The organism is Paenibacillus sp. FSL H7-0442 (genome assembly GCF_038593105.1).
Lineage (GTDB): Bacteria > Bacillota > Bacilli > Paenibacillales > Paenibacillaceae > Paenibacillus > Paenibacillus polymyxa_D.
In genome coordinates, this window is record NZ_CP151963.1 from 1,097,501 (window position 1) to 1,155,171 (window position 57,671).

A 57,671-nucleotide genomic window follows, 5' to 3' on the forward strand; every position below is an offset into this window, starting at 1 on the left:
GTGAAAAGCACCCCGGAAGGGGAGTGAAATAGATCCTGAAACCGTGTGCTTACAAGAAGTCAGAGCCCGATCTATGGGTGATGGCGTGCCTTTTGTAGAATGAACCGGCGAGTTACGTTCCCGTGCAAGGTTAAGGTGAAGAGCTGAAGCCGCAGCGAAAGCGAGTCTGAATAGGGCGAATGAGTACGTGGACGTAGACCCGAAACCGGGTGATCTACCCCTGTCCAGGGTGAAGGTGCGGTAACACGCACTGGAGGCCCGAACCCACGCATGTTGAAAAATGCGGGGATGAGGTGGGGGTAGCGGAGAAATTCCAATCGAACCCGGAGATAGCTGGTTCTCCCCGAAATAGCTTTAGGGCTAGCCTCGGAAAGAAGAATCGTGGAGGTAGAGCACTGATTGGGTGCGGGGCCCGCAAGGGTTACCAAGCTCAGTCAAACTCCGAATGCCATAGATTTAGTTCCGGGAGTCAGACAGTGAGTGCTAAGATCCATTGTCGAAAGGGAAACAGCCCAGACCATCAGCTAAGGTCCCCAAGTGTGTGTTAAGTGGGAAAGGATGTGGAGTTGCACAGACAACCAGGATGTTGGCTTAGAAGCAGCCACCATTGAAAGAGTGCGTAATAGCTCACTGGTCGAGTGACTCTGCGCCGAAAATGTAACGGGGCTAAACACACCACCGAAGCTATGGCTTGATGCTTGCATCAGGGGTAGGGGAGCGTTGAATGCGGGTTGAAGGTGTACCGTAAGGAGCGCTGGACTGCATTCAAGTGAGAATGCCGGTATGAGTAACGAAAAGATCTGTGAGAATCAGATCCGCCGAAAGCCTAAGGGTTCCTGAGGAAGGTTCGTCCGCTCAGGGTAAGTCGGGACCTAAGGCGAGGCCGATAGGCGTAGTCGAAGGACAACAGGTCGAAATTCCTGTACCACCGTAATCCGTTATGAGCAATGGGGTGACGCAGTAGGGTAGTGACGCGGACTGATGGATGTCCGTCTAAGCAGTGAGGCTGGTGTGTAGGCAAATCCGCACATCGTAAGGCTGGGCTGTGATGGGGAGCGAAAATTGTAGTAGCGAAGGTCATGATCTCAGACTGCCAAGAAAAGCCTCTAGCCAGGAGAAGGTGCCCGTACCGCAAACCGACACAGGTAGGCGAGAAGAGAATTCTAAGGCGCGCGGAAGAACTCTCGTTAAGGAACTCGGCAAAATGACCCCGTAACTTCGGGAGAAGGGGTGCCTCGGTAGGGTGAATAGCCCGAGGGGGCCGCAGTGAAAAGGCCCAAGCGACTGTTTAGCAAAAACACAGGTCTGTGCGAAGCCGCAAGGCGAAGTATACGGGCTGACGCCTGCCCGGTGCTGGAAGGTTAAGGGGAGTGGTAAGCCCTTCGGGGCGAAGCTATGAACCGAAGCCCCAGTAAACGGCGGCCGTAACTATAACGGTCCTAAGGTAGCGAAATTCCTTGTCAGGTAAATTCTGACCCGCACGAATGGCGTAACGACTTGGGCGCTGTCTCAACGAGAGATCCGGTGAAATTTTAATACCTGTGAAGATGCAGGTTACCCGCGACAAGACGGAAAGACCCCATGGAGCTTTACTGCAGCTTGATATTGAATTTGGGTACGATCTGTACAGGATAGGTGGGAGCCGTAGAACTTTGAGCGCCAGCTTGAAGGGAGGCATCCTTGGGATACCACCCTGATCGTATCTAGGTTCTAACTTGGTACCGTGAACCGGTGCGAGGACAGTGTCAGGTGGGCAGTTTGACTGGGGCGGTCGCCTCCTAAAGAGTAACGGAGGCGCCCCAAGGTTCCCTCAGAATGGTTGGAAATCATTCGAAGAGTGCAAAGGCAGAAGGGAGCTTGACTGCGAGACCTACAAGTCGAGCAGGGACGAAAGTCGGGCTTAGTGATCCGGTGGTACCGCATGGAAGGGCCATCGCTCAACGGATAAAAGCTACCCTGGGGATAACAGGCTTATCTCCCCCAAGAGTCCACATCGACGGGGAGGTTTGGCACCTCGATGTCGGCTCATCGCATCCTGGGGCTGAAGTAGGTCCCAAGGGTTGGGCTGTTCGCCCATTAAAGCGGTACGCGAGCTGGGTTCAGAACGTCGTGAGACAGTTCGGTCCCTATCTGTCGTGGGCGTAGGAAATTTGAGAGGAGCTGTCCTTAGTACGAGAGGACCGGGATGGACGTACCGCTGGTGTACCAGTTGTTCCGCCAGGAGCACCGCTGGGTAGCTATGTACGGAAGGGATAAGCGCTGAAAGCATCTAAGCGTGAAGCCCCCCTCAAGATGAGATTTCCCAGTATGTAAGACCCCTTGAAGACGACGAGGTAGATAGGTTGGGGGTGGAAGTGCAGTAATGCATGGAGCTGACCAATACTAATCGGTCGAGGGCTTATCCTAAGATAAGACGCAATGAGTTTCGGATCCAGTTTTCAGGGTGTAACCTTGAAGGTATGTACAAGTGACATACAACAAGCGCATGGCTATTCATTCACACGATAAGTGATGAACTGAATAGCCGTACGGAAGAATTTGCGTAGCAAATTCATGTTTGGTGGCGATAGCGGAGGGGTTCCACACGTACCCATCCCGAACACGACCGTTAAGCCCTCCAGCGCCGATGGTACTTGGACCGCAGGGTCCTGGGAGAGTAGGACGTCGCCAAGCAACCCCACAATGGGGATTTTTTTCGCCTATCAGGCTATTGATTATACATACAAAATTGATTTTTTAGATGGGGCTATAGCTCAGCTGGGAGAGCGCCTGCCTTGCACGCAGGAGCTCAGGGGTTCGATCCCCCTTGGCTCCACCAATATTCCCTGATAGCTCAGTTGGTAGAGCACTCGACTGTTAATCGAGTTGTCACAGGTTCGAGTCCTGTTCGGGGAGCCATGTGGAGAGGTGTCCGAGTTGGCCGAAGGAGCACGATTGGAAATCGTGTAGGCGCCAAAAGCGTCTCGAGGGTTCGAATCCCTCTCTCTCCGCCAGAATTATTTTATTGCATGGCCCGTTGGTCAAGGGGTTAAGACACCTCCCTTTCACGGAGGTAACAGGGGTTCGAATCCCCTACGGGTCATAGTAATTCGGAGGCTTAGCTCAGCTGGGAGAGCATCTGCCTTACAAGCAGAGGGTCGGGGGTTCGAGCCCCTCAGCCTCCACCATTTGAAAAATAAATAATTATTACTGTCGCGGGGTGGAGCAGTTCGGTAGCTCGTCGGGCTCATAACCCGAAGGTCGCAGGTTCAAATCCTGCCTCCGCAATTACTTTCAACTAAGAGAGTTGCCTCTGGAACCGTGGTGTAGAGGCCCAACATGCCTGCCTGTCACGCAGGAGATCGCGGGTTCGAATCCCGTCGGTTCCGCCATTTAACTTAATATGCCGGTGTAGCTCAACTGGTAGAGCAACTGACTTGTAATCAGTAGGTTGGGGGTTCAAGTCCTCTCGCCGGCACCATTTTGGAGGATTAGCGAAGTGGCCAAACGCATCAGACTGTAAATCTGCTCCCTTACGGGTTCGGTGGTTCGAATCCATCATCCTCCACCAGTTTTACGAGCCATTAGCTCAGTTGGTAGAGCACCTGACTTTTAATCAGGGTGTCGAAGGTTCGAGTCCTTCATGGCTCACCATTGTATTACATGCGCGTGTGGCGGAATTGGCAGACGCACTAGACTTAGGATCTAGCGTCTTTGACGTGGGGGTTCAAGTCCCTCCACGCGCATCTTGTTTTTTGCGGACGTGGCTCAGCGGTAGAGCATCGCCTTGCCAAGGCGAGGGTCGCGGGTTCGATTCCCGTCGTCCGCTCCATTTATTAGTCCCCTTAGCTCAGCTGGATAGAGCGTTTGACTACGAATCAAAAGGTCGGGAGTTCGAATCTCTCAGGGGACGCCATTAACTTCATAAGCCGGTGTGGCGGAATTGGCAGACGCGCGCGACTCAAAATCGTGAGGGAAACCGTGGAGGTTCGAGTCCTCTCACCGGCATCTATTTCGGATGTAGCTCAATGGTAAAACTCAGCCTTCTAAGCTGGTAGCGTGGGTCCGATTCCCATTACCCGCTTTATATATATGAAAAAGGAGAGATGGCTTATTTTTATGCCATCTCTCCTTTTTTACTTTTAAACTGTTTTTATCGACATCACAAGCAGTAGAAACTCCAAGCCAATCTCCTCCATATACTTAAGTTTCAGCTCGTAGTTCAATTCTTGAAGGCAATATCAGCATGCAGACAGAAAATTTCATCGGAAATTACCCCGCCTCCAGCACCCCGCAACCTAACTCTGGTATCGGCGAGAGAAGCAACCGCACCAGATCCAAAACTTCAATCTGCTTACCGTTCAATAGGCTTTGAGCGAAGCGCTGACCGGAGTCTTCTTCGTCTGAGAAGCAACTGGACATGGTGACCATGGATATCACGATGCCAGATATGACAGGTGCACACGAGGCTTTCTATGGATAGGGCGTACAACTAACGAGGAACGATAGTTAAATAACACACAATGTTGAGCAGGCGCTTCAAGTCTGCTCTCTTTTTATTAAACTAAAGGGCAGGATAGTTATAAATATGTTAAAATAAGGGAGAATAAAATCAGAGGTGAGCTAATGTTCAATCCGAAGATCTTCTTCTATTAGTTGTGTCTAAGGTCATGGCTTCAAATGCCAAAATCTAACCCGGCACAACGGGGATGAAGATGTTTACACGGGAAGAGATTCAATTCTGGGAAGATGAGAAACAGCAAAGTCTGGAGATCAATAATAAGCCCAAAGATCCAAGAAAAGAGAAGCTTAAGGATTTCCGTAAAGGAATCAAGAGTGTTCATTACAACAAAGAATGTAAGATAGCAAGAAAAGATGATTATCGTCTGTATAGAACAAAAATGAAACGACTGATGCGTAGTGAAGAATACGAGCTCCTACACAGTTACAAACGAACGAGTGGTTGGATTACTTGGTAAATTAGGTAGCCTTTGAATGAACTCATCCTATTGTTGAAGTGAGTAGCAGTAGGGCAGTTCATGAGGGGCTGCTTTTTTTCATTGAGCTAACGGGCAGTTTAGTTGAACAAGATAAGTGGAGGTTTTATGTTGCATTTGACGCAAACTGTGAAGGAGGAAGCTGGGAAAATGATAGCTAAGTGTAAAGTGTTGAGTTAACTATCCAGCTTGTTTGTTGATGTCTTTAATGTTTGTGCAGCCTCATCGAGATAGATATCTAAATAAGTACCATCAGTAAATTTAATAACCACAGCATTAGTAGTGATGGCGACATCTTCAATCGTCCTACCTTTAAGTTTTTCAGGTATAACTTTGAAATTAGTCGATTCCACATTCATCAAATCCTTTCATTGATTACACATCTTAGTAATCGGTAATAAGTATATAAAACCTATATTAGTCTAACACTTCTCATAATAAAAGTAAAAGATGAATGATAGAAATACTGAACAGTACGAAGATATTGTGTAATAAAAGAAAGCGTGCTTATTCAACTAACGAGGAACGTTAGTTAAATAAAGAACAGCGGTAGTCTAGGACTTTCTCCTTTTTCAGTCCAAGGATGCCGCTATTACTATATTCAATTCAGTCTAATACTATATTTTTATCAGACACCGGCTTTCAGAACGGCATCAGAGGTGGGGAACTCCAATAAGGTTTTCAACGACACCGCAGAATGAAGATCTCCGATAAACACCCTTGTATTCAGGAGACATCTGATCCAATGCGGCTTGGAACTGCAGTTTAATTTGAATATATAGACCGGTAAACGCGTCATGCTGTCGCGATAAGTTTCGGAGATTCAAGCAACTGAACGCCCCTTGTTTTATAATGATCAAAGTCTTCTTTGTAGAAATAAAATCATCTTCGGTTGATTACTCCTCGGGTAAAAGTTATGAACGGTTGACCTTGGCTTCAAAACGCTTTTCCAGCTCGTCCCAGTTGGGTGTAGGGACCCGGGTCTGTTCCTTCCAAAGGTGAAACACGCAGCTCAAAGCTACGATTTCCCCTACGGATCCGTCAACCAGTCGGCTGATCGGCATCCTATGATAAATTTTCGTAAAAAGGCGCATCAACGCCGATCGTTTGCGGATTAGTGATGCTTGCGCGGCCGGCGTTAGCGGATATTGTAAGGCCTCTAACCACGCGAAAGCCTTCGTCCATAGCGGCGATCATCTGCCGCAACAACTTGTCGTCCCCGGCGGTTTTTTTCATTTGACGCTCGTGTATAACCGTTACAAAGTTTAGCGCAATGATAGGCACGATATAATTCTTCAACCGTGCATCTATATTTTCATGATAGATAGGTATCGTACTTATTTGGTTTACATATGCGGGTACGCCCCCTTCCATGCAGAGGGTCTTTCCCAAACAAACATGGCCTAACGGCTACCATCATGAATGGAAATGTCTTGGCTTGTGAATCTGAACCTCCTTAATGGAGGTTCAGGGCACAGGCCGAGAGTTTTTTGTTAGGACATACTCTGAGTCCTTAATTTCCCGACCTCGAGGAACTATAGGCAGCATCGTATTATCTCGCTGGTCGAATATTTAAAGCGGTGTTTGTGAATACCAGTCTATGTGAACACTATTTAACAAACTAACAAATTCGCCATTCAAATCTTCTCTTGAATCAATTTTGGTATACTATGTGGTAGATAAAAGAATTAATTTGAAGTCTGGCTATAAGTGTGTTTCTACAAACTTGAGGAATGAATTTGATTTTGGTGAAATGCGGAAGCTGTTAGGGCGTAAAGAGAGAAGAGGAGGAATGAAATGTCGTATCTCGTTGATTTTAAAGATGTATCTACGGTTGGTTTAGAGTCATCACCTGTAGCAGAAGCGCTTGCTGGTTTACGTGCTAATGAGGCCCGTTATTTTATGAACAAATACAAGCATGAGTTTACGGTTGTACCAGCTAGCGAAAGCCAGGAGAGCCTTGAATATGTGAACCAAATTTTGATAGAAGAACGTGATATTGCATTTGCGGCTAAACCTTTAGAAACGTCGCGTTTTCAAGTGGAAAATATCCAATTTACCTACGTTTTTTATGAGGATGGTCTTGCAATCAATGTCATGTATACGGTGGATGACCCTAAGAAGCGGGCCGTTGGTTTTAAGCTTTCTGAGGGGATGGAGGTACCAAAGGAGCTAGAAGGGAAGTTTAAGTTTGCTAGGCAGAAGTCTAAACTAGCTGGAACAATTCGGGGTTCGTTTTTTGTAATTAAAGGACAATATTAAAGTAAGCAAAAGCGCAAATGGAGGAAACCAGCCCCTTATTCTCTTTGCAAAAAAGTGAAATTAAAGAAAGGGCTATCCCGCAAAAGGATGGCCCTTTTTTGAAAGAATGATGAAAAGCTACCGCTTATCGTATGATTATCAAACAGGAAGATCGCGGGTAGTCTCTGATAAGGAGACTATTTTTTTTGAGAACTTGCCCCTTCAGCCAACGCGGTGAACCATGCCATAAGTGAAGATGAAAAATTCTTGTGGGAAGTGAGCTAACAATACGATTAGCCAGAATAGTTTGATGCGAATGAAGATAACAACACTTAGTGTGGTATGCACTCGTGTTGATCTCGTTTTAATATCCAAACTTCTATTTCATACATGTTGTTGTTAGTCCATGTCTTGCTTCGCTTTTCTCAAGTGCTTTATTAAGCGGCCCATGATCGATTCTCGATCTCGTCTCCAATCAGTTGTTGAAGTAGTGAGACTGTTCGAGGTCGTGGATCAGTGCAGGTTGCACAGGCCGCCATCCCAGAAGTTCCTGAGTTGCAACGCTTGATCTCGGGATATCGAGCGCTGCAAGTGTGCTGAGGAAGCCGAAGTGGGTATCTGCTTCTTCACGTGAAATGCTGACAACAGGCACGTTCAGGTGTTTACCGATAACACTTGCGATGTCGCGAAATGGCACGCCTTCATCTGCGACCCCATTTAGTCGTGAACCGGCGGGTGCCTTTTCTAACGCAAGGCGGTATAGATGTGCGGCGTCAAGGCGGTGCACAGCCGGCCAGCGGTTGGTCCCCTCTTCTACATAGGCTGAGAAGCCCTTCGTTTTGGCGATGTTGATCAGTCCCGGCACAAATCCTGTGTCACCCTCACCGTGTACCGAAGGACAAAGCTCTACGATCGATGTCCGCACTCCGCGCTCAGCCAGCAATAACATTACGTTTTCTGCTGCCACTCCATTGGCGTGCGTGGTGATCACGAACGGCTTCCCGGACCCTTCCAGCGCCGCCCCCATCGCTTCGACGGCGTGCAGATCTGCTGTGAGTGTCCTGGCGAAGTTCGAGAAGTCGTGATTGAATGCCAGATGAATAATGCCATCCGCAGCAGCCGCGCCACTACGAAGGCTGTCGAGATCGTCAATGTCACCGCGGTGCACTTCGGCCCCGGCCTCTTTTAGTTTCGCAGCGCTATTGTCTGAGCGCACAAGACCGACGACCTGATGACCCGCATCAATGAGTTTACGGACGACAGCGGAACCGATGTAACCTGTCGCTCCTGTTACGAAAACACGCATCATGAAATCCCCCTTAGGCTACTAACCATTGTTGTATAAATTATAATTACCACGCGATGGGTCCATCCTCATCTGAGAACGTTCCTGTTGGACCGTCCGCACCAATCATCGCAAGCCGGACCGCTTCACGCGCCCCTTGTTCAACACTACGAGTGCCAGCAAAATTATTGAGCGCAGTCGATGTAAAACCTGGACAGGCCGTATTGACCTTGATGTTTGTCGATTCAAGCGCAAAGGCAAAGGCAAGTGTCACCGCATGAACAGCCGATTTTGATGCCGAATAGGCCCCAAACATCGCACGATGTGAGTTTTCCGGAATGGAGTTCCAGCTAAGGGAGCCGCCGGTGCTGCCCATGTTGACGATGCGTGCTGCCGGAGCCTCACGTAAAAGTGGCAACATGGCTTGGGTGACAGCAATGACACCAAAAACATTAGTTTCATAAACCGAACGAATGTCTTCGAGCGAAGCAACGGTCAAAAGACCGCTCGTCGCGCCACTGCTCGGAAACGGATCGTCCGGTTTACCTGCGTGTGATATGCCCGCATTGTTCACAAGTACATCGAGATGACCAAATTCGTTCCGAATACGCTCTGCTGCAGCAACAATGGAGTCCTGATCGGTAACGTCGAGCTGGAGAGCGTGCGCATCCGAACCGATGCTTTTGGAGGCAGTTTCTCCATTCTCGAGGCTGCGTGATCCAACGAGCACGGTGAAGCCGTGTTCCGCTAGATCCTTCGCAATCTGTAAACCTATTCCTTTATTGGCACCGGTGATCAAGGCTATGGGTTTGTCCTGCATGGTCGTAATCTCCTTTTTGGTATGGGGCACCATCTATATATTTCCCGTTGGATGTGGGATAATGATATTAAATCACACAAAAACGAAACTGTAAAGTTCCGGAACTAATGAGTTTCTTAATATATATTTTAAAAGGAGCTAAGTTTATGAGTAAAATAAAAAAGGAAATGTCTGAGAGGGGCGAATTATCTGAGGTTGTGGCAGAAAAGCCTGCGCAAACATTGGGACGCAAGAGAGATCACACGCGGGATGATAAAATCCTTGAGGCGGCAATCGCCATCCTCGCCGATACGAGTTTCGATGGTATGACAATGGACATGGTCGCGGCTCGAGCAAAGGCTGGGAAGGCGACGGTTTACCGCCGCTGGTCTTCCAAGGCGGAGTTAGTCCGAGACGCCTTGGCCTGGATGAATCGAAATCATCTTGAGCTCGAAAGCTTGCCTGATACAGGAACCTTGCGCGAAGATCTCCTCGTGCTTTTGAAGCCGCAATCGATCGCGGAAGAAGAACGCAAATTTCGAGTCCTAGCGGGCCTAGGCTCCTTTTTGCAGCATCCGGAATTTGCCGAAGCAGGAACAGCCGGAATTTTCGAGCCATGGGTTGTTGTAAACCGCGAGCTTATGAACCGAGCCGTCGTCCGCGGTGAAATTCCTGCTCACGCGGACATTGAGATGGCTTGCCAGGTCATTACTTCAATGGCTTCTTTTCGTGGACTCATCCAGCGCAAACCGTTCGACAAGTCTTTCTTCACAGCGCTAATCGATGGTATTCTACTGCCTGCACTCAAAAACCCGCGAACAGCTCCAAATATCATGGACCGATGATGACCAGGCGCTTACCAGAAGAATCTACAAGGTGGATCAATGATGTGAGCAGGATTGGTTTCAGGATAGTGAGCCTAGGAGAAAAATATTACGGAGTCGAACGCTTTGTTGTATTATCACAGAAATGATTCAATTAACGGGAACGATACTTGAATTTAGAACAGGGAGCACACTGCCACTGTGAGGTACAAAAAAAGAACTAAATGTGATTTTGGTTGACGCAGTGAAGGACGATTTAAATTATGTAATTATACTGAAAGAGTGGTGTGGTTTGTGGTATAACATCACCCTACTTAACACCCAATATTCTAAAAATGGATTTTAGTCTAGAGAATAACCGGCTATTCGTCCATGCCTAAAATAAACAACTCGCGTACACTGAACCATATTTATAGGGAGGTGTCGTTGTTGAGTTGTCCGGATAAAAAAAAACGTGCAAAAAGAAAACCACAAATGTTTGCCATCCAAAAGAAAAGAAAAAAGAAACTGTTGAGTTTTCTGGATAAAAAAAAATCGTGCAAAAAGAAAACCGCAATTGTTTGCCATCCAAAAGGGAAAAAAAAGAAACGACGTCTTCTAGTTATTAAAAAAATAGTGCGGGTACCGTGTCCCCCACCTAAAGGTCAGCAATTACTTCAAGGACTTGCGGGAGCAATTGCAGAAGCTGGACCTCAAGGACTTGTAGGAGCACTTGGCCCCCAAGGATTGGCAGGGCTTGCAGGAGCGATAGGCGCACTTGGTCCCGAAGGACTTGCAGGAGCACTTGGCCCCCAAGGATTGGCAGGGCTCGCAGGAGCGATAGGCGCACTTGGTCCCGAAGGACTTGCAGGAGCACTTGGCCCCCAAGGATTGGCAGGGCTTGCAGGAGCGATAGGCGCACTTGGCCCCGAGGGACTTGCAGGAGCACTTGGCCCCCAAGGATTGGCAGGGATTGCAGGAGCACTTGGGGCGCTTGGTCCCCAAGGACTTGCAGGAGCACTTGGTCCCCAAGGACTTGCAGGGATTGCAGGAGCGATAGGCGCACTTGGCCCCGAAGGACTTGCAGGAGCACTTGGCCCACAGGGACTTGCAGGGATTGCAGGAGCAATTGGTGCAGCTGGATTGGCAGGACCAACAGGAGCAACAGGACCAGCAGGACCAGCAGGACCAGCAGGAGCAGTAGGACCAGCGGGACCAGTAGGAGCAGCAGGAGCAACAGGTCCAGCGGGACCCGCAGGGCCGGCAGGTGGAGTATTAGGCTTTGCAGATTTCTTTGCCTTGATGCCTCCTGATAATGCAGCAACTGTTGCTCCCGATACAGACGTAAGTTTTCCGCAAGATGGTCCAATCAGTGGGACTGCAATTACCCGTATAAATGCGAGCTCTTTTAACTTGGCTACAATTGGCACTTATCAGGTTTTGTTTCAGGTAGGTGTAAACGAACCGGGTCAACTCATTTTAACACTCAACGGCGCTGATCTGGCTTATACGGTGGTCGGGCGTGCAACAGGTACTTCTCAAATAGTAGGAATGGCTCTTGTGCAAACAACGGTCATTAATTCAGTACTCACAGTGCGAAATCCTGCTGGCAATGCCGCGGCACTCACGATCACTCCACTAGCTGGAGGAACAAGACCAGTTTCCGCGCACCTTGTTATTACGCAGGTTGCATAGAGGGAAATAAATGCAGTATTTTTCGATAATAATGCCAATATCAACGATAGATCAATAAACACGAGGAGACGGCAGACGATAAAGTGGCTGTCGTCTTCTCAACTAACGAGCAGATTAGCTTAATAAATACATTGATACCGCAAACGAAAAAGAGGAGTAGATATCCTTAGGGCATCTACTCCATACTTTTAATTGTTGGTTCTTTTGGCGTAATCAAAACCTACGGGTGATCTTTTAAAAGATGGTTAGATATCGAGTTTACGGGTACCGATCCATTTCACCATGTCAGGATCGCGATGTGAAAAGAACAGGCTCTGTTTCGTATCTAACGTAGTAATCGACTCCATATCCTCCTGGCTTAACTTAAAGTCAAAGATATAGAAGTTTTCGATAATTCTTTCTTTACGAACAGACTTTGGAATCACAACAACTTCTCTTTGTGTCAACCAGCGTAAAACCACCTGAGCAACGGATTTATTATACTTTTCAGCTATGGATACCAATATTTCATTCTGGAACAAGTTATTTTTCCCTTCAGCAAAAGGCGCCCAGGATTCGATCTGAACATTATTCTCTTTCATGAATTTTGCATTTTCAATTTGCTGGTTGAATGGGTGCGTTTCAACCTGATTCACGGCAGGAATTACTTCATTATGAATAATCAAATCGATCAGGCGATCCTCATGGAAGTTACTAACGCCGATTGCACGGACCTTTCCTTCACGATACAATTCCTCCATAGCGCGCCAAGAACCAAACACATCTCCATATGGCTGGTGAATTAAATACAAATCCAAATAATTCAATTGCAATCTATCCAGTGATTTTTCAAATGCCTTTTTTGTACGCTCATAACCCGTATCCTGAACCCAAAGTTTCGTAGTGATCAATAACTCCTCTCTTGTCACGCCACTACGTTTGATCGCTCTGCCAACTGCTTCTTCATTTAAATAAGAGGCAGCGGTATCTATCAGCCGATAGCCTGCCATAATAGCGTCATAAACGCTTTGTCACATTCATTTGCATCTTGGATCTGATAAACACCAAAACCGAGTACAGGCATCTCAACCCCATTGTTCAAAGTTACTTTTTGCATATAAAATCCTCCAGTATTTTTAATTATTATGTGTAAATCAACTACAATTCATATTCATAACAGACACCCACTTCACATCTTTATTATGCAACAGATGACAAAGCGATCGTTATCCCGTTCGTGCCAAATGTTTGCCTAATCCTCTCACTACCACCTATTTAACAGATAAATATGGACTATAATCGAACTTTAAAGAATGACGGCACGGGGAGGATCAAATGTCTGAAAATAATCACTAAGCAGCAAATACCCCATACCCTATCCCAGAAATTCTTTACATACGCAGACTCCAAATTCTACCTTAGGAGCGAATCTATTAAATAAATACCTTCGCATCTGGAAAACCCAACGTAACGATTCCCCACTACAGCAACTCAAATTAAATTTCTCAATTTCACGGTGTCCGTTTGTATAATCTGATCACACCCCGATATATCTAAAAATGCCTCCCTTGCTCTCTATCTAAATTTCCTGTCTCTCCATCCTCTGTAATCTTAATTCAGATAAATCTGTCGTAGCTTGGTTGATTGCCGATCTAACAGTATCCCTCTATTAGGTTGAAATCCTATATAAATCGGTTGAAAATGTTGATTTTACCAATGGACAAGGATTTGTACAATAGAGTTGTAGCGCTTACATTTCCAAGGAGGTTGCGGCGAAATGAAGAGACTTCAGCTGATTGGCAAACAAATCAGGACCCCGAGATCCAAAAGGAGGCCGTGTTGATGAAATTTAAGGGAATATTGGCTGCATTTTTGTTTTTAACCACAGCGTCTGTGTTGTTTGGGACGCATACGGCAGAGGCCCATGAACTATCCAATGACAAGCTGACGATTCAGACAGGCGAGCATGGCGAAATTTCATCCATACGTATCAAGGGAGATGCTTTCCCGACAGAGTATGTGATGAACGCAACGGTAACACCTGAACAGAATACCGCAGATCATCAGTGGCTAGGGGAGCTGATGTTCACGTACCGATTGGATGGAGGCAGCTGGACGAAGGCATGGACGAACAAGTCGGCAGACGCACGTAAGATCACAACCAGTGGGAACCGTGTCACTGTCACGTACGAGAATTCTACTCATGCAGAAGGCATACGCAATTTTAAAGTCATCGAAACGTATTCGGCAGAGTCGAATGGTTCGGTGTTGTGGAATATACAGGTGCAGAATACAAGTGGGAAAAAATTGGAGATTGGCGATTTCGGTTTGCCTCTGCCTTTTAATGAGCAGTGGACCAACGGTGATGCGATCTACGAAACTAGAGTGGTGACGCATTCCTTTGTCGGCAATAACAGCTCCTACATCACAGCTGGTCGTCCCAGCGGCATTGGTTCTTCCCTGCTGCTAATTCCTGATTCCACAACGGGTGCGGGCTTTGAGTATCAGGATCACTGGCGGGATGAGGAGCATCCGGGCAGTAAATGGGCGTGGAACCCGGCTAACGAAGGCAAATGGCTGGAAGGACTCAATGTATTTTATATTCATTCCAATGTCATCAAGTCCACCAACCGGGGGTATTTGCCCAATACAAGCCTAATCCTGAATCCTGGTCAAAGCAAAAACTATGGTTTCAAGTTTCTGGCGGTGAAGGACGAGCATGATGTAAAAGATACGTTGTACCAAGAAAACTTGGTGGATACAACAGTCGTACCGGGTATGATCGTGCCTACGAATCAAAAGGCGAAGGTGGACCTGCGCTCCAAGCAGGCGATCAGCAAAGTAACCTATCCAGACGGAACCGCTATTCCGCAGACGGATAGCAAGGCCGGAGGACATTACATTTATGAACTGAAATTTACTAAGCTGGGCCCGAACTTCATAACGGTAGAATACGGCAACGGCAACAAAACGGTGTTACAGTTCTATGCCATCGAGCCGATTGATCAAGCGCTGCAACGGCATGCTACATTTATGGTCGACAAAACCCAATGGAATGTACCGGGTGATCTGCGCGACAAGGTATTTGACGATTGGATGATGCATACCAAATCCAAACGCAACATTTTCAACGGCTACTGGGGCTGGGGAGATGATTGGGGTCTGACCCACGGGCAGTTCCTAGCTGAGAAAAACACACTGTCTCCAGTCGCCAAAGAGGTGCGGGCAGTAGACGATTATTTGGAGACGGCGATCTGGACGAATCTGATGAACGGACATCATGAGGATTATTTAATTCATGATTTCTTGATGCCAGAGCCTAACGATACACCGACCTATCGAGGGTATGCGTATCCGCACGTATACAACACGTATTTCAGCATGTACAAGATTGCCAAGGAATACCCGGATCTTGTCACTTACAAGCATCCAAAGGAAACCTATTTGCTGCGGGCGTATAACATTTTCAAAGCATTGTATGAAGGGCCAGTCGCGTACAACTGGGAAACAGGTTTGATGGGCGAACTGACCACACCGGATATTATTCAGGCACTTCATGATGAAGGCTATGATGATGAAGCGAATGATCTCAAGGAAAAAATGGATCGCAAATATAACAATTTTAAAAATACAAAGTATCCTTACGGTTCTGAATATAGCTATGACAATACAGGGGAAGAGGCTGTATATACGTTAGCCAAACAGAATATAGATACAGAGGGCGAGCAAAGCAAAGCCCTGGAAATGATGAGTAAAATTAATGCCAAAACCCGTGCGGCACGCGGTCACATGCCCGTATGGTACTACTACACCGATCCGGTGACGATTACCGGGGAGAACTGGTTTAACTTCCAGTACACGACTTCGCTTGCTGGATATGCGATGGATGACTGGATTCGCCATCATGAGGACAATCACCGTGAGGAACAACAACGGTTGTCCTATGCAGCTAAAATTGCCAATGTCGGAGCGATTAACTCCGGGCAAATCAGCTCGGACCCTGAAAACATCGGGGCGGTCGCATGGACGTATCAAGCGGAAAAAGGCAATAACGGCACGAACGGCACTGGCGGCGGTAAAAATGTTCCGCTTTTTAACGGCTGGCGCGGCATGAGCGGCGAGGCTGATCTCGGATTGTTCGGTGCGCTCAAAACGTTAAGTGCTGATATCGCAATTGATCCTATTTTCGGATTGACGGGCTACGGTGCAGAGGTGAGCAAAAGCGGCAACGTGTATACGATCAAGCCGCTGGATGGCCTGTTCAAGCGCATCAATCTGATCACGGAAAAGCTGTATATCGAGCTGGAAAAGGACCAATATACAGAAGCCAAGCTGGCAACTTCCAAGGATTACGTATGGCTCCAACTGAAAAATCAAACGCCGGGTCAAGCCCATTCCACGTACGTTACATTTGACGGTTTGAAAAAAGGAACGTATTTGGTTAAAGTAGGCGGTCAATCACAAGGGAAGTTTAATGCGTATGCGCCTTCCAACAAGCTTAAATTGGAGATTGGTACAGCATCCTCCTACATGGTAGAGCTGACATCGACCACACCTGATCCGAACAAAGCACCTGTCGTGGATGCCGGCAAAGATTCGAAGGTAAAGCTGCCGGATCAGATCATTCTGAAAGGCACGGCTACGGATGATGGGCTTCCGCAAGGAAAGGTGACAAACGAGTGGAGTCTGGTTGAAGGACCACAGGACGCGAAGGTCACATTCAGTAACAAAACATCACTGCGCACAAAGGTGGACGTTTCCGAGCCGGGAACGTATGTGTTCAAGCTGACAGCCAGCGATTCTCAGTTGTCAGCGGAGGCTAAAGTAACGGTGGTAGCTGAACCGGCGGCTCCGTTACTTGAACAGCTCGCAGTTTACAAGTTTGATGAAACAAGCGGTTCTGTAGTTGCGGATTCATCAGACAGCGGCAATGATGCTGCCGTGAAGGGAACGGCTGCCTGGGCTACGGGTAAAACAGGCAATGCTGTCAGCCTGAACGGCAAGGACAGCTATGTGCAGCTTCCGGCGGGTATTGTCAGTCGGGCACAGCAATTGACCGTATCCGGCTGGGTCAAAGCGAACAGCCTGAGCGATTATGTGCGGATTTTTGACTTCGGCTCCGGGACGAATGAATATATGTTCTTGACGCCTAAAGCAGGAAATACCATGCTGTTTGCCATTACCAACCAAGGCAACGGGCAGGGACAGGAGCAGACGATTGAAGGCCCTGTACTGCCGACAGGCGTATGGAAGCATGTTGCGGTCACGCTTTCGGGCTCCACAGGTATCTTGTACGTGGATGGAAAAGAAGTGGGACGCAATACCAACTTGACCTTAAATCCTATCAGTCTGGGTCAGACCAAAAATAATTTTATCGGCAAATCTCAGTACCCTGATCCATATTTCAATGGTCTGGTGGATGAATTCCGTATCTACAGCCGTGCTTTGAATGCAACCGAGGTGGCAGGTCTGGCCTCCGGTACAGCACAGAATCTGGCGGCAACTGAGAAAATCACCGCGTTAAAAGAAGTAAATGTAACGACTCATGTCGGTGAAAAACCCGAACTGCCAAGCGTCGTGGAAGCTACGTATGGAGAAGGCTCCACTAAATGGGTGGCTGTGGAATGGGAGGATATAGCCCCTGCACAATATGCTGCTCCAGGTTCGTTTGAATTGAAGGGCAAAGTAGAGGGAACAGAATTGAAGGCAATTGCGAAGGTAACCGTGATTGAGGCAGGGGTTGCGGCTCCAGCGGTAACTCCGGTTAGCCCGAAGACTTTAGTAACCCCACCAACTACGACATCCTCGGTAACATCTGCCTTACCGCCTCGACCTGTCAGCTCCGCTAAATCAGCGGGGGTATTCTGAATGGGCGGCAACAACGCATAGTCATGACTAATTTTTCCCATCGTCACTTTCCTCCTATAAAGGGGAGAGTGGCGGTGGGTATCCTTGCATTTGGAGTGCAAAGCTGCGAACAAAATGTGAATGGGGGATAAAGTATGAGCAAGATTACATTTCTGGGTGCAGGCAGTACGGTATTTGCTAAAAATGTGCTTGGCGATTGTATGTTGACGCCTGCTTTGCAGGGCTTTGAACTAGCGTTGTTCGATATTGACCCCGTAAGGCTGAAAGATTCAGAAAATATTTTATCCAATTTGAAAAAAACAACAGGGAGCACCTGTGTGATCCGCTCCTACACTGACCGCAAGGAAGCACTGCGTGGAGCGACTTATGTGGTAAATGCCATCCAGGTGGGCGGCTATGATCCGTGTACAATTACGGATTTTGAAATTCCAAAAAAATACGGTCTGCGCCAAACGATTGCCGATACGGTCGGCATTGGTGGCATTTTCCGCAATTTACGCACGATTCCGGTAATGCTCGATTTTGCGGCAGACGTGCGTGAGGTGTGCCCGGATGCTTGGTTTCTCAACTACACCAATCCGATGGCAGTGCTGACGAATGTAATGAACGTTTATGGCGGTGTCCGTACGGTAGGGCTGTGTCATAGCGTGCAGGCGTGTATACCGGAGCTGTTCAAAAGCCTTGGGCTGGAGCAGGAAGGTGTAAAGGCAAAAATCGCAGGCATCAATCATATGGCGTGGCTGCTCGAAGTGAGCAAGGATGGTGTAGATTTATATCCTGAGATTAAAAAACGAGCCGCCGCTAAACAGCAGGAAAAGCATCATGATATGGTACGCTTTGAAATGATGCTAAAATTCGGCTATTACATTACAGAATCGTCCGAGCATAATGCGGAATATCATCCGTATTTTATCAAACGGGCATACCCTGAGCTGATCGAGCGCTTCAATATTCCTTTGGATGAATACCCGCGCCGCTGTGTGAACCAGATTGCACGATGGGAAACGATGCGTGAGGAGCTTTTGGGCGATCAGGATTTGCGTCATGAACGGTCAAACGAGTATGCCTCTTATATATTTGAGGCGATCGAAACGAATCAGCCTTTTGCCATTGGTGGCAATGTGATGAACACAGGCTTAATTACCAATCTGCCGAAGGAAGCCTGTGTAGAGGTACCTTGTCTGGTGAATCGTAACGGGGTTACGCCAACCTTTGTCGGGGATTTGCCACCCCAATGTGCTGCACTGAACCGGACGAATATTAATACCCAGCTGTTAACGATTGAAGCTGCAATCACCGGGAAAAAGGAGCACATTTATCATGCTGCTATGTTGGACCCGCACACGTCCGCAGAGCTGTCCATAGATGATATCGTTTCTCTGTGTGATGACCTGATCGCAGCGCACGGGGAATGGCTCCCACCCTATGTGTAAGGGAGACAGATGAATGGGAGGCCGGGGTCGTCAAAAGTTCGCCGGGATTCCTACAATCCGTGGGAAATTTATTGTACTGACGCTGGTACTCACCGTCATTCCGATGGTGGTATTGACCTTTACCTTTTACCAGATCGCGGCCCATTCCATCGGTGAGAAATCAGAAGCATTAGCTATGCAGTCTCGGCAAATGAGTGAAAATTACGTCAATGCGACGCTTTCCGATTTGAATGACCTGACCAATGCCATTCTCAGCAATCCTGACGTGCAGTCTATGCTGGAGACCAAGCCGGAAGATGATTATGAATATTTACGGAACGATGAAACACTCAGTATGGTTGTCCGTACGCAAACCCAGACCAAGCCGTATATCACGTCCTCTCTCATATATGCCGCCAATGGCGGGCTCAAGCATTCTCTCTATCAGGGGAATGTTTCGGTCCGTTTTGGCGGCCTTCCTACATTAGAGGAAGCACATGTGTACTATCGCCGCCTGCTCGCCGAGCGGCCTATGATGTGGATGGCTCATTCGCCGTTTGAATCAGGACGCGGGATGGCGAGGGATCGCATCTATGTGGGGAAGCTACTTCGAAAAACGACTGGAGATTACGCACCCCTCGGATTTTTGCTGCTGGAAATTGACAAGGCCAGTCTGTTTCGGGGGCTTGCTTTTCATGAGACAGACGGCAATACCCAGATGTGGGTGCTGGATCAGGAGGGCGAGCCTGTATACCGATTGCCGGAGCAAAGCGTTGCGGATCAAGCGCTATTGCGACAGATTGCTAAATCGGCTGTGGATAGGCCAGTGCTTACGAAGGACTGGAGAACATGGAACGGTCGCCAAACGATGATCTCTTACGGCCCGTTAAATGAAGGACAATGGACGCTGCTGCAGAAAGTCGATCAGTCCGTGCTGTTCGAGGATGCGCGAAAAATTGGTGCCTGGACCATCTGGACTTTTCTGGTTGCACTGATGCTGGGCTGGATGCTGTCTTATCGGCTGAGTGACACGATTCGTCGTCCCTTGCTTCAATTGAGCCGATTAATGGCGGTCGATGGGAGTGTGAGTGCTACAGGCTCAGCCCAAGCTTTCGAAGCTCCTACTTCCGTTGTTTTTAATCCTAAGGATGAGGTAGGGCAGATCGGGGAGCGTTTTCTTCATATGATGCAAAAAAATCATGAACTGTACGATCAGGTCTACGAAGCGTTGCTGTCGCGTAAGCAGGCTGAGTTCCGCGCGCTTCAGGCGCAGATTAATCCGCATTTTTTGTACAACACGCTGGAGTCACTGAAGGGAATGGCATTGGCGAATGGGCAACGGGATATGGCAGAAGTAATCGGTGCCTTCGGTAAATGTTTTCGCATTTCACTAAGTTATGGCCGAGAGCAAATCAGTTTGGGACAGGAAGTTGAGCATGTAAGCGCCTATGTGAAGGTGCAGCAGTTCAGGTTTAGGAATTCGTTCGAGTGGATTTGCGAGGTAGAGGAGGATATTTGCGGATTTTATGTCCCCAAACTAATCCTCCAGCCGCTCGTCGAAAATGCTATTTACCACGGTTTAAAAGGGCGCACCGACCGTGGCTATATCATGTTATCCGGTACAAGGGAAGGGGATATGTTGCGTTTGACGGTCAGTGATGATGGGGACGGTATTGGAGCCGAGCATCTGGACGATATTCGGAAGTCGCTGGAAGCGGAACGGGGGAGCGCTATTGGCTTTGGGCTGCGCAATGTGCATGAACGTCTTCGGCATTATGGTCCGCAATATGGACTGTCCGTGACAAGCGAGCCGGGTCAGTACACCTCGGTTACCTTACTGGCACCCATTCGAACTGAATAAGAAAGGGGAGAATGGCATGTACCGGCTGCTGATTGTGGACGACGAATATCATATTCGGGAAGGACTGAAGCTGATGGTGGCGGAAAGTGGCCTATCAGTGGAAGTCAGTGATGTGGCGGGGGACGGCGCAACGGCATTACGTTTGTATACGGAGCAGCGACCGGACATGGTTTTACTGGATATTAATTTACCGGATATGAGTGGACTGGACGTAGCAAAAACCATTCGGGACAAGGATCAGCAGACCCCGTTATTATTCCTGACAGGGTACGAATCTATGACGTATATTCGTCAGGCAGTCTCGCTTCAAGCGGTCGATTATTTGCTCAAGCCGGTGACCAGCGAGGATTTCGAAGCGGCATTGAGCCGGGCTGAGGATCGTATTGCGCAATGGCGAAGAAGCGAGGAGGAAGCGATTCACCGCCATCGTTCATTGGAGCCATTGTACAGGGAGCATCTACTGCTGGATTTGCTCCAGCAGCGGCGTCCTGCAGCCGAGGTCATTCGGGAGATGGACGGGCTGAGATTTTTCGGCGAGACGAGTGGGCCGCCTTATACCGTGCTGTGTTGCGAGCTGGAGGAGGCGTCGCAGCAGGAAGCAGCCGCTAGCAAGTCACACGGTTCCATACATAAAAACAGCCATGTATTCGCTGGACTGGCTGGGGAGGCTGCGGCAGCGACCGGGGCGAAGGCGCACAGTGCAGCGGTTTCGCGCGATCGGCGTGTTGTGCTGCTGGCGACGGCATCTTGCAGGGCGGCGGAGCGGACGGCACAGCAGATTCGGCAGGCCGTGCAGGAACGATTGAGCCAGGGCGTGTCCATCGGGATTAGCCGTCCTGTACAACGGATGGAGCAACTTCCCGAGGCGTATGAGGAAGCCGTGCAAGCGGCGGAGCATCGGGGGTGGGTGGGCTATAGCCAGATCATCCCCTACGAGAGCATTCAGGCGGCCGAGCCAAACAGCAGTCAATTACTGGAGAAGGAACTGCTGATGATTACGGAAATTCGAGCCGGTAATGATGCTGCCGTACATGCGATTTTACAGGAATGGTCAGGACAGTTGGCAGGGTTGCCTGTCAAGCAGGTGAAAATGATTGTCACTCAGCTCGTGCTGTTCGTCATGCGGATCGTTCAGAGTGATGCATTCGTAGGACAAACGTCCATGCAGGAGCAGGACCCGTTGTTGGAGCTGTCCCGATTACGGCATGGGCCCGAGATGATTGATTATGTATCGCGCTATTTTGTCCGGGTGGGTCGTCATGTCCGAGAATCACGTGAGAAGGGCATTCCACGCAAATTCCAACGCGCCAAGGAATGGATTCGCGAGCACCTTCAGGAGGATGGCGGGCTGAACCGTCTTGCAGAGTACATGAATATGAGCCCCAAGTATTTGAGCGCTCGTTTCAAGCAGGTTACAGGTGAAAGCTTCGCAGACTACCAGACGCGTGTTCGCTTTGAGCGAGCCCGAGAACTGTTGCTGGACCCGAATCGCAAGGTAGCAGAGGTAGCGGAGGTTGTTGGATTCACAGATACGAACTATTTTAGCATTGCCTTTAAAAAGCATACCGGACTGACCCCGACGGAGTTTCGTAAAACATTTTTGTAAACGCGCTGTTAAAAAAATCATACCAAAACAAAGAGAGTCTGGAGTCGTTGGGTGGTCGGCTCTGGGCTCTCGGCGCATAATAGGCTTGTAAGGAGAAACCAGTTCAGGAAGGGGCCGGTTGATTTGCTGAAACGAAGGTTACGGACATGGATGGCTCTCGTGATGACGGTGATGTTGACAGGGCTGACGGCTTGCAGTGGTAACGCTGGCGAACCGGCAAATCCCAATGCGGTCGAACTCAAGTTCATGTACTGGGGAAGCAATGACGAGAAGCAGGCGATGGAAAAAATGATTCAAAGCTTTAATGCATCCCACCCGAACATCCGGATGAAGGGCGAGCATGTCCCTGGTGACTACACGACGAAAATTAATACGTTAATGGCTGCCAATCAGCTTCCTGATATCGCCTACCTGGGTGATTCGCTCACGATGAAATGGGCGAGTGAAGGCAGACTTCTGGATTTATCCTCTTATTATGACGAATATCCCGAATTAAAAAACAAGCTCAAATCCTCCTATCTCTATAGCGAACCCGGCAAGTCTATCGGCAATTACACCGCATTGGAAGTGATGCAGTTATTTTACAACAAGGAGTTGTTTACAGAAGCAGGGGTACCCGTCCCTCCGGCTGATCCAGAAAAAGCGTGGACATGGGATGAATTCCTGGAAATTGCCAAAAAGCTGACCAAGGATCAGAGCGGCAAGCATCCGGGAGACAGTGGATTTGATCCGAAAAATATTGTGCAGTACGGCTTTGCCTTCGGCAATGACCGCAGCTCCTGGGGACCGCTTTTGGCGAGCAACGGCGGAGGTTTGACTGACAAAACGGGCAAGAAGTACACCCTGAACAGTCCTGAGTCGGTGGAGGTTTTTCAGAAGCTGCAGGATCTGGTGTTCAAGGAGCATGTTTCTCCTGATTTGATCCAGCAGCAGGACATGCCGTCTAATACGATTCGTCTTCAGACGAGGAAGGTCGCGATGGTGGTGGACGGAACCTGGTCCCTGCTTGATTTTTCGAACAACAAGCAGCTGCAATGGAGTATCGGCGTTCTGCCGAAGCTAAAAGAGCCCAAAACGATGATTGTTGCGGGAGCCACGGTCATTTTCCAGAGCACCAAGCACCCGAAGGAAGCGCTCGAATTTTATTTGTACCATAACAATCCCGAAAAGGTGGATCTGTTCAAGTCCGGTCTTTGGATGCCTATCGAGGAAAAATACTATACCGATGAGCAGGCTATCCAGTCATGGACCAACAATGCCGCACATCCACCGGAATTTCAAAAGGCTGGCATTGAGTATGCCAGAGATTATGCGATCAAGCCGTCAACTTCGACCCTTCGCAACTGGCCTGATATCGGTTCCAAGCTGACCCCGGGGCTGGATCTGATCTGGACGAACAAGAAGACGCCGCAGCAGGCGCTGGATGAACTGGAACCTATCATTCAGCCATTGCTTCAAGGCGTATACCCGGATGAATAATGCGGCGGGACAGCTGCGAAAGGAGAACAGCCCATGAAGCGACCAAAATCAGGAATGATGCGCATGGAGCGAAACTGGGGTCTGCTATTCGCGCTTCCTGCCATCCTCGGATTAATGATTTTTACAATTGGACCGATCGTGGCCTCGTTCGTATTCAGCTTAACCAATTGGACGATTGGTGGACAGATGACCTTTATAGGATTGGATAATTACCGAACCATTTTGACCGAGGATGCTACCTTTTCCCAATCCATGTTCGTGACCACATATTATGCACTGGGCAGCGTACCTCTCGGCTTGGCGGCGGCTTTTATCATTGCGCTGTTATTAAATCAAAAGGTGAGGGGGTTGTCGGTGTTTCGTACGATTTATTATCTACCTACTATTGTACCGAGTATTGCTAACACGATGTTGTGGCTGTGGATGTTCAACCCGGATTTTGGTCTGTTAAATTCGCTGCTGGAGGGCGTTGGACTGCCGGGGAGCAAATGGATTTATGACGAGAACACTGCAATACCCTCGCTGATCATGATGAGCACCTGGGGGATCGGGAACACGGTCATTATCTTTTTGGCGGGACTTCAGTCGGTTCCCACTCATCTGTATGAAGCAGCTGAGGTAGACGGCGGCAATAGGTGGCATAAATTTTTTCACATTACCATTCCTTCGATGACACCAACCATTTTCTTCAATCTGGTCATGTCTTTAATCAGCACCTTTCAGGCCTTCAATCAGGCGTATGTTATGACCAACGGGGGACCTAACAATTCAACGTTGTTCTATGTGTTCTACTTGTGGCGTACGGCCTTTACGGAGACTAAAATCGGCTACGCCTCAGCTCTGGCTTGGATCTTATTTTTCGTCATCATGGTGCTTACCGTCCTGATTTTCTCCACGTCCAAAAAGTGGGTTCACTATGAAGGAGGGGAACGTTCATGAATCAGGTCACTTCTTCTGTCAATTCTTCAGAAACACCACATCATCCGCTTCCACAGCCTGAACGCTCCCGTAGTCCTGCTACCCCCACCCGTTCCAAACCATTCTCAATCAGCCGTGTTGTACTGTATATCGTTTTAATGATAGGCAGTGCGTTAATGCTGTTGCCATTTGTATGGCTCATTCGTAGCTCTCTGATGGGGACATCGCAAATTTTCGTGTTCCCGCCAGAGTGGATACCCTCTCCTTTTCAATGGAGCAATTACCCGGAAGCGCTGACTTCAGTACCGTTCGGCAGGTATTTTATGAATACGTTCATGATTGAGGTGTGTGTGCTGGCAGGAGTGATGTTGACCTCGATTGTGTCGGCGTTTACCTTTGCCCGCCTGCGCTGGCCTGGACGTAATCTGATTTTTTCCCTGCTAATCGGGTCGATGATGTTGCCTTACGCGGTGACGTTGATTCCCACTTTCGTCATGTGGCGTGAGCTGGGCGGGCTGAATACATTTTTGCCACTCATTGTTCCTGCATGGTTCGGTGGAGGGGCATTTAACATCTTCTTGATGCGACAATTCATGCTGACGATTCCACGCGATCTGGACGAAGCGGCTTATATGGACGGAGGTACGCCTCTGACTGTACTATGGCGCGTCATTATTCCTTTATCTTCGCCTGCATTGATCGTGATCGGAATATTTACATTTATTGATGTGTGGAACGATTTTTTGGGCCCGATTATTTACTTAAGTGACGAAAAGCATTTTACGCTCGCGCTGGGGCTGGCGACTTTCCGGGGATTGAACAATACCAACTGGCCTTACCTGATGGCGGCTTCCAGCACGATTTTGGCTCCGATCGTCGTGATATTTTTTATAGGGCAGCGTTATTTTATTGAAGGCATCACATTGACAGGGATTAAAGGCTAAAAGGAAGCCGTGACGCGTTGGTGTATTTGAAAAAGAGACGGAGAATTGGACGCAGGACTTACGGGAAAGACGGCAGCGAGAAGAGTATACATGTGTTCAAAAGCAAGTGGAGAGTGTGGGCTAAGACATATGCCTTGAAAAGAGATGTGGAATAAGGAGGCGTACGAGTGAAAGAGGAAGACAGTCAAAAGACAAAACCGTTACAGGGTGTTCCTGGCAGACTGGCCCGGTTACGCTCGGAATTATCGGCTCTTGGGATAGATGCACTACTTATTACACATGGGCCTAATCGAAGATATATGACCGGATTTACAGGCTCCGCTGGAATTGCGCTTGTTACACAGGAAGAGGCCTTTTTAGTGACGGATTTCCGCTATATGATGCAGGCAACAGATCAGGCAACGGAATATTCAGTGATTCGGCATGAGGCGCAAATCTTCCAGACCATCGCTGATCTCACAAGTAAGTTGGGGGTTCGTAGACTGGGTTTGGAGAGCAGGCATGTCTCACTTCAACAGTCGGGACAGCTTCAAGCCGCGCTGGGCTCGTTGGAGTACGTGCAAACGGAGGATGTCATTGAACGGCTGCGCGATGTGAAAGACGAAGAAGAGATTCGCACCATTAGCGAAGCTGCGCGTATTACCGATGCCGCCTTCACGGAGGTACTGAATTATATTCAGCCTGGAGTTACAGAGCGGCGGATTGCGGCGGAACTGGAATATCAGCTTCGGCTTGCAGGCGCGGAATCAGGCGGTTTTGCGTTCATTGTCGCTTCAGGTGAGCGTTCGGCGCTACCGCACGGACTGGCCAGTGACAAAGAAATTGGACAGAACGAGTTTGTCACGATGGATTTTGGCGCAAATGTGCGTGGTTACCTATCCGATATCACGCGTACCGTATTCGTAGGCCAGCCCTCAGAACGACATGAGAAATTGTATGCCATTGTGCTGGAAGCAAATATGAAGACGATTGCAGGACTTCGTCCCGGCTTAAGCGGTCGGGAGGGAGACAGTCTGGGGCGGGATGTGATTGCCTCTTACGGCTATGGGGAGCAGTTTGGTCACGGGCTGGGCCACGGTTTTGGTCTCGAGATTCATGAGCAGGTACGGCTGTCCCGCGAAAGTAAGTCGGTGCTCGTACCGGGTCATGTCATTACCGTGGAACCAGGCATTTATATTCCAGGCTTCGGTGGGGTTCGGATTGAGGACGATGTGCTGATCACAGATGACGGTGTCAAGGTACTGACCTCTTCGCCTAAGGAGCTGCTTTTGTTATAAAACGCAGTCGCGCTATAGGTAACTATCATCGTTTGCAAGTCATTCAAAAATGAGATGGAGGGAATCAAATGAACACGCATAAAAGACACACCAAAATATGGCTGACTGCGCTAGCGGCTTCTCTCATTGTGGCTTTGGCACCAGTTATTCCGGGTCAACAGGCTTATGCGGAGGCGGAGTCGGATGTAAAAGTCATCGACATCTTTAGTCGGACGGTAAACGATTATGGTATAGATCTGGTTGATTGGCAAGGATATCTGGCCAACCCGTATGTGAAGCTAAAAGTAAAACCGCCAGCGGATGCTGCTTTTCCGTTAACGGTTACGTTAAATGCGCAGGGCACGTCCCGGCTGATGATGGATTTGCCAAGTACGCTGTCGGCGCAAGGTGCAAGCAAAACGCTGACTTTTGCCAATGCCCAGGAGGAAAAAGATTTTCGGCTAGCCATCCATCCTGACCGGATTGGAGGAAACGGTGAAATAGAGAACTATACGCTGTCTATGTCCGTTGCCAGAAATGATGGTCACACGACTACTCAGTCCATTCCGATTCGCGTGTTGGATCAGGACGATAATAAAGAGCCCACAGTTCCTCTCCATTTTGACTACAGATTCGATACGATCAAGCCTTATTTCAATGATGCAGCTACCAAAAAAGCCGCAGAGCTGGCGGTAAAGGACTGGTTCTATTTCTTTGATCTGGCTCCTTTCGATGAGGTTCCTGCCAAAGCGGAGGTAAACCATCTGCCAGGAGACGACTGGCAAAATGAAATACAGGTGACAAATGATAAGCCCTACAAAGGCATGTGGGTGTTTATGAGAGGGCTGAACGGGCCGTATTCTACGGGCTTTCCAGCCACGAACGGCAATTATCATACACGTAACGGTGTGACCGTCCCGGGGAACCTGAACCGTTCCTATAGTTTGATACTGGATTTCTATGATGATGCGATTCCATTCACATCCGTAGACGATGAAGAATGGTATCAATCCGATCTGTCCAAGGTGACGGATGTGCATGGGCTGATCATGCATGAATTTGGTCATGCGATTGTGTTCAGCGACACATTCCCGGGTGTCAAAGCATTGAAGGAAGCGGCGGGCAATGATCCGGATATTCTGGCTTATCAGCACAGACCAGCTGCATTGGATGACAGCTATCATCTCTCCGGAGAGCTTGCAGAAGTCGACAGATTGAGCGGACAAAATGGAGGCTGGCGCCATCTGTTCCCGACCCGGCGCTGGATGAACACGAAGCTTTCGCTACTGGTAGCAGAAAAAGCGGGCTGGCCGCTGCGTAAGGACCTGACTCCTTTCCTCGCGCCAGAAATCATAACGAAGCAATTGCCAGCACCCGTCAAAGGCAAAGCGTACACGGCCAAGCTGGAGGCCAAAGGAGGCGTTCCGTTTTACGATTGGACGGTGACAGGCGGTCAACTGCCCGCAGGGTTGACACTGGACCGTTTTACAGGAACGATTAGCGGAACAGCAGACAGCGGAGCAGGGAACAAGACGTATAACTTCACCGTACAGCTGCGGGATTATGATGAGCTGAGCAAGCCTGTGACACAAAGCTTTACGCTCAAGCTGTAAAGAATACCTCACAAGCAGATTAAAACGGTCGAAGGGAGGGAAGCGAATGAAACATGATGCCGCGGATCTGGTCATTGTAGGCGGCGGAATCATCGGTACAGCCATCGCTTATTATGCAGCTAAGTCCGGTATGAAGGTCTTGCTGGCTGAGCGAGGGGAGATTGCTGGAGGCACTTCGTCCCGTTGTGATGGCAATATATTGGCAATCGATAAAGAGCCCGGATTTGACAGTCGAATGTCGTTGGTATCGCAGGAGCTGGTGGCAGAGCTGGCTAGGGAACTGGAGGATGAGTTTGAGTATCGTGCGCCTGGCAGTATTCTGGTCTGTGAAAACGATCAGGAGATGCAAGCGGCTGAGCAGTGGGTAACCCGTCAGCAGCAGGAAGGACTTCCGTTTCGCATGCTGGATCAGCAGGATTTGCGACAGGAATGGCCGCATTTAGCGAAAGATTTGCCGGGCGGACTGGAGTGCGCGACAGATTCCACTGTGAATCCGGTGTTGATGACGTATGCACTGGCCGAGGCCGCGCGTCGAATGGGAGCCAAGTTATTACCGCGCATGCCGATACAGTCCATCCTTCAGGACGAAAGGGGGAACGTCCGCGGGGTGGAGACGCCTAATGGCGTTATCCATGCAGGTGCAGTGGTATTGGCGGCAGGTGTGTGGACACGCCGCATCGGTCATTCACTCGGTTTGGACCTTCCGATCATGCCGCGCAAAGGACATATACTGGTGTCTGCCCGAATGCCTTCCATTGGGAACCGCAAGGTAATGGAGTTCGGCTATCTGATGAGCAAGTTTGGCGGTCAGCGGTGTGTGGATGAGCTTTATGAAAAATACGGTGTCGCGTTGGTATTCGAGCCAACCGCATCTCAAAACATTCTGATCGGCAGCAGCCGTCAGTTTGTCGGTATGGACACACGTGTCGATCAGCAGGTGATTCGCTTAATCGCCCGCAGAGCCATTCGATTTTTCCCTGATTTATCCAATGTACCACTGATGCGGGCGTATACCGGCTTGCGTCCATGGACACCTGATCATTTGCCAATTGTATCAGCGGTGGACGAAGTACTGGGGCTGTATATCGCTTCTGGTCATGAGGGGGACGGCATTAGTCTTGCGGCGGTTACGGGTAAGCTAGTGACCGAAATGGTACGCGGTGAATCCACTTGTATTCCGGTAGAGCCGCTACGTTATGACCGATTTGGAGAGGTTTTTACCAGCCACGAGGTTCATGGGGAGGTAACAGGATGATCGTAGCAGGCAGAATTACTACCATTGATACCCATACGGGGGGCAATCCGACGCGAACGGTCATTCACGGCGCGCCTAAGCTGGTAGGTCGTACGATGCTGGAAAAAATGACTTATATGGCAGCACATCATGATGATTTTCGCCGTTTGCTGATGTTCGAGCCGCGTGGTCATGAGGTGATGTCAGGCTGCATTTTAACAGAACCTTGTCATCCTGATGCAGATATTGGTGTGGTCTTTATAGAGACCGGTGGCTATTTACCGATGTGCGGTCACGATACGATTGGAGTATGTACGGCGCTGATGGAGGGCGGACTGATTGCTGCGGATAAAAAAGCAATATTGCTGGACACTCCGGCAGGCCCGGTTCAAGTGCAACTGGAGGTGGATGCGGGCAAGGTGCGACAAGTAACGTTCACAAACATCCCTTCTTTTGTGTACCGCCGTGAAGTGGAGATTCAGGTAGAGGGCATCGGGCAAGTCACGCTGGATATTGCGTATGGAGGCAACTTTTACGGCATTGTAGAGGCGGCTTCCATCGGTCTTGCACTGGAGCAGAGCCATGGGGCAAAAATTGTACGAACAGCGGTGCAGATTCGGGAGGCGGTGAATGCGGTTGTTGAGGTCGTACATCCTGAAAATCCGGTTATTCAAGGATTGACACATATTGAATTTTACGGGGAGCCTGTGGCTCCACAGGCCGATTGCCGCAATGTCGTTGTCATCCCACCGGGAGGTATCGATCGTTCTCCTTGTGGCACAGGAACCTCGGCCAAGGTAGCGGTGTTGCACGCCAAGGGAAAACTGGACTTCAATGAGCCGTTTGTACATGAAAGCATCACAGGTTCCATGTTTCGGGCTGAAATCGTGGGGGAGACGCAGATCGGTCCTTATCCGGCAGTCATCCCACAAATTACAGGCTCGGCTTGGGTGACGGGACATCATCAATTTGTGTTGGATCCTGAGGACCCGCTTAAAGAAGGTTTTTTGCTGATGTGAGCATTTTACATCATTCCCGAATGCTGAATATGAAAATAAAGATCGGAAAGGGTTGGTAAGCATATGGCACGTTTTGAAGGTGTATATGTGGCCTTGGTTACACCGTTCACGGCAGAGCTGGAGGTAGACCATAAGCGTCTGACCGAGCTGTGCGAGCATCTGATTGCAAGCGGCATTAGCGGACTGGTTCCTACGGGATCGCTGGGAGAATATGCGGCTTTGTCCCCGGAGGAACGGTCGCAGGTTGTGCATACCGTAATTGACGCTGCGGCAGGGCGTGTTCCGGTTGTTGTCGGCTCGGCGGCTCCGTCCACCAAACAGGCGGTGCATTGGATTCAGCATGCGAAGGATGCCGGGGCTGCGGGTGTCATGGCACTGCCGCCCATTAATTACAATCCCCTGCCCCACGAGGTAACGGCCCATTATGAAGCATTGTCGGAGGTGGGCTTGCCGATCATTGCGTATAACAACCCCCATGATTACAAGGTTGACTTGACTCCAGATATTCTTGCGGACTTGTCGCGAATTGAAAATATCGTAGCAGTCAAGGAATTTTCCGGTGATGTACGGCGTATTCACGCTATTTTGGACCAGACAGAGCTGGAGGTCATGGTCGGAGTAGATAATCTGGCGATGGAGGGGGCATTGTTCGGCGCGACAGGCTGGATTTCGGGGGTGCCTAATGCGTTGCCCAAGGAAGGGGTAGAGCTGTTCCGACTTGCGCAGGCGGGAAATATGGCATTAGCGTCCGCGTTGTATCGCAAGCTGCTGCCGCTGTTCCACTATGATGCCAGCCCGCAATTGGTACAGTCCATCAAATATATGATGGAGCTGGCTGGATTTCCGGTCGGTCCGACACGTCCGCCCAGACTTGCGCTGCCGCAGGCGGATTATGACCGCATTCGCGAAGCATTTGAGGTGGCGGTTCGTCCAAGCGAAGTATCATCCTGAATGGAGGTGAAGACGATGGAGAGCCGAAATTGGATCGGTGGTGAGTGGCTGAGCCCTTCCGGCGAGGAAATGGTGGTTCACAATCCTTCGGACTTGAAGGAGGAGGTGGGAGTCGTCCATTTTTCAGAAACGAGCGATATTACACAGGCCGGGGATGCGGCACGGCTGGCTCAGGCGGGCTGGGCCGCTTTAAGTCCCGCAGCGCGGGGAGTTTATCTGTTCAAAGCAGCCGGTTTACTAGAGGCAGCATTACCTGAATTGGCTGAGCTGGCCAGTCGTGAGATGGGCAAGCCGATTACCGAGATGCGCGGAGAGGTCATGCGAGGTGTCCATCTGCTTCGGTACTATGCAGCAGAGGGCGTACGTTCCATCGGTACAGTCATTCCTTCGAATGAGCCGGGAGTGCTCCAATACACGAAGCGCATTCCGCTAGGTGTAACGGCTGTCATTACGCCGTGGAATTTTCCGGTAGCTATTCCGCTATGGAAAATCGCCCCTGCACTTTTGTGCGGAAACACGGTCATCTGGAAGCCTGCCGAACATGCTTCATTAACTGCAGTACGGGTCGCCGAGCTATTCGAGGCGGTGCAGTTTCCGCCCGGCGTACTGAACTTAGTCATTGGGCAAGGTAACCGTATTGGCGATGCCTTACTGGAGCATCCGGTACTGGATGCAGTCAGTTTCACGGGTTCTACCGCTACAGGTTTGGGCATTGCCGAGCGATGCGCGCGCCGTAACATGAAGTACCAGACCGAGATGGGCGGTAAAAATGCCGCCATTGTGCTGAAAGACGCGGATGTAGCACAGGCGGTGGCGATGATTGTCAGCGGGGCTTTCCGTTCAGCCGGGCAAAAATGCACGGCCACTAGTCGGGTGATTGTGGAACAGTCTGTCTATGAGACGTTCACGGAAGCCTTACGCCAAGCGGTGGAAAAAATACAGATCGCTCCGGCGCTTGACGCCGGTGCGTATCTTGGACCTGTGGCATCCGCAGGTCAATACGAGAAGGTCATGTCCTATATATCGCTGGCCCGCCGGGAAGCCGAGATTTTGGCCGAAGGTGGAGCCGCTGCCGGGACAGAGAACGGGTATTATGTGCGTCCACTGGTGGCGACTGGACTCAATTCGTCCCACCCGTTGATTCAGGAGGAGATTTTTGGACCTGTGATGGGGGTCGTGCAGGCGGACGACTTCGAGGATGCAATTCGACTGTGCAATGATTCTATTTATGGATTAAGCGCCTCTCTATTCACCCGCGATTTGCGGTTGGCTCATCGGTTTCTGGATGAGGCGAACGCCGGTATGGTTCGGGTTAATCAGGAGACGGCTGGTGTTGAATACCAGGCTCCGTTCGGCGGTCTGAAGCAATCCAGTTCACATACCCGGGAACAGGGCCAGGCGGCGCTGGATTTTTATTCAGCGATTAAAACCTGTGCGATCAGTTATGAGTAAGCGGATGACGGGACGAAGTGAGACGATCGGGTGCGCATCAGGTCATTTGCTCATATGTCGCTGTGAAGAAGTGAGTATCGCACAGATGGAGCAGGCTTGCCGCATGGGTATGGACACCGTGCGTCAGCTTAAAATGGCTACGCGGGTGACGATGGGGGCATGTCAGGGTAGGGTATGCCGACAATTGGTGGAGTCATGGTTTTACAATCAGGTTCCTGCTGCCCGCCGGGAGGCGGAGCTGTTATCGCAAAGGCCTCCCGTGCGTCCCGTAACGTTCGGGCAGCTGGCAGAAGGAGGTTCTTTATGAGCCGCACGCGTATTGTAAATCATCCTATTTTGGGACCAAAGCCGGAGCGGCGGCAGGTATCTTTCTTTTTTGACGGTCGTCCCATGCAGGGATTGGCTGGAGAACCATTGGCAGCAGCGCTGCTGGCCAGCGGTGTCCGTTTGCTGAGAAGGCATGAGGAATCCGGTACGGCCAGAGGCGTATACTGCGCCATTGGGCATTGTAACGAATGCCGCCTGACGGTTCATCCGTTCGGTACCGTCCGTTCCTGCCTGACCAAGCTGGAAGAAGGTATGGTGGTGGAAACCGGGCGGCAGCTTTCGAATGAAATCACAGGGAGAATTGTGACATGAATGAAATGGCGCATCTTATCGTCATTGGGGCGGGTCCCGCCGGATTGTCCGCAGCGGTATCGGCTGCTGAGCAAGGATTGCCAGTCACAGTACTGGATGAGTTTACAGAGCCGGGTGGACGTATGCCCGGGCAATATCATGAGGAAGGCAGTCAAGGCTGGTGGGTTGGAAAACACGTTTCGGATGAGCTGATTACCCGTTGCGGGGAGCTTGGGGTGGACATTCGCTGCGGCGTTTCCGTGCATGGTATGGAATATACAACAACGTGGGAAATTTCCACTTCCTGTGGATTGTTCACTGCGGATTACGTATTGCTAGCGACTGGAGCTGCCGAAATTCCCGTTCCGCTGGATGGCTGGACGTTACCGGGCGTCATGTCTATCGGGGCCGCACAAGTAATGACTAATGTTCATTACGTTAAGCCGGGGGAACGCGGCATCATCGTAGGCATGAACGTATTGTCGATGGCGATTGCCCGCGAGCTGTCTGTCGCCGGGGTGAAGGTGGCGGCAATTACACTGCCGTGCGCTAATCCGCTGGCTGGTGCGGCGGCAGATCCGACAGCCTCCGCGAAGCTGCTGCTTCAGCTGTCGGGGCTAGCTCCTGCCGCCTGGATGCGTGCAGGCGGCAGGCTGGCAGCGGCGATGCGGATGGAGAAACTCATCGCGTGCTGCTATCCCCACAGAGGCTTCCGTCTGTGGGATATCCCGATCCGTTTGCGGACAGCGGTGCTGTCCGTCAACGGCCAGGACCGGGTCGAATCCGTGACCCTGGTCCACGTTAAACCGGACGGCTCGCCTATTCCCGGCAGCGAGCGCGTCGAACCCGCCGACTTCGTGGCGCTGAGCGGCGGCTTGTATCCGCTCGCCGAGCTGGCGGCGGTAGCCGGGTGCAAATTCGTGTACAGCCCTGAGCTGGGCGGGCATGTTCCACTGCATGGTGAGCGAATGGAAACCTCGCTCAAAGGGCTGTACGTTGCCGGCAATATTACCGGCATCGAAAGCGGGGTGGTCGCGATGGCCCAAGGTCGATTAGCCGCCGCTTCCGTGCTCCATGCCGCTGGACTCGGCGGAGCAGGCGGGGAACAGCGGGTGCAGGAGGCGATCCGTGAGGTCCATTTTGCACGGAAGCATGCGCTGATTCAGTTTCATCCCGGCATTACAGAGGCGAGAACGCAGCTGTACCAGCAGTGGGGGCAAACCTTTGGCAGCGGCGCGTAACGGCTCGTTGTGTTTGATATGCGTTTTTTTGTCCCAAATTCGTCTTAAAGGAGGAACGGAAAGTGACTCTTAAAGCAAAAGCCCATATGAAAGCAAGACCGTTCGCACTGAACGAGGTGGTATTGGCTGAAGGTCCCTTCAAACAGGCGATGGAGCTGAACCGATCTTATCTGTTGGAGCTTCAACCAGACCGTCTGCTGGCGCGTTTTCGGGAATATGCCGGACTTACGCCCAAAGCGCCTCAATATGAGGGCTGGGAAGCGATGACTATTTCCGGTCATACACTGGGACATTATTTGTCCGCTTGCTCCATGATGTATGCTTCAACGGGCGATGAGCGTTTTAAAGAAATTGCACATTACATTACGGATGAACTAGCCGTTTGTCAGGCAGCGCACGGTGACGGATATGTATCCGGTATTCCTGGGGGAAAGGAACTTTTTGAAGAGGTGTCTGCTGGAAATATTCGCTCGAAGGGGTTTGACCTAAACGGTGCCTGGGCCCCCTTGTATACACTACACAAGTTGTTTGCTGGCCTGCGTGATGCGTACCATTTGACAGGCTGTGACAAGGCATTGACGGTGGAGCGCAAGCTGGCGGACTGGCTCGAAGGAATAATGAAGCCGATGAGCGATGAGCAGATGCAGCAGATGATGTTCTGCGAATATGGAGGCATGAACGAAGTATTGGCCGATTTGTACGCGGATACCGGGGAAGAGCGCTACTTGTGGCTGGCTGAGTGCTTCTGGCACAAGCTGGTGCTGGACCCGCTTAGCTCGCAGGAAGACTGCTTGCAGGGTATTCACGCCAATACACAGATTCCGAAGCTGATCGGGCTTGCCAAGGAATATGAGCTGACCAATGATACGAAACGCCGGGCGACGGTGGAGTTTTTTTGGGAGCGGGTGGTGGATCATCATTCGTATGTCATTGGCGGCAATAGCTTTGGAGAATATTTTGGAGCGCCAGATGGCTTGAATGATCGCATCGGGCCTCATACGACGGAGACGTGCAACACCTATAACATGCTCAAGCTGACAAATCATCTGTTTCAGTGGAACGCTTCCGCCAAGGAAGCGGATTTTTATGAACGAGGTCTATTCAATCATATTTTGGCCTCGCAGGACCCGGTTCACGGGGGCGTAACGTATTTTCTGTCGCTGGCGATGGGCGGGCACAAGCATTTTGAAAGCAAATTTGATGATTTTACGTGCTGTGTCGGCACAGGGATGGAAAACCATGCGAGCTACGGCAGCGGCATTTATTTTCACGATCACGATAAGCTGTATGTCAATCAGTTCATTGCTTCCACGCTGGAATGGAAGGACAGAGGCGTTACGCTAAAACAAAATACTTCCTATCCAGAGACGGATCATACGAGGCTGGGGTTTCAATGCGATCAACCAGCTCCATTTACGCTACTCATCCGCTATCCATATTGGGCTGAAAAAGGAATTATCATTCGTGTAAATGGCAAAGAACAATCGGTTGTATCGGAACCGGGCAGCTTTGTCTCTATCGCCAGAACGTGGATTGACGGGGATGTTGTAGAGGTGACGATTCCGATGTCGCTGAGGCTGGAGCAGATGCCGGATAATCCGGATCGGGCGGCTATCATGTATGGACCGCTGGTGCTGGCAGGCGACTTGGGCCCCTTAGAAGATCCTAAAGCCAAGGAGTTTCTCTATACACCGGTATTTATCCCTCAAACGGAAAAGCTGGATGCCTGGATACAGCCCGTGGAGGGCAAGACCAATACGTTCCGTACCTTGAATGCAGGGCATCCCCGGGATGTGGAATTGTCTCCTCTGTATAAAATGCATGACCGTACGTATTCCGTATATTGGGACATTTTTACGAAGGAAGCGTGGCAGGAGGCGGAACAGGAATACACAGCGGCACGCGAAAAACTGGCGATTCTGGAGCAGTGTACGATTGATTTTGCCCAACCTGGTGAAATGCAGCCGGAGCGGGATCATAACTTCCAGGGAGATGCCTCGACTCGCACCGGATATGTGAATAACCGACCTTATCGGAATGCGGGAATTGACGGTTGGTTTTCTTTCGATTTAAATACAGATCCATCTGCTCCGATGCTGTTGGTCATTACCTACACAGCTACGCTGGAAATGCCTAACTGCGGTTTTGATATTTTGATTAACGGTCATCCGCTTGAGCATTTTAGTGAAGGCTTTGATGAAGCCGATAAATTTTACAACGTGAATGCCGCTATTCCGGCTGCATATCTGGAGGGTAAGGATCAGGCGACAGTGACCTTCAAAGCCAAGCCGGGACAGCGTATCCGCAGATTGTTTGGGCTGAGGATGGTCAACAAGGACGTATATGAGCAACTCTATCAAGCCGGAAATTCAGGTATACATGAATGATCTTTGAAATGTTTCGTGAGAAAAAGTAACGTTTGATTTTTCGTCCGGTATGATTTATGATGTAAGAAATATTGGATGATGTTGGAATAATCCATATGGTGGTATAAGCTGATATATTCATAGTTTTGTTGCGCGTGAAGCACACGGGCTGTTTCTTCCTTCATAGGGGAGAGGCAGCCCTTTTTTGTTGGGATTTTCAGAAATATAACTTTTTTAAGAGTCAGTTCTATGATTTAAGGGGGAGGATTGCTCAATAGAGTCTATTTGTTTGGAATGCTTTGTATTAGAAGTTTTTCTTATAGATTTTGTAAGAGGGAAACCCTATAATATATAAGTTGTATCCAGTATTTTCCGAAAGTGGGGATGCGATAAGTTTATGAAATTAGAGATGATATACATAGTTTAAAGTTTAAGCTGACAAAGGGGATAGAGAGATGAGTATGAAAAAATGGATGTTGAGTTTGACCGCAGTCACGTTACTATGGGGCGCGACAAGTACGATTCCAACGACGGAGGCGGCAAGCAGCACCAAGCCCATTGAAGTCTTGTTAAACGCGAAAAAAATACAGTTTCCAGATGCTAAACCTTTTCAGGATAGTAACGATTATGTGATGGTTCCGATTCGTTTTGTATCCGAAGCGCTAGGGGCTAAAGTAGGCTGGGAGAAAACAGGCGGTCAATTGGCTGTGTCGATTAAAAATGATGCCCATGCTGTTAACATGACAGTGGGTCAAAACACCGCTACCGTGGATGGGCAGACCAAAACGTATGAAACGAAGATTATTTTGAAGCAAAACCGTACTTTTGTGCCGCTGCGGTTGGTAAGTGAGGGTCTGGGACAAACGGTGGAGTGGGATAAAGTTAGTCGCTGGGTCTGGATTGGAAAGAAGGAAATTGCTGCTCTGGAGGATACGGGGCATAAGACGGTAAGTATCGAGCCGTATAAGAAGGCGATTAGTACAATTCCCAACCTCATGAAGAACGTTGTTGATGGTACGACATACGAGAAAGTGGTTATTTTCAAACAATCTGATCTGCCTACTAAGCTACTACGAGAAATTTATTCTGTTGAACCTTACACGACACCTAAAGGCGTTCCTTACCTACGGATGAGAGTAAAAACAAGTTCGAGTACAGCGGCCAGTATTTTCTACCTGACCAAGAACAAGGATGCACGCCTCCGTCCTCCATTGGATGAGCTGACACAGGATAATGGTGATGGTACAAAAATGATTTATTATCCGATCTATTCGTCTGCTGATGAGCTTTTTCAGGGAATTAAAAATTATAAGTCTTTCAAGCTAACAGACATTCAGTACATTGGATTTCGCTTGCAAGGCGATGGTTATATTCCAATGATGGTCAACCCGTGGAAGAATAATTAAGCACATGAAGAACACGAAACGAATTCTGGCCGTATTGCTGGTGGGGGTACTGCTTTTGTTGCAACTCTCACCTTTTTCTTTTCCCACCGATAAGGTGGCTGCCGATTCAGAAGAAATCACACCGCTATCCTACTATCCAGACAAAAATACTCGCTACTTTGTTGGCATGATGTACTTCGACATGTGGATGAACACCGCTGGTAAATGGGTAACCAACGGTGGCAAAGAGCCAGGAAAAGGTATGCACGGTGAGGCGAAGTTCACGTACAAATTTAATTTCCCCGGTCGTAAGATTAAGGGCGTTGAAGCAAAGCTGTATAATCCAGCAGCGGAAGTCAACAAAAGTAATCCTGATTATAAAAAGTATTTTTCAAAATCTCGGTTTGATGATTACATTGAGTATGTAGATTATGTAAGTGATGGCACGAAGGAAGATGACATTCTCCCCTACCAAATAAAGGGGGTTGGAACGGATACAACCACTATTCCAATCACAGTTAATATAAAACTGGATGCGATAACTCGACCTAAAAACATTAAGGAAGAGAGTTGTCCGAACTGTGCCAAAGAGGTCAAAGCGTACCGCATCTACCAACCCATCCTGTTCAAGATCGAACTGGACAGCAACCTAATCGTCAAGCATTTTACCACTGATGGAAAATCTCTTAACAACGTATTTACACCATTAGAAGATGAACTGAAAGCTGATCAACCGTATGATTTTACCCCGCCAACCAACCCGAAATATGAGTATGTGGGTTATAAGAAAAGCACGACAGGTAAACCGCCAAGCGGAGATATTTTGCCGGGAATTGTACCCGGATTTACCTATGACGGTTCTTTTGAGCAGTTTACCGCTTATTTGTATTACAAAGAAGCTCAGGGCTGTCCTAAGCCTGGAGAAAGCCAAGAGGGAGCACCCTCAGATTGCCAAGATCATGAACAGCCAACAAAAGGTGTTGTCTGCTCCCGCCCCGTTCCAGGTCTGCGCTTGGAAACTGCTGAATTGGACCCGACAGTATCTGCCGTTATTAAAGCCGATCAGCGAGGCGCGTCACGTTTTGATGTAGCCAAGGGTATTCCAACTTCTGAAAGCCTGTACGGAAACGTGCTGGCCCGGAATTACCTTTTTCAAAACACCTACCAACAGCTCAAAGGCGAGTGCACCTACAACGTCAAGCTGAAGCGCACGTATGATCTGGAATGGGAAGATATCAACGATACCCGGCACATGAAGGTCGTGGAGTATTACAAATACGAAATTGTGAAACCGTACTCTTACTGGGTGATCGACAACCTTGAGGTGTACGGTATCGAGAACGCGCAGCTACGCAACTATGCACTGCCGGGAGGTAGTATTACGATTCCACCACGGAATTACACGCCGCCGTCTGTAGAATCAGCGACCAACGGAAAATACTATCCGGCTCCTTCTCCGGGCATCGTCGATGGGGGTTCACTTTATATTTATGGCGGCAAGAGTATGCCGAAGGTGCCCAATGAACAAAGATCACTGGAGCCTGTGGCCCAGAAGGCTACACCAGACGTGGAAGTAGAAAACGATACTGTGAAATTCAACGGTCAAACGATCATGGACCACGAGCGTGTCAAGGAAAAGGGGCCGACTCCTGGCAAAATCCCTGAACCCGTAAAAATCGGGTCGGATATCCTGTACAGCCCAGGCCATATGATTGAAAAGCATAAGATCAATAAACCCAATACGCCCAGCAGCGGTGACATCACTTACGCTATTCTCAAAGGAAATATCAATGGAGGTGCGGATAAAACGTTCCCGATACAGGGAATTAATACGGTGACTGTCCACACTCCCGTAGTGAATCTGTCTAAAGTGTCGGACGATGCTGTTCATAATCAGAAAACCCAACCGACGAAAGGTCGATCCGCACTTATTTTGGAGCGACCTTTCCGGGTGACGATTTCAACAGCAGGTCCACATTTGAATATTCCTGGCTATGGTGATCGGGAGTATGCCAAATATGTACGAACCAAGCAGGTTCGCTTTCCGTTCGATGTGTACGACAAAGGAAAGACGCATTTTTATCCGCGGGGTACCTGGATCGACATTCCAGTGCTGCAGCTCAACACAGACTTTTATCTTCCCGTATGGGTGGATGAAGGCAACTATACAGTTGAGTTCCGTACCATTGCCGAAAATGCTCCGGACGGGTTCACCGAACAGCGCCATGCCAACACGGATATCGCCCACCATGTTGCCAATGATGTGGTAAATATAGAGGTCATCGGACGGATGTACGATTTTCATATCACGGATATTGCCGATTACCATTGGGAGCGGGTGTTTCGGCAACGTAAAGGGAGCCCGACGCATAGCGGCCTGTCCTATTGGACGGGGCTTGGCAATATTGACGGGTTACCGAGAGGGAACCAGGAGCCATTCACCTTGCCCATTCGTCCCGGCAGTCACCCACATGAAGGTTATGCAAATGTGGCAGTCAAGACAGGCTACCATTTCAAGTTTGACCTCAAAACCAAAGGCAATATGTTTAGCGCCAAGGACGGTATTCGCATCACGCCATCGTTCTATTGGGTGAGCAAAGATGGGCGACAGCGGGAAGAGGTGGATCTGTATACACATTCCGGCAGCCGAAAATTTATCCGTTTGGGATCGGCGGAGGACCGGGAGAAGCGATATGTTATTTTGAATGAACGGCTACGCAATGTGCCGATGGAGGAAATGCAGGACACGGCAGCCTACCAATACAAGCATGAGCTGAGTGAAGCACAGCAAAGCCAGTCAACGCTGGAACGCTATGTTTCTCTGTATGCCCACCGTATTGCACGCAGCAAGACCTGGATTGGACGTTACGACTGGCTGGTGCTGCCTGCGGCTGTGCGTACCTTGATGGGTCCGAAGACAGACCTGCCGGATGGGGTCAATGTGGATCGTGCTAATGCGTCGATTCAGCGCTGGTATGGTGAATATAGCCTGCCTGCTGATGTGTACGCAGTCACCAAAGGCACAGATTTGCGCGAGGTCAGTCGCCGTCAGGAGCTTAACGAGAATACGGATATATTCAAGAAAACAGGCTTTATCGTCGTTGGCTTTAATTTGGAGTCACTGCGTCAGGGTGACACCGAGCATCCGCATTTACAGTATATAAATGGCCCGCTATTGAACCAGTGGCAACTGGAGGGTTACCGCCGAGAGATAAAGGACCCGTACGGGCATACCTTTCATTTACAGGACGGGGATGTAGTATTTTATCATGCGGATCAGTCGAGCAGGGACGATTTCAGTTCATTTGTCCCTCACTAGGTTGCAGTAATCAAGACGAATCCTAATCCATAACTAGCGCGAAAAATACGAAAACGGACAATGGGAACAATCCACTGTCCGTTTTTTTATATTTCCTTTTGAGTTTATGCGAATATGATTTTGCCTACTTCCTCTGCCTTCATGGGGAGTTTGGCGGTGTTCAGCCCTTAGCATGCCGTTTTCATACAGCCTTGGTGGGAGCTGTTTTATTTGGAATGAGTAAACAACACGGTTTTGTGTAGAGAAATCCTCGGATATTTAAACGCGTTTGAGGGAACGGCAAAACTATAATAATAGGGAATTTAATTTATGTAAGCGCAATCATTTTGGCGTACTTGCTTGTCATCACAATACAATTGAGGAGGACGACTTGAATGGCTCAAAGGAAAGGCGCATGGCGAAAGGGAACCTTGACCGCTGCGCTGGCAACCATGCTGGCGATGACGGGCACGACTGGAGGAGTGGCTGCGGAAGATTTGTCCGAACCGACACTACAGGCGGAATCAGCCATTGCAGTTGAACAGAACCGTAGCGGTAGCATTCAGCTGGAAAAGTTGGATCGCGGACTGGTAGCTGCGGTGACGCAGGAGGGGGTCTTTTTAAGCTGGCGGTTATTGGCTCAAGAAGTGAACGGTTACGGTTCAACGGGGCTGACAGGAGCGGACTTCAACGTATACCGTGACGGTAAGAAGATTGCGACAGTGACCGACAGTACCAACTATGTGGATAAGGAAGGGAATGGTAAATCAGTATACAGAGTAGCTTCAGTCGTTAATGGGCGGGAAAAGGATCGTAGCGCTAAAGTGAAGCCATGGCAGCAGGGTTACTATGAGCTTCCTCTCCAAAAGCCTGCCGATGGCGTAACACCCGCAGGTGAATCCTATACGTATTCGGCCAACGATATGAGTGTGGGGGATGTGGATGGAGACGGACAATATGAGTTTTTTGTAAAATGGGACCCATCGAACTCCAAAGATGTATCTCAGAAGGGGTATACCGGAAATACGTATGTTGATGCGTATACGGCCGAAGGCAAGCTGCTGTACCGGATCGACCTAGGCGTGAATATTCGATCAGGTGCGCATTATACACAGATGATGGTGTACGATTTTGACGGCGATGGTAAAGCCGAGCTGATGTTCAAAACGGCTCCAGGGACCAAAACGATTTCTTTTGATAAGAAGGGCAAGGCGAAAAAAGAAAAGTATATTACTCTGCCACGTGAGGATCGCAAAGCAGGGATTACACATGAGGACGATTACCGTTTGAGTCGTTCGGATTATTATGAGCATGTGGTGAACATGTTCATGAACTGGACGAAGCATGAAGAAGTGGTCAAGGGACAATGGCCTGCTACGCTGGAGGAATGCTTTGGCATCGCTCCGAAGTACAGTTATCCGTTATCCCGAAAGGATGCGGAAAGCCTGACAGACTACTTTATGGATGTATATGCACCATCACGGAGCGACAAAAACAAGCTGAGAGAGTTCGAGGGCTTTATTGTCGATGGACCAGAGTATTTGACAATTTTCAAGGGGAAAACGGGAGCTGAGCTGGATACCGTCCGCTATGAGCCGGAGCGTCATGACGATGGCCTCATGTGGGGCGACTACGCCATGGCCCGAATTGAACCCGCCAACCGTGTAGACCGCTTCCTGGCAGGTGTGGCCTATCTGGACGGCCGCAAGCCGTATGCCGTATTTGCACGCGGCTATTATACGCGTTCCACTTTGGCCACCTACACATGGGATGGTCGCCATCTCCAAAAACATTGGATGGTGGACAGTGGCTGGACACCAATGACCAATCCATTTAACGATGGTCCGCACGGGCGTGATGGAACGGACCCGAAATTTGGCACCTTGACCACACAGGGAGCGCATTCTTTGAGCGTGGTGGATGTGGACGGTGACGGCAAGGACGAAATCGTATACGGTTCCGCCACGATTGACCATGATGGCAGCCTGTTGTACAGCTCATTTGATGTCATGCCTCCTGAAAGTGCAACTCCGGGTCAAACCGCCAGATTGGGGCACGGCGATGCACTGCATGTAACCGATATTGACCCGGATCGCCCCGGCAAAGAAATCTTTATGGTACATGAAGGTGGCACTTACGCTCCATATGGCTATTCTTTGCGGGATGCCAAAACAGGTGAAATTATTTACGGCGCATATTCCGGCAAGGATACAGGTCGGGGAATGGTCGGTGACATAGACCCGGATCAGCGAGGTCTGGAGACCTGGGCCATAGGCCTGTGGACCGCAGCGGGCAAACAACTGGATACGAAGATGCCGGGTACCAATATGAGTATCAAATGGGCAGCTGATATGACCACACAAATCGTAAATGGCGCAATTGATGTAACCCCAACCATTGAGGATTGGAAACGAGGTACATTGCTGACCGCTACTGGAACCAAAACGAATAACTATACGAAAGGAACTCCATCGCTGGTAGCCGACATTTTCGGAGATTGGCGGGAGGAAATGCTCGTCCGTACAGCGGATAGCTCAGCCATCCGTATCTATCTGAGCACAGAACCTACGACGCATAAATTGTACACGTTGATGCATGATCCGCAGTATCGCACGGATGTGGCGCGTCAAAATACCGGGTATAACCAGCCGTCCTACACGAGCTTTTATTTTGCATCCGATATGGATTGGGCGAATGTGCCGATTCCCAAGCTCTACACGCCAAAAGCCTTAATAGAGGAAGAGAGCAGTGACGAAGCGGATGAAGTAGAGGCAGCAGAGGTAGATGAAAAAGAAGTCGATGGAACGATAGTCGATGGGACGAAAATAGATGTGAAGGAATGATAAGCGGAGACTATTTCCCAAAATATATAATAAAAAATTAAAGTTTCTTATCTCAAAAGGAGAGCCGTATTTACGGACTCTCTTTTTTTACGTCTTGATGTTATTGAGAATATAAAATGTAACCGCGAACATGTGAATGTTGTGATATATTACCTAACGTGAAATTTGACACATATGTGAAATGAGGATAAATAACAGAGATTTCATGGAGAAGTGAATTGACTGTATTTGTCCCTGTCTCTAAGATGTAATTATATTCCAGACAAAATAGAGAATTATGTAAGGGAATATAACGTAGAGAGGAGGGAATGAATGGACTCTTTAGCTGATCTCTGGGAAACCCCCTTAGCATTAGAAACTCTCAGACGACATCCCTGTTATAACGAAGAGGCACATCGCTATTTTGCGCGCATTCATCTTCCAGTAGCCCCGGCATGCAATATTCAGTGCCATTATTGCAACCGCAAATTCGATTGCGTCAATGAAAGCCGTCCCGGCGTTGTTAGTGAACTGCTTACGCCGGAGCAGGCGGCGAGCAAGACCTATGGCGTAGCGGCACAGCTGATGCAGCTGTCCGTTGTCGGCATTGCGGGACCTGGAGATCCGCTGGCCAATGCGGAGGCAACCTTCGATACCTTCCGCCGGGTCCGTGAGACAGTTAAGGACGTCATATTCTGTCTCAGCACGAATGGCCTTACCTTGATCAGGCATATCGACAGGATTGTAGAGCTGGGCATTTCGCATGTCACGATCACGATCAATGCTGTAGATCCAGTGGTGGGGAGCCGCATTTATGGATGGGTCTACGATGAAGGAAAACGCTATACAGGTGAGGAGGCCGCACGGCTGTTGATTGACCGCCAGCTGGCAGGCTTGAAGATGCTGGCTTCGAGAGGCGTATTGTGCAAGGTGAACTCGGTGCTGATTCCCGAAGTCAATGATGCCCATCTGCCGGAGGTAGCCAGGGTGGTCAAGGAGCACGGCGCGGTGCTGCACAACATTATGCCGCTCATCATCGCACCTGGTAGCCGATATGAGCAGGAAGGGATGCGGGCCCCCCGTCCCCGCCTGGTCCGGCAGCTGCAGGAGAAATGTGCTGAAGCGGGAGCTGTCATTATGCGCCATTGCCGTCAGTGCAGGGCGGATGCGATTGGACTGCTGGGCGAGGATCGCAATCAGGATTTTACATGGGAGAACATTGCGGCTGCTCCTCCCATGGATGAAGAGGCAAGGGCACAATTTCAGAAAGAACTGGATGAGAAGGTGAGAGTGAGAATGGAACGCAAGGAGGGACAATCGCACCCCAAACAACCGTCAACCGGGGCTGGATGTAGCTGCCCGTTATCTGGGGATAGGCCTGAAGTGAGCTTTACCTCAAAGCCAGTCCTAATCGCTGTGGCCAGTCGTGGCGGAGGGAAGGTGAATCAGCATTTCGGCCGTGCCAAGGAATTTATGATCTATGAAAGCGATGGGATTATCGTAAATTTCATAGGCATTCGTAAGGTGCAATCCTACTGCCACGGGAAAGCCGATTGCAATGGAGACAAGGCCGAGACGATGAAGGAGATCCTTTCCATGGTGCATGACTGTGCATTGCTGCTGTCGGCCGGCATAGGCGAGGCCCCCAAAGAGGCATTGCAGGAAGCTGGCGTGCTGCCTATTGTATGCGGCGGGGATATTGAGGAATCCGTTCTGGAATATGTAAAATTTCTACGTTATATGTATCCTGTGCAGAGCAATAAGGGAAGTAAGCGTAATAAGGGAGTTAAGGGCAGTCATTCGGATTTACCCATTGAACATTTTGGAGGCTGAGAAAATATGAGACAAATTGCGTTTTACGGTAAAGGCGGTATCGGCAAATCGACAACCTCGCAGAATACACTGGCTCAACTCGCGACCAAATTCAAACAAAAAATTATGATCGTAGGCTGTGATCCCAAGGCAGACTCCACCCGTCTTATTTTGAATACGAAGGCCCAACAGACTGTGCTGCATCTGGCGGCTGAAAGGGGTACGGTGGAGGACCTGGAATTGGAGGACGTTGTCCAGAAGGGCTTCGGTGACATTCTGAACGTGGAATGCGGTGGGCCGGAGCCTGGTGTCGGCTGTGCAGGGCGCGGCATTATCACGGCCATTAATTTTCTGGAGGAAGAGGGGGCCTACGAAGGGCTGGATTTCGTATCCTACGATGTACTGGGGGACGTCGTGTGCGGGGGCTTCGCCATGCCGATCCGGGAGAAGAAGGCGCAGGAAATCTACATCGTATGCTCAGGCGAGATGATGGCTATGTACGCTGCCAACAATATTGCACGCGGGATTTTGAAGTATGCCAACAGCGGTGGGGTGCGTTTGGGCGGCTTAATCTGCAACAGCCGGAATACGGACCTGGAAGCGGAATTGATTACAGAGCTTGCAAGAAGACTGAACACGCAGATGATCCACTTTTTGCCGCGTGATAATGTTGTCCAGCACGCTGAGCTGCGCCGTATGACTGTAACTCAATACAACCCGGACCATAAGCAGGCTGCGGAGTATGAAGAGCTGGCAGGTAAAATTTTGAATAATGACATGCTAACGGTTCCCACCCCTATTTCCATGGAAGAGCTGGAGGATCTATTGATGGAATTCGGCATTATTGAGGATGAAGAAACCGCAATTAACAAAGCTGAGGCGTCCGGGCAGTAGGCTGTAGCCAGAAGGCTTAATGACGGAATCATCGTGTGATGATGGGAGGAGCTGAACGCGCAGCTCGCAGGAGGGAGGAATAGGTCAAATGAGCAGTATTGTGGATAAGGGTAAGCAGATCGTAGAGGAGATACTGGAGGTATATCCCAAGAAGGCCAAGAAGGACCGGACCAAGCATTTTGAGATCGCGGATGAGGAGCTTGTGAACTGCGGGACCTGTTCCATCAAGTCCAACATGAAATCACGACCCGGCGTCATGACAGCAAGGGGCTGTGCTTATGCAGGGTCCAAGGGTGTGGTATGGGGCCCGATTAAAGACATGGTGCACATTAGCCATGGTCCCATCGGCTGCGGGCAATACAGTTGGGGTACTCGACGTAATTATGCGAATGGGATATTGGGAATCGATAATTTTACCGCCATGCAGATTACAAGCAATTTTCAGGAAAAGGATATCGTGTTCGGCGGAGATAAGAAGCTAGAGGTGATCTGTAGGGAAATTAAGGAGATGTTCCCGCTGGCTAAGGGCATCTCCGTGCAATCTGAATGTCCGGTCGGACTGATTGGTGATGATATCGGGGCTGTGGCCAAGAAGATGACAGAGGAGCTGGGCATTCCGGTTATTCCCGTACGCTGTGAGGGCTTTCGCGGGGTGAGTCAGTCTCTGGGCCATCACATTGCCAATGATGCTATCCGCGATTTTCTGATGGGGCGCCGGGAGCTAAAGGAGTGCGGGCCTTATGATGTCTCCATTATCGGGGACTACAATATCGGCGGTGATGCCTGGGCTTCGCGTATTTTGCTGGAGGAAATGGGACTGCGGGTCATAGCGCAGTGGTCGGGGGACGGTACGATCAATGAGCTGGGGATTGCGCACAAATCCAAGCTCAATCTGATCCATTGTCATCGTTCCATGAATTATATGTGCACAACGATGGAGCAGGAATACGGAATTCCTTGGATGGAATATAACTTCTTTGGCCCGACCAAGACAGTGGAGAGCTTAAGGGCGATTGCAGCTCGTTTTGACGAAACGATTCAGGAAAAATGTGAGCAGGTCATCGCCCAATATATGCCGCAGATGGAGGCAGTCATCCGTAAATACCGCCCACGTCTGGAAGGTAAAAAGGTGATGCTTCTGATTGGCGGGTTGCGGGCAAGGCATACCATCGGTGCCTATGAGGATCTGGGGATGGAAATTGTGGCTACAGGCTACGAATTTGCCCATAAGGATGATTACGAGAAGACATTTCCCGATGTAAAGGAAGGCACTATTCTGTACGATGATCCAACTGCCTATGAGCTGGAGGAACTGGCCCAGCGGCTGAATATTGACTTAATGGGCGCCGGAGTCAAGGAGAAATACGTGTATCACAAAATGGGCATTCCCTTCCGTCAAATGCACTCATGGGATTACAGCGGGCCTTATCATGGTTTTGACGGCTTCCAGATTTTTGCACGTGATATGGATATGACCATAAACAGTCCAGTTTGGAGCCTGCTGCCGTCCCGGCAGACTGCGGAGGTGTCGGTATGAGCGAGCGTCTGAATATTGTCGATCACAATCAGCTGTTTCGGCAGGATAAATATGTGCGCCAGCGTGAGGAGAAACGAGCCTTCGAGGCCCCTTGTTCGCCAGAGGAGGTTACCGACACCCTGGAGTACACCAAGACCAAGGAATACAAGGACAAGAATTTTGCCCGCACAGCCGTAGTCGTGAACCCGGCCAAGGCTTGTCAGCCGCTGGGAGCGGTTATGGCTGCACTGGGCTTTGAAAAAACGCTCCCGTTCATTCATGGCTCACAGGGCTGTACGGCTTATTTCCGCAGCCATCTTGCCCGCCACTTCAAGGAGCCTGTTCCTGCCGTCTCCACCTCGATGACCGAGGATGCCGCCGTATTCGGCGGCATGCGCAACCTCATTGACGGTATAGAGAACTGTATTGCCTTGTATCAGCCGGAGATGATTGCGGTATGCACGACCTGTATGGCAGAGGTGATCGGAGATGACCTGTCTGCCTTCCTGGCTAATGCCCGTCAGGAGGGAGCCCTTCCCGAGGATATGCCAGTTCCTTTTGCCAATACCCCCAGCTTCTCCGGTTCACATATTACAGGCTATGATGCCATGCTGCGCTCTGTGCTGGAGACGCTGTATAACAAGTCAGGCCGGACGCCGCAGCCTGGTCATGAATTGAAGCTGAATGTACTGCTTGGGTTTGACGGGTATACGGGAAATTTTGCGGAAATGCGGCGCATACTTGGGATGTTCGGCGCTACGTATACCATTTTGGGTGACCACAGCAGTAATTTTGATTCAGGAGCTACTGGAGAGTACAGCTACTATTACGGGGGAACGCCGCTTGAGGATGTGCCCAAGGCCGCAGATGCTGCCGGCACGTTGGCGATCCAGCAGTACTCTCTTCGTAAAACATTAGGTTATATGAAGCAAACCTGGGGGCAGCAGATGTTCTCCATCTCCACACCGCTGGGTATCCGGGCTACAGATCGCTTGCTTGAGGAGATTAGCCGCCTGTCCGGAAGAGAAATACCCGAGGCATTGAAGCAGGAGCGTGCTCGAGTTGTGGATGCCATGATGGATTCGCATGCTTATCTGCACGGCAAACGAGTGGCTATGGCAGGAGACCCGGACATGCTCATCGGCCTGATTGGCTTTTGTCTAGAGCTGGGCATGGAGCCGGTGCATATTGTTTGCTCCAATGGAGACCGGAAATTTGAGAAGGAAGCAGAGCTTCTGCTGAAGTCCAGCCCTTACGGTGCAGAAGCCACGGTTCATTCTGGTCAGGATTTGTGGCATATGCGTTCGCTGCTGTTCCAGGACCAGGTGGACCTGGCTATTGGCAGTTCCCATCTGAAGTTTGCGGCGAAAGAGGCGAAAATTCCTTTGCTCCGTGTGGGCTTTCCGATCTTCGACAGGCATCATCTACATCGTTATCCGATTATCGGCTACCAGGGTACGCTGAATCTGCTTACCCAATTCGTGAATACCGTACTGGATGTCATGGAAGAGCAGGCTCCGGATCATAGCTTTGATTTGGTGCGCTAATTGCTGTATCGCGTAGATGGAAGTTGGCAGCTTGGCTTGTGATTTCAATGGATTCTATCTGAAATAAGGGGGTGTGCGGATGGAGCCGGCTGTGTCTAACGGAAGGCTGGAGGTATCCTGCGGCAACAAAATTCCCAAAAGCACGCCCTGTCCCCGGCCTGTGCCGGGGGAGGCTTCGGGTGGCTGCTCCTTTGACGGGGCCCAGATTACACTGATCCCCATTGCAGATGCGGCTCATCTGGTGCACGGGCCGATTGCGTGTCTCGGCAATAGCTGGGAGAGCAGAGGCAGCCTGTCCAGCGGCCCGGGGCTGTCGGCGTATGGCTTCACTACTGATCTTGGAGAACAGGATATCATTTTTGGTAGTGAACAGAAGCTGCATGAATCGATCCGCTACATTGTCAGCCGTTTTGCTCCTCCCGCTGTATTCGTCTATACCACATGCGTCACAGCCCTCACCGGTGAAGATATCGAGGGGGTCTGCAAGGCTGAATCGGAGCGGCTGGGGACGCCGATCATTCCGGTGAACAGTCCGGGATTTGTGGGCAGTAAGAATCTCGGGACTCGGCTGGCCGGAGATGTATTGTTCCAGCATATTATCGGCAGTACCGAGCCGGAACAGACAACCTCCCATGATATCAATCTCATCGGGGAATACAATATTGCGGGCGAGATGTGGCATATCGAGCGGCTGATGCAGCAGACGGGAATGACTATCCTGTCCCGAATTACCGGGGACGGTCGGTTCCGTGAGGTGGGATGGGCGCATCGTGCCAAGGCCAACATGGTCGTATGCAGCCGAGCTTTGCTGGGCCTAGCAGTCCAAATGGAGCGTAAATACGGCATTCCTTATTTTGAAGGTTCATTTTATGGAGCAAAGGAGACGAGTTATTCCTTGCGGCAGATGGCTTATCTGACCGGAGATCGTGATGTAGAGCGACGGGTGGATAAGCTGGCCGCACGGGAGGAAATGAGGCTATCGCTGGAGCTGGAGCCCTATCGCAAGCAGTTGAAAGGAAAGCGGGCAGTGCTCTATACCGGGGGTGTAAAGAGCTGGTCTGTCATTACGGCTTTGCAGGAGCTGGGCATAAAGGTGGTAGGTGTAGGCACGAACAAGAGCACTGCCGAGGATGTATCCCGGATTGCTGACCGTATCGGGGATGATGCGGAATACATCCCGGAAGGCGGTGCCCGGCAGATTCTCAAAACCGTACGGAGCCGCAAGGCGGACATGATCATTGCCGGGGGCCGGAATATGTATATGGCGCTTAAGGAACAGATTCCTTTTGTGGACATCAATCAGGAGCGGCACAAAGCCTATGCGGGCTATGACGGGCTGTTGTCTCTGGCGAAACAGCTTGTGCATACGCTGCAGCATCCGGTGTGGGAGCTGACCGCCAAACCAGCTCCATGGGAGGAGGAGACGGAATTTGCCGATTAAATCCGCCACGAAGCCTGTCAGTATCAACCCGCTCAAGGTAGGACAGCCTTTGGGGGGCGTGCTGGCTCTGCAGGGGATGTATCGCTCAATGCCTTTGCTGCACGGCGCTCAGGGCTGCTCGGCCTTCTCCAAGGCGCTGCTGACTCGCCATTTTCGAGAGCCGATAGCCGTTCAGACCTCTGCGCTGCAAGAGATGGACGTTATATTTGATGCAGACCGGAATCTGGAGGAGGCACTGGATCATATCTGGTCCAAACACCATCCAGATGTCATCGGCGTCATCAGCACAGCCCTCACCGAGGTGGCAGGCGTTGATTTTCAGTCCAGGGTAAAGGCGTTCAAGCGAGAACGGGCCTTGAAAGACAGTCTGCTGTTTTCTGTATCGCTGCCTGATTTTCACGGCTCTCTGGAGACGGGCTACAGTAGTACAGTAGAGTCCCTAATGGATGCTGTACTCGGATTGGCCGGAGGCAAGTCCCCCAGAAAACAGCGCCGGATGCAGGTCAATCTGCTGCCAGCTTCTTATCTGACTGCCGGAGATGTCATGGAAATCAAGGATATTATCGCTTCCTTCGGCCTGGAGGTTATTACGCTCCCCGATATCTCCACTTCCTTGTCCGGTCACCTGCTGACAGGCTTCTCCCCTTTGACAAGAGGGGGGACTCCGCTAGATTCAGCCTGCCAGATGCTGGAGTCTTCCTGTACCATTGCCATTGGCGCGAGCATGGAGCGGCCGGCGCGCAGGCTGACTCATGCCGCAGGCATTCCCTACCACTTGTTCGCTGGTCTGTTTGGCTTGGCCGCGAGCGATGCGTTCATACATTTTCTGCAGAAGATCAGCCGCGAGCCAGCCCCCGTTCGCTTTCGCTGGCAGCGTGAAAATCTGTTGGACAGCATGCTGGATGCCCATTTCTATTATTCCGGCGCTTCGGCTGTAGTGGCGCTAGAACCGGATCATATGCTGTCGACCGCAGCCTGGCTGGAGGAGATGGGAGTGGAACTGAAGCGGCTAATTACACCCTGCAGCACGCCCGCACTGCAAAAGACAGAACGGGAAGTCTGGATCGGTGGCCTGGATGATGCAGAGGAGAGCGCGCAGGGTGTTGATTTGTGGATCAGCAATTCACATGGGAGAAAGGGAGCGGCACGGGCTGGGGCCTCATTCGTACCGGCAGGCTTGCCGGTGTATGACGAGCTAGGCGCCCACACATCCGTAAGCGTCGGATACCGTGGAACCATGGAGTGGGTGAATAAGGTGGGCAATGTATTGCTTGCCGAGAGGGGGAGGGGAGGATGAAGGTTGCATTTGCGACGGAAGACGGCGTGCTTGTGAATGCTCATTTTGGGCAGAGTCCTATGTTCACTGTATTTGAAATCCGGCACTCAGGCGTCCAGTTCCTGGAGCATCGGCGGATAGCCCTGGGGAGCGATGAGAACGAGGCGGGCAAGATCGCCAGCCGAATTGGCTTGATCGAGGATTGTACCTTGATCTTCCTGGTACAGATTGGCGCTTCGGCCGCCGCACAGGTTACCAAACGGACCATTATGCCTGTGAAGGTGGCCTTCGGTAGCACCATTGAGGAGCAGGTCCAGCGTCTCCAGAATATGCTGGCTCGCAATCCGCCCATGTGGCTTGCCAAAATCCTGCATGCTGAGGAGGGCAGCGGCAAAGCCGAATCATGAGCTCTCCTGTAAGGAAGAGCAACCCTATAAGTTATCAAGATCCTGCGGACCGAATATCTTAAAGGCGGGAGCCGCACATGGAGGGGGTGGACGAATGGTACAGCTGCTGGAAGACAGTAGATACGGACGCCAGTTGAAGCTGTTGGGAGTAGAAGGTCAGAACAGGCTAAAGCAGGCTACTGTTATGGTTGCAGGCATCGGAGGATTGGGAGGGACAGCGGCCATGTACCTGGCCGCTGCCGGAGTAGGAAAGCTGATATTGGCCCATGAGGGCATAATCCATCTGCCCGATATGAACCGGCAGGTGCTGATGGACAGCGGACGAATCGGGGAGGAACGGATGGAGACGGCATTACAGCATTTGCATCGTATCAATCCGGAGACGGAGCTTGAGGGCCACGCCCACAGAATCACGGAAGAATCCTCTGGATCATGGGTAGAAGCGGCCGATATTGTGATTGATGCACGTTATGACTTTCCGGAAAGATATGCGCTGAACAGACTATGTGTTCGACATGGCAGACCGATGATAGAGGCGGCCATGTACGCCTATGAAGTATCATTGATGACCATTGATCCCGGTAGGACGGCATGCTTGGAATGTCTCTACCCAGAAGGCGGACAGCCTTGGGAGCCTCTGGGATTCCCGGTCCTGGGAGCCACCTCTGGCTTGATTGGCTGTATGGCTGCACTGGAAGCGGTCAAATGGATTACAGATGCGGGCAATCTGTTCACTGACCGCATGTACCGTATGAATGTGCTGGATATGAGCAGCTGCACCATAGCGGTCAAACGCAATCCGCGTTGTCCGTGCTGCGGAACGGGAGGGAATACAGATGAGTCGATTGCATATTTGTGATACGACACTTCGTGACGGAGAACAGGCTCCGGGCGTTGCCTTTTCGGCCGAGGAGAAAACTGAAATTGCCATCATGCTGGACTCGGCGGGGGTGGAGCAGGCTGAGATCGGAATTCCGGCAATGGGAGAGGCGGAGTGCAGGTCTATTGCCAGGATTGCTGCTCTCGGACTTCAGATGAAGCTAATGACCTGGAATCGCGCGGTGTTCACGGATATTGATGCAGCTGAATCGACAGGTGTCGGCTGGGCCCATATTTCGGTTCCCGTGTCGACGGTGCAGATGAAGGCCAAGCTGGGTATGAACCCTGAGCAGGTGACAGAACTGATCCGCAAGTCTGTCGATTACGGTCAGTGTAAAGGATTGACTGTTTCCGTAGGCTTTGAGGATGCTTCGAGGGCAGATGACCTGTTCCTTGAGCAGTTGGCGAATCAGCTCTACAGGGATGGTATCCGGCGCTTCAGATATGCCGACACGCTGTCCGTTCATCATCCTGCTGCCATAGCTGCCCGTATAGACAGGTTTGTATCGCGCGTGCCGCAGGATGTGGAGCTTGAGATTCACTGTCATAATGATTATGGCCTCGCGCTTGCCAATACGTTGGCAGCTTTGCAGGCGGGAGCTGTCTGGGCCAGTACCACGGTGTCGGGACTTGGAGAAAGGGCAGGTAATACGGCGCTGGAAGAGGTGGTGATGTCGTGGAGGGACCTATATCAAGGAACCTGCAGCGTCCGTCCCGAACTGCTGAACCCGCTGGCTGCACTGGTGTCCCAAGCCTCCAACCGAATCATTCCCGAAGGCAAGCCCATTGTGGGAGACATGGTATTCGCCCATGAATCCGGCATACATATCAACGGTCTGCTAAAGGAGCGCTCCGCCTATCAGGCCCTTGATCCGACTGAGCTGGGAACGGACCATTCGTTCGTACTCGGCAAGCATTCGGGCAGAAGTGCAGTTCAATATATGCTGGAGCAGGAAGGAATCGAGGCAGGCTCCGGTGAAATCAAGTTCCTGCTGGAGCGGCTTCGCCTAGTCGGTGAAGATCCCAAGCTTGTCATCCATAGCGCGGATTTAAGGCGCTGGCTGCAGTATTATCCGGCAGAGCTGCCGAAATAACCGAAAAGGCGTTCCCGTCCGGTAAGTGTTACTGTGACTGGAATGCTTTTTTTGTATATTTGTTAATTCCTGCAACCGGAGTCTCCAATTTGCTGGTTAAACGAAGCCGTTCAGAAGGGTATAATAAAATATAGTGCTGTATAAAGTGCGTATATATGGTTTTACAGCAGGAAGGTTCGAATCTTATAACCATTACACGCTGATCTGGAAGAACGGCTATGGGCAATTGGAGGAATGCTTGTGGGGATGATGTTCTCTTTTCTAAAAAAATATCGGGTTCCAGCCATCGCGGCACTCGTGATGATGTTGCTGGAATTGACGGTAGAGCTATCGCAGCCATATCTGATCTCCAAAATCATTGATGAGGGCATCCGGCAGCAGGATTTGTCTGTCGTCTGGTTATGGGGCAGTGTACTGGTGGGGAGTGCCGTTATCGCCTTTATGGCGGGTATATCCAGCTCTTTTTTTGCTTCACATGCAAGTCAGGGCTTCGGCTATGATTTGCGGGAAAAGCTGTACCGTAAAGTGCAATCCTTTTCGTATCCTGTGTTTAAACGTTTTGCCACTTCGTCGCTGATTACGCGCCTGACCGGAGATGTCACGCAAGTACAAGATACGGTGTTTATGAGCCTGCGGTTTATGACAAGGGTTCCGCTTGTAGTCATCGGCAGTATTGTGATGGCACTAGTTGTACATTTCAGGCTTGGGCTGCTATTGGCGGTTATGGCCCCGGTGCTGTTCGTGTTTGTGCTGGTGATGATGCGGCGAACGGTCACTTTGTTTAAGGGTGTCCAGCGTCGCCTGGATGACGTTAACGGAGTGATTCAGGAGAACCTGACAGGAATCCGGCTCATCCGGGTTTTTGTACGGATGCGGCATGAAATCGAACGTTTCGCCCATTACGGAGGCGAATTGATGAAAGGGACGGTGTCCGCTCTACGCTGGACGGAAACGACGATGCCGTTCATTTTGTTTACGATGAATGCAGGGATTATTGCAGTACTTTGGTTCGGACGCGGCCAAATTTCCACTGGGGATGCCAGTGTAGGACAGGTGGTCGCAGTCGTCAATTATTCACTGCGGACGATTGGAGCCTTGTCTGCCTTATCAGGTATCGTTGTTGTGTTTTCCCGGGCAACTGCATCTACGGGGCGGATCCGAGAGATATTGGAAACTTCTAATGAAGATAGGCATGGGCTGGAGCCTGTTTCAACACATCATACACGGATTGAGGGACAGGTGGAAATGGACCGGGTGAGCTTTCATTATCCGGGCAGTGATCTGGCTGTCCTAAAGGAAATATCTTTTAAAGCGCAATCGGGCGAGCGGATAGCTATTATGGGGGCCACTGGCTCGGGAAAATCCTCACTTGTGCAGTTGATTACGCGTCTCTATGAAGAGGATGAAGGTCATGTGCGCTTTGACGGAAAGGACGCTCGTGAACTGGATGCGTCCATATTGCGAGAGGCCATTGGCTATGTCCCTCAGGAGGTACTGCTATTCACCGGCTCGATTCGGGATAATATTGCTTGGGGGGTGGAGAATGCCAGCCTGGAGGAAATTAAGGAAGCCGCACGCATGGCGCAAATCCATAGTATGATTGAACGCTTGCCGCAAGGCTATGATACGATGCTCGGGCAGCGTGGCGTCAATCTGTCTGGCGGACAGAAACAGCGACTTTCGA

The 57,671-nt window shown here is 50.2% G+C and carries 40 protein-coding genes, 14 tRNA genes, 2 rRNA genes and 2 pseudogenes (2 of these 58 running past the window's edge); 50 read left to right on the forward strand and 8 right to left on the reverse strand.

Going from position 1 to position 57,671, the window contains the following annotated elements; all coding sequences use genetic code 11:
- The 16 genes from MHH57_RS04905 to MHH57_RS04980 all read left to right on the forward strand — a co-directional run.
- A 23S ribosomal RNA gene (locus MHH57_RS04905) occupies positions 1–2,406 on the forward strand (it extends 521 nt beyond the left edge of the window).
- A 150-nt stretch (positions 2,407–2,556) separates the two neighbouring features.
- Positions 2,557–2,673 (forward strand): 5S ribosomal RNA (gene rrf, locus MHH57_RS04910).
- Positions 2,674–2,742: 69 nt separating this feature from the next.
- Positions 2,743–2,818: transfer RNA gene (locus MHH57_RS04915), tRNA-Ala, on the forward strand.
- Between the two features lie 4 nt (positions 2,819–2,822).
- Positions 2,823–2,898: transfer RNA gene (locus MHH57_RS04920), tRNA-Asn, on the forward strand.
- Between the two features lie 3 nt (positions 2,899–2,901).
- Positions 2,902–2,993 (forward strand) — tRNA-Ser (locus tag MHH57_RS04925).
- A gap of 17 nt (positions 2,994–3,010) precedes the next feature.
- Positions 3,011–3,082 (forward strand) — tRNA-Glu (locus tag MHH57_RS04930).
- Positions 3,083–3,091: 9 nt separating this feature from the next.
- Positions 3,092–3,167, forward strand: a tRNA-Val gene (locus MHH57_RS04935).
- 26 nt (positions 3,168–3,193) lie between these two features.
- A tRNA-Met gene (locus MHH57_RS04940) sits at positions 3,194–3,267 on the forward strand.
- Positions 3,268–3,294: 27 nt separating this feature from the next.
- Positions 3,295–3,371: transfer RNA gene (locus MHH57_RS04945), tRNA-Asp, on the forward strand.
- Positions 3,372–3,384: 13 nt separating this feature from the next.
- Positions 3,385–3,460, forward strand: a tRNA-Thr gene (locus tag MHH57_RS04950).
- A gap of 4 nt (positions 3,461–3,464) precedes the next feature.
- Positions 3,465–3,550: transfer RNA gene (locus MHH57_RS04955), tRNA-Tyr, on the forward strand.
- A gap of 7 nt (positions 3,551–3,557) precedes the next feature.
- Positions 3,558–3,633 (forward strand) — tRNA-Lys (locus tag MHH57_RS04960).
- A gap of 11 nt (positions 3,634–3,644) precedes the next feature.
- Positions 3,645–3,725, forward strand: a tRNA-Leu gene (locus MHH57_RS04965).
- Positions 3,726–3,736: 11 nt separating this feature from the next.
- Positions 3,737–3,811 (forward strand) — tRNA-Gly (locus tag MHH57_RS04970).
- A 7-nt stretch (positions 3,812–3,818) separates the two neighbouring features.
- Positions 3,819–3,895: transfer RNA gene (locus MHH57_RS04975), tRNA-Arg, on the forward strand.
- Positions 3,896–3,907: 12 nt separating this feature from the next.
- Positions 3,908–3,987: transfer RNA gene (locus MHH57_RS04980), tRNA-Leu, on the forward strand.
- A 264-nt stretch (positions 3,988–4,251) separates the two neighbouring features.
- Here the strand turns inward: MHH57_RS04980 and MHH57_RS04985 are convergent.
- Positions 4,252–4,401 (reverse strand): hypothetical protein, encoded by a 150-nt coding sequence (locus tag MHH57_RS04985; RefSeq protein ID WP_209950076.1) that lies wholly within the window; start codon positions 4,399–4,401, stop codon positions 4,252–4,254.
- Positions 4,402–4,694: 293 nt separating this feature from the next.
- Between MHH57_RS04985 and MHH57_RS04990 the strand changes: the two genes are divergently transcribed.
- Positions 4,695–4,958, forward strand: a complete 264-nt coding sequence (locus MHH57_RS04990) for a hypothetical protein (protein ID WP_231109524.1) — start codon at positions 4,695–4,697, stop codon at positions 4,956–4,958.
- Between the two features lie 194 nt (positions 4,959–5,152).
- Here the strand turns inward: MHH57_RS04990 and MHH57_RS04995 are convergent, their stop codons facing one another.
- The 4 genes and pseudogenes from MHH57_RS04995 to MHH57_RS05010 all read right to left on the reverse strand — a co-directional run bounded on the left by MHH57_RS04995 (position 5,153) and on the right by MHH57_RS05010 (position 6,350).
- Entirely contained in the window at positions 5,153–5,329 is a 177-nt protein-coding gene (locus tag MHH57_RS04995) for a hypothetical protein (RefSeq protein ID WP_196765492.1), read from the reverse strand.
- A 290-nt stretch (positions 5,330–5,619) separates the two neighbouring features.
- Positions 5,620–5,852 (reverse strand): annotated as a pseudogene (locus tag MHH57_RS05000) (IS110 family transposase); the annotation flags it as partial.
- Between the two features lie 38 nt (positions 5,853–5,890).
- Entirely contained in the window at positions 5,891–6,040 is a 150-nt protein-coding gene (locus MHH57_RS05005) for a hypothetical protein (protein WP_342434889.1), read from the reverse strand.
- A gap of 1 nt (position 6,041) precedes the next feature.
- Positions 6,042–6,350, reverse strand: a complete 309-nt coding sequence (locus MHH57_RS05010; RefSeq protein ID WP_342434890.1) for a hypothetical protein — start codon at positions 6,348–6,350, stop codon at positions 6,042–6,044.
- Positions 6,351–6,773: 423 nt separating this feature from the next.
- On the opposite strand from MHH57_RS05010, the gene MHH57_RS05015 reads away from it, so the two are divergent.
- A complete protein-coding gene (locus MHH57_RS05015; protein ID WP_342434891.1) occupies positions 6,774–7,238 on the forward strand; it encodes a phage tail protein in 465 nt (154 codons plus the stop codon).
- A gap of 454 nt (positions 7,239–7,692) precedes the next feature.
- Here the strand turns inward: MHH57_RS05015 and MHH57_RS05020 are convergent, their stop codons facing one another.
- The gene (locus MHH57_RS05020; protein WP_209950072.1) at positions 7,693–8,523 is read right to left on the reverse strand and encodes an SDR family oxidoreductase; all 831 of its coding nucleotides are present in this window, start codon (positions 8,521–8,523) and stop codon (positions 7,693–7,695) included.
- A 46-nt stretch (positions 8,524–8,569) separates the two neighbouring features.
- Entirely contained in the window at positions 8,570–9,322 is a 753-nt protein-coding gene (locus MHH57_RS05025) for an SDR family oxidoreductase (RefSeq protein ID WP_342434892.1), read from the reverse strand.
- A 167-nt stretch (positions 9,323–9,489) separates the two neighbouring features.
- Between MHH57_RS05025 and MHH57_RS05030 the strand changes: the two genes are divergently transcribed.
- Positions 9,490–10,146 carry a TetR/AcrR family transcriptional regulator gene (locus MHH57_RS05030; protein ID WP_342434893.1) on the forward strand — a complete coding sequence of 219 codons (657 nt, stop codon included), beginning with the start codon at positions 9,490–9,492 and terminating at the stop codon, positions 10,144–10,146.
- Positions 10,147–10,740: 594 nt separating this feature from the next.
- Positions 10,741–11,799, forward strand: coding sequence for a collagen-like protein (locus MHH57_RS05035; RefSeq protein WP_342434894.1), 1,059 nt, complete (start codon positions 10,741–10,743; stop codon positions 11,797–11,799).
- A gap of 245 nt (positions 11,800–12,044) precedes the next feature.
- Here MHH57_RS05035 and MHH57_RS05040 read toward each other — a convergent pair.
- Positions 12,045–12,895 (reverse strand): annotated as a pseudogene (locus MHH57_RS05040) (aldo/keto reductase).
- 725 nt (positions 12,896–13,620) lie between these two features.
- On the opposite strand from MHH57_RS05040, the gene MHH57_RS05045 reads away from it, so the two are divergent.
- The 30 genes from MHH57_RS05045 to MHH57_RS05190 form a co-directional block, all read left to right on the forward strand.
- Positions 13,621–17,646, forward strand: a complete 4,026-nt coding sequence (locus MHH57_RS05045; protein WP_342434895.1) for a DUF5695 domain-containing protein — start codon at positions 13,621–13,623, stop codon at positions 17,644–17,646.
- Between the two features lie 134 nt (positions 17,647–17,780).
- Complete coding sequence (locus MHH57_RS05050) at positions 17,781–19,079, forward strand: alpha-glucosidase/alpha-galactosidase (protein ID WP_029514790.1); 1,299 nt, start codon at positions 17,781–17,783, stop codon at positions 19,077–19,079.
- A 13-nt stretch (positions 19,080–19,092) separates the two neighbouring features.
- Positions 19,093–20,919 carry a sensor histidine kinase gene (locus MHH57_RS05055; protein WP_342434896.1) on the forward strand — a complete coding sequence of 609 codons (1,827 nt, stop codon included), beginning with the start codon at positions 19,093–19,095 and terminating at the stop codon, positions 20,917–20,919.
- Positions 20,920–20,935: 16 nt separating this feature from the next.
- Positions 20,936–22,525 carry a response regulator gene (locus MHH57_RS05060; RefSeq protein WP_342434897.1) on the forward strand — a complete coding sequence of 530 codons (1,590 nt, stop codon included), beginning with the start codon at positions 20,936–20,938 and terminating at the stop codon, positions 22,523–22,525.
- Positions 22,526–22,648: 123 nt separating this feature from the next.
- On the forward strand, positions 22,649–24,004 hold the full coding sequence (locus tag MHH57_RS05065) for a sugar ABC transporter substrate-binding protein (RefSeq protein ID WP_342434898.1): 1,356 nt from the start codon (positions 22,649–22,651) through the stop codon (positions 24,002–24,004).
- Positions 24,005–24,037: 33 nt separating this feature from the next.
- A complete protein-coding gene (locus MHH57_RS05070; RefSeq protein ID WP_029516046.1) occupies positions 24,038–24,943 on the forward strand; it encodes a sugar ABC transporter permease in 906 nt (301 codons plus the stop codon).
- Positions 24,940–25,866: a carbohydrate ABC transporter permease gene (locus MHH57_RS05075; protein ID WP_209950065.1), complete on the forward strand. Its 927-nt coding sequence runs from the start codon at positions 24,940–24,942 to the stop codon at positions 25,864–25,866. The genes MHH57_RS05070 and MHH57_RS05075 overlap by 4 nt, the downstream gene beginning before the upstream one ends.
- A gap of 167 nt (positions 25,867–26,033) precedes the next feature.
- Complete coding sequence (locus MHH57_RS05080) at positions 26,034–27,143, forward strand: Xaa-Pro peptidase family protein (protein WP_342434899.1); 1,110 nt, start codon at positions 26,034–26,036, stop codon at positions 27,141–27,143.
- A 68-nt stretch (positions 27,144–27,211) separates the two neighbouring features.
- The gene (locus MHH57_RS05085; RefSeq protein WP_342434900.1) at positions 27,212–28,735 is read left to right on the forward strand and encodes an Ig domain-containing protein; all 1,524 of its coding nucleotides are present in this window, start codon (positions 27,212–27,214) and stop codon (positions 28,733–28,735) included.
- Positions 28,736–28,781: 46 nt separating this feature from the next.
- Entirely contained in the window at positions 28,782–29,990 is a 1,209-nt protein-coding gene (locus MHH57_RS05090; protein WP_342434901.1) for an FAD-dependent oxidoreductase, read from the forward strand.
- Complete coding sequence (locus MHH57_RS05095; protein WP_209950062.1) at positions 29,987–30,988, forward strand: proline racemase family protein; 1,002 nt, start codon at positions 29,987–29,989, stop codon at positions 30,986–30,988. Before MHH57_RS05090 ends, MHH57_RS05095 begins: the two co-directional genes overlap by 4 nt.
- 63 nt (positions 30,989–31,051) lie before the next feature.
- A complete protein-coding gene (locus MHH57_RS05100) occupies positions 31,052–31,939 on the forward strand; it encodes a dihydrodipicolinate synthase family protein (protein WP_342434902.1) in 888 nt (295 codons plus the stop codon).
- Between the two features lie 15 nt (positions 31,940–31,954).
- The gene (locus MHH57_RS05105) at positions 31,955–33,391 is read left to right on the forward strand and encodes an aldehyde dehydrogenase family protein (RefSeq protein ID WP_069010325.1); all 1,437 of its coding nucleotides are present in this window, start codon (positions 31,955–31,957) and stop codon (positions 33,389–33,391) included.
- Positions 33,384–33,698: a (2Fe-2S)-binding protein gene (locus MHH57_RS05110; protein ID WP_081317514.1), complete on the forward strand. Its 315-nt coding sequence runs from the start codon at positions 33,384–33,386 to the stop codon at positions 33,696–33,698. The genes MHH57_RS05105 and MHH57_RS05110 overlap by 8 nt, the downstream gene beginning before the upstream one ends.
- A complete protein-coding gene (locus tag MHH57_RS05115; RefSeq protein WP_029516055.1) occupies positions 33,695–34,030 on the forward strand; it encodes a (2Fe-2S)-binding protein in 336 nt (111 codons plus the stop codon). The genes MHH57_RS05110 and MHH57_RS05115 overlap by 4 nt, the downstream gene beginning before the upstream one ends.
- The gene (locus MHH57_RS05120; protein ID WP_081317515.1) at positions 34,027–35,250 is read left to right on the forward strand and encodes an FAD-dependent oxidoreductase; all 1,224 of its coding nucleotides are present in this window, start codon (positions 34,027–34,029) and stop codon (positions 35,248–35,250) included. The genes MHH57_RS05115 and MHH57_RS05120 overlap by 4 nt, the downstream gene beginning before the upstream one ends.
- A gap of 86 nt (positions 35,251–35,336) precedes the next feature.
- On the forward strand, positions 35,337–37,637 hold the full coding sequence (locus MHH57_RS05125; RefSeq protein WP_342435161.1) for a beta-L-arabinofuranosidase domain-containing protein: 2,301 nt from the start codon (positions 35,337–35,339) through the stop codon (positions 37,635–37,637).
- A gap of 434 nt (positions 37,638–38,071) precedes the next feature.
- A complete protein-coding gene (locus MHH57_RS05130; protein ID WP_342434903.1) occupies positions 38,072–39,022 on the forward strand; it encodes a stalk domain-containing protein in 951 nt (316 codons plus the stop codon).
- Between the two features lie 4 nt (positions 39,023–39,026).
- Entirely contained in the window at positions 39,027–42,320 is a 3,294-nt protein-coding gene (locus MHH57_RS05135; protein WP_342434904.1) for a DUF5704 domain-containing protein, read from the forward strand.
- 374 nt (positions 42,321–42,694) lie between these two features.
- The gene (locus MHH57_RS05140; protein WP_342434905.1) at positions 42,695–45,142 is read left to right on the forward strand and encodes a rhamnogalacturonan lyase; all 2,448 of its coding nucleotides are present in this window, start codon (positions 42,695–42,697) and stop codon (positions 45,140–45,142) included.
- Between the two features lie 312 nt (positions 45,143–45,454).
- Positions 45,455–46,954 (forward strand): nitrogenase cofactor biosynthesis protein NifB, encoded by a 1,500-nt coding sequence (nifB, locus tag MHH57_RS05145; RefSeq protein ID WP_342434906.1) that lies wholly within the window; start codon positions 45,455–45,457, stop codon positions 46,952–46,954.
- A 6-nt stretch (positions 46,955–46,960) separates the two neighbouring features.
- Positions 46,961–47,827 (forward strand): nitrogenase iron protein, encoded by an 867-nt coding sequence (gene nifH, locus MHH57_RS05150; protein ID WP_069010331.1) that lies wholly within the window; start codon positions 46,961–46,963, stop codon positions 47,825–47,827.
- Between the two features lie 88 nt (positions 47,828–47,915).
- A complete protein-coding gene (nifD, locus tag MHH57_RS05155; protein WP_340931485.1) occupies positions 47,916–49,364 on the forward strand; it encodes a nitrogenase molybdenum-iron protein alpha chain in 1,449 nt (482 codons plus the stop codon).
- Entirely contained in the window at positions 49,361–50,890 is a 1,530-nt protein-coding gene (nifK, locus tag MHH57_RS05160; protein WP_069010333.1) for a nitrogenase molybdenum-iron protein subunit beta, read from the forward strand. The genes nifD and nifK overlap by 4 nt, the downstream gene beginning before the upstream one ends.
- Positions 50,891–50,969: 79 nt before the next feature.
- Positions 50,970–52,331 carry a nitrogenase iron-molybdenum cofactor biosynthesis protein NifE gene (nifE, locus tag MHH57_RS05165; RefSeq protein WP_342434907.1) on the forward strand — a complete coding sequence of 454 codons (1,362 nt, stop codon included), beginning with the start codon at positions 50,970–50,972 and terminating at the stop codon, positions 52,329–52,331.
- Positions 52,321–53,628 (forward strand): nitrogenase iron-molybdenum cofactor biosynthesis protein NifN, encoded by a 1,308-nt coding sequence (gene nifN / locus MHH57_RS05170; RefSeq protein ID WP_069010335.1) that lies wholly within the window; start codon positions 52,321–52,323, stop codon positions 53,626–53,628. Before nifE ends, nifN begins: the two co-directional genes overlap by 11 nt.
- The gene (locus MHH57_RS05175; RefSeq protein ID WP_069010336.1) at positions 53,625–54,014 is read left to right on the forward strand and encodes a NifB/NifX family molybdenum-iron cluster-binding protein; all 390 of its coding nucleotides are present in this window, start codon (positions 53,625–53,627) and stop codon (positions 54,012–54,014) included. Before nifN ends, MHH57_RS05175 begins: the two co-directional genes overlap by 4 nt.
- A 94-nt stretch (positions 54,015–54,108) precedes the next feature.
- Positions 54,109–54,873, forward strand: coding sequence for a HesA/MoeB/ThiF family protein (locus MHH57_RS05180; RefSeq protein WP_342434908.1), 765 nt, complete (start codon positions 54,109–54,111; stop codon positions 54,871–54,873).
- Entirely contained in the window at positions 54,851–55,987 is a 1,137-nt protein-coding gene (locus MHH57_RS05185; RefSeq protein WP_342434909.1) for a homocysteine methyltransferase, read from the forward strand. Before MHH57_RS05180 ends, MHH57_RS05185 begins: the two co-directional genes overlap by 23 nt.
- Before the next feature lie 246 nt (positions 55,988–56,233).
- Positions 56,234–57,671, forward strand: the 5' portion of a protein-coding gene (locus tag MHH57_RS05190; protein ID WP_342435162.1) for an ABC transporter ATP-binding protein. The gene runs 299 nt beyond the window's last position; 1,438 of the gene's 1,737 nt are visible here — the first part of the coding sequence; it begins with the start codon at positions 56,234–56,236; the stop codon falls past the right edge of the window.

What these genes read in the sequence shown, in the direction of transcription:
- MHH57_RS04985 (WP_209950076.1), bottom strand. Translation starts at nt 4,401, where the DNA reads ATGTCCAGTTGCTTCTCAGACGAAGAAGACTCCGGTCAGCGCTTCGCT.
- MHH57_RS04990 (WP_231109524.1), top strand. Translation starts at nt 4,695, where the DNA reads ATGTTTACACGGGAAGAGATTCAATTCTGGGAAGATGAGAAACAGCAA.
- MHH57_RS05005 (WP_342434889.1), bottom strand. Translation starts at nt 6,040, where the DNA reads ATGCCGATCAGCCGACTGGTTGACGGATCCGTAGGGGAAATCGTAGCT.
- MHH57_RS05010 (WP_342434890.1), bottom strand. Translation starts at nt 6,350, where the DNA reads ATGGAAGGGGGCGTACCCGCATATGTAAACCAAATAAGTACGATACCT.
- MHH57_RS05015 (WP_342434891.1), top strand. Translation starts at nt 6,774, where the DNA reads ATGTCGTATCTCGTTGATTTTAAAGATGTATCTACGGTTGGTTTAGAG.
- MHH57_RS05020 (WP_209950072.1), bottom strand. Translation starts at nt 8,523, where the DNA reads ATGCGTGTTTTCGTAACAGGAGCGACAGGTTACATCGGTTCCGCTGTC.
- MHH57_RS05025 (WP_342434892.1), bottom strand. Translation starts at nt 9,322, where the DNA reads ATGCAGGACAAACCCATAGCCTTGATCACCGGTGCCAATAAAGGAATA.
- MHH57_RS05030 (WP_342434893.1), top strand. Translation starts at nt 9,490, where the DNA reads ATGTCTGAGAGGGGCGAATTATCTGAGGTTGTGGCAGAAAAGCCTGCG.
- MHH57_RS05045 (WP_342434895.1), top strand. Translation starts at nt 13,621, where the DNA reads ATGAAATTTAAGGGAATATTGGCTGCATTTTTGTTTTTAACCACAGCG.
- MHH57_RS05050 (WP_029514790.1), top strand. Translation starts at nt 17,781, where the DNA reads ATGAGCAAGATTACATTTCTGGGTGCAGGCAGTACGGTATTTGCTAAA.
- MHH57_RS05055 (WP_342434896.1), top strand. Translation starts at nt 19,093, where the DNA reads ATGGGAGGCCGGGGTCGTCAAAAGTTCGCCGGGATTCCTACAATCCGT.
- MHH57_RS05060 (WP_342434897.1), top strand. Translation starts at nt 20,936, where the DNA reads ATGTACCGGCTGCTGATTGTGGACGACGAATATCATATTCGGGAAGGA.
- MHH57_RS05070 (WP_029516046.1), top strand. Translation starts at nt 24,038, where the DNA reads ATGAAGCGACCAAAATCAGGAATGATGCGCATGGAGCGAAACTGGGGT.
- MHH57_RS05075 (WP_209950065.1), top strand. Translation starts at nt 24,940, where the DNA reads ATGAATCAGGTCACTTCTTCTGTCAATTCTTCAGAAACACCACATCAT.
- MHH57_RS05085 (WP_342434900.1), top strand. Translation starts at nt 27,212, where the DNA reads ATGAACACGCATAAAAGACACACCAAAATATGGCTGACTGCGCTAGCG.
- MHH57_RS05090 (WP_342434901.1), top strand. Translation starts at nt 28,782, where the DNA reads ATGAAACATGATGCCGCGGATCTGGTCATTGTAGGCGGCGGAATCATC.
- MHH57_RS05095 (WP_209950062.1), top strand. Translation starts at nt 29,987, where the DNA reads ATGATCGTAGCAGGCAGAATTACTACCATTGATACCCATACGGGGGGC.
- MHH57_RS05100 (WP_342434902.1), top strand. Translation starts at nt 31,052, where the DNA reads ATGGCACGTTTTGAAGGTGTATATGTGGCCTTGGTTACACCGTTCACG.
- MHH57_RS05105 (WP_069010325.1), top strand. Translation starts at nt 31,955, where the DNA reads ATGGAGAGCCGAAATTGGATCGGTGGTGAGTGGCTGAGCCCTTCCGGC.
- MHH57_RS05110 (WP_081317514.1), top strand. Translation starts at nt 33,384, where the DNA reads ATGAGTAAGCGGATGACGGGACGAAGTGAGACGATCGGGTGCGCATCA.
- MHH57_RS05115 (WP_029516055.1), top strand. Translation starts at nt 33,695, where the DNA reads ATGAGCCGCACGCGTATTGTAAATCATCCTATTTTGGGACCAAAGCCG.
- MHH57_RS05120 (WP_081317515.1), top strand. Translation starts at nt 34,027, where the DNA reads ATGAATGAAATGGCGCATCTTATCGTCATTGGGGCGGGTCCCGCCGGA.
- MHH57_RS05125 (WP_342435161.1), top strand. Translation starts at nt 35,337, where the DNA reads ATGAAAGCAAGACCGTTCGCACTGAACGAGGTGGTATTGGCTGAAGGT.
- MHH57_RS05130 (WP_342434903.1), top strand. Translation starts at nt 38,072, where the DNA reads ATGAGTATGAAAAAATGGATGTTGAGTTTGACCGCAGTCACGTTACTA.
- MHH57_RS05135 (WP_342434904.1), top strand. Translation starts at nt 39,027, where the DNA reads ATGAAGAACACGAAACGAATTCTGGCCGTATTGCTGGTGGGGGTACTG.
- MHH57_RS05140 (WP_342434905.1), top strand. Translation starts at nt 42,695, where the DNA reads ATGGCTCAAAGGAAAGGCGCATGGCGAAAGGGAACCTTGACCGCTGCG.
- nifB (WP_342434906.1), top strand. Translation starts at nt 45,455, where the DNA reads ATGGACTCTTTAGCTGATCTCTGGGAAACCCCCTTAGCATTAGAAACT.
- nifH (WP_069010331.1), top strand. Translation starts at nt 46,961, where the DNA reads ATGAGACAAATTGCGTTTTACGGTAAAGGCGGTATCGGCAAATCGACA.
- nifD (WP_340931485.1), top strand. Translation starts at nt 47,916, where the DNA reads ATGAGCAGTATTGTGGATAAGGGTAAGCAGATCGTAGAGGAGATACTG.
- nifK (WP_069010333.1), top strand. Translation starts at nt 49,361, where the DNA reads ATGAGCGAGCGTCTGAATATTGTCGATCACAATCAGCTGTTTCGGCAG.
- nifE (WP_342434907.1), top strand. Translation starts at nt 50,970, where the DNA reads ATGGAGCCGGCTGTGTCTAACGGAAGGCTGGAGGTATCCTGCGGCAAC.
- MHH57_RS05175 (WP_069010336.1), top strand. Translation starts at nt 53,625, where the DNA reads ATGAAGGTTGCATTTGCGACGGAAGACGGCGTGCTTGTGAATGCTCAT.
- MHH57_RS05180 (WP_342434908.1), top strand. Translation starts at nt 54,109, where the DNA reads ATGGTACAGCTGCTGGAAGACAGTAGATACGGACGCCAGTTGAAGCTG.
- MHH57_RS05185 (WP_342434909.1), top strand. Translation starts at nt 54,851, where the DNA reads ATGAGTCGATTGCATATTTGTGATACGACACTTCGTGACGGAGAACAG.